46 protein-coding genes (1 of these 46 running past the window's edge) are annotated in these 57,671 nt (G+C 38.0%); 42 read left to right on the top strand and 4 right to left on the bottom strand.

What is annotated here, in order from left to right:
• Positions 1-1,246: the 5' portion of a glycoside hydrolase family 43 protein gene (locus MUB24_RS10435; RefSeq protein WP_244703780.1), read on the bottom strand. The gene continues 365 nt to the left of window position 1, outside the view; only the first 1,246 of its 1,611 coding nucleotides appear in the window; its start codon is at positions 1,244-1,246; its stop codon lies off the left edge, out of view.
• 512 nt (positions 1,247-1,758) lie between these two features.
• On the opposite strand from MUB24_RS10435, the gene MUB24_RS10430 reads away from it, so the two are divergent.
• The 27 genes from MUB24_RS10430 (at position 1,759) to MUB24_RS10300 (ending at position 38,339) form a co-directional block, all read left to right on the top strand.
• Entirely contained in the window at positions 1,759-2,772 is a 1,014-nt protein-coding gene (locus tag MUB24_RS10430) for a sugar kinase (protein ID WP_244703779.1), read from the top strand.
• A 473-nt stretch (positions 2,773-3,245) separates the two neighbouring features.
• Positions 3,246-4,151: an ABC transporter permease gene (locus MUB24_RS10425; protein WP_244703897.1), complete on the top strand. Its 906-nt coding sequence runs from the start codon at positions 3,246-3,248 to the stop codon at positions 4,149-4,151.
• An 18-nt stretch (positions 4,152-4,169) separates the two neighbouring features.
• Positions 4,170-5,039: a carbohydrate ABC transporter permease gene (locus MUB24_RS10420; RefSeq protein ID WP_244703778.1), complete on the top strand. Its 870-nt coding sequence runs from the start codon at positions 4,170-4,172 to the stop codon at positions 5,037-5,039.
• Positions 5,040-5,115: 76 nt separating this feature from the next.
• Complete coding sequence (locus tag MUB24_RS10415) at positions 5,116-6,651, top strand: extracellular solute-binding protein (RefSeq protein ID WP_244703777.1); 1,536 nt, start codon at positions 5,116-5,118, stop codon at positions 6,649-6,651.
• Positions 6,652-6,932: 281 nt separating this feature from the next.
• Complete coding sequence (locus MUB24_RS10410) at positions 6,933-9,287, top strand: helix-turn-helix transcriptional regulator (RefSeq protein WP_244703775.1); 2,355 nt, start codon at positions 6,933-6,935, stop codon at positions 9,285-9,287.
• A 115-nt stretch (positions 9,288-9,402) separates the two neighbouring features.
• Positions 9,403-12,687: a glycosyl hydrolase gene (locus tag MUB24_RS10405; RefSeq protein WP_244703773.1), complete on the top strand. Its 3,285-nt coding sequence runs from the start codon at positions 9,403-9,405 to the stop codon at positions 12,685-12,687.
• Positions 12,668-14,023, top strand: a complete 1,356-nt coding sequence (locus tag MUB24_RS10400) for a sulfatase family protein (RefSeq protein WP_244703771.1) — start codon at positions 12,668-12,670, stop codon at positions 14,021-14,023. The genes MUB24_RS10405 and MUB24_RS10400 overlap by 20 nt, the downstream gene beginning before the upstream one ends.
• Before the next feature lie 116 nt (positions 14,024-14,139).
• Positions 14,140-14,748 carry a ribonuclease FAU-1 family protein gene (locus MUB24_RS10395; protein ID WP_244703769.1) on the top strand — a complete coding sequence of 203 codons (609 nt, stop codon included), beginning with the start codon at positions 14,140-14,142 and terminating at the stop codon, positions 14,746-14,748.
• Positions 14,749-14,933: 185 nt separating this feature from the next.
• Positions 14,934-15,935, top strand: coding sequence for a zinc-dependent alcohol dehydrogenase family protein (locus MUB24_RS10390; RefSeq protein ID WP_244703767.1), 1,002 nt, complete (start codon positions 14,934-14,936; stop codon positions 15,933-15,935).
• A 303-nt stretch (positions 15,936-16,238) separates the two neighbouring features.
• Positions 16,239-16,934: an ABC transporter ATP-binding protein gene (locus MUB24_RS10385; protein WP_244703765.1), complete on the top strand. Its 696-nt coding sequence runs from the start codon at positions 16,239-16,241 to the stop codon at positions 16,932-16,934.
• Entirely contained in the window at positions 16,903-17,955 is a 1,053-nt protein-coding gene (locus MUB24_RS10380) for an efflux RND transporter periplasmic adaptor subunit (RefSeq protein WP_244703763.1), read from the top strand. Before MUB24_RS10385 ends, MUB24_RS10380 begins: the two co-directional genes overlap by 32 nt.
• A gap of 43 nt (positions 17,956-17,998) precedes the next feature.
• On the top strand, positions 17,999-20,854 hold the full coding sequence (locus MUB24_RS10375; RefSeq protein ID WP_244703761.1) for an ABC transporter permease: 2,856 nt from the start codon (positions 17,999-18,001) through the stop codon (positions 20,852-20,854).
• A 1-nt stretch (position 20,855) separates the two neighbouring features.
• Positions 20,856-21,731: an ABC transporter ATP-binding protein gene (locus tag MUB24_RS10370; RefSeq protein WP_244703760.1), complete on the top strand. Its 876-nt coding sequence runs from the start codon at positions 20,856-20,858 to the stop codon at positions 21,729-21,731.
• 76 nt (positions 21,732-21,807) lie between these two features.
• The gene (locus MUB24_RS10365) at positions 21,808-22,767 is read left to right on the top strand and encodes an L-lactate dehydrogenase (protein ID WP_396426732.1); all 960 of its coding nucleotides are present in this window, start codon (positions 21,808-21,810) and stop codon (positions 22,765-22,767) included.
• Between the two features lie 379 nt (positions 22,768-23,146).
• A complete protein-coding gene (locus tag MUB24_RS10360; protein WP_244703756.1) occupies positions 23,147-25,255 on the top strand; it encodes a BglG family transcription antiterminator in 2,109 nt (702 codons plus the stop codon).
• 418 nt (positions 25,256-25,673) lie between these two features.
• Positions 25,674-25,982 (top strand): PTS sugar transporter subunit IIB, encoded by a 309-nt coding sequence (locus MUB24_RS10355; RefSeq protein ID WP_244703755.1) that lies wholly within the window; start codon positions 25,674-25,676, stop codon positions 25,980-25,982.
• A 40-nt stretch (positions 25,983-26,022) separates the two neighbouring features.
• The gene (locus MUB24_RS10350) at positions 26,023-27,312 is read left to right on the top strand and encodes a PTS sugar transporter subunit IIC (RefSeq protein ID WP_244703754.1); all 1,290 of its coding nucleotides are present in this window, start codon (positions 26,023-26,025) and stop codon (positions 27,310-27,312) included.
• Positions 27,313-27,446: 134 nt separating this feature from the next.
• Positions 27,447-27,848, top strand: coding sequence for a tetratricopeptide repeat protein (locus tag MUB24_RS10345; RefSeq protein WP_244703753.1), 402 nt, complete (start codon positions 27,447-27,449; stop codon positions 27,846-27,848).
• Positions 27,849-27,885: 37 nt separating this feature from the next.
• Complete coding sequence (locus tag MUB24_RS10340) at positions 27,886-28,734, top strand: class II fructose-bisphosphate aldolase (RefSeq protein ID WP_244703752.1); 849 nt, start codon at positions 27,886-27,888, stop codon at positions 28,732-28,734.
• Positions 28,735-28,850: 116 nt separating this feature from the next.
• Complete coding sequence (locus tag MUB24_RS10335) at positions 28,851-29,486, top strand: P-loop nucleotide/nucleoside kinase family protein (RefSeq protein WP_244703751.1); 636 nt, start codon at positions 28,851-28,853, stop codon at positions 29,484-29,486.
• Positions 29,487-30,170: 684 nt separating this feature from the next.
• Positions 30,171-31,517, top strand: coding sequence for an ABC transporter substrate-binding protein (locus tag MUB24_RS10330; RefSeq protein WP_244703750.1), 1,347 nt, complete (start codon positions 30,171-30,173; stop codon positions 31,515-31,517).
• Positions 31,518-31,618: 101 nt separating this feature from the next.
• Complete coding sequence (locus MUB24_RS10325) at positions 31,619-32,524, top strand: carbohydrate ABC transporter permease (RefSeq protein WP_244703749.1); 906 nt, start codon at positions 31,619-31,621, stop codon at positions 32,522-32,524.
• Positions 32,525-32,541: 17 nt separating this feature from the next.
• Complete coding sequence (locus tag MUB24_RS10320; protein ID WP_244703747.1) at positions 32,542-33,396, top strand: carbohydrate ABC transporter permease; 855 nt, start codon at positions 32,542-32,544, stop codon at positions 33,394-33,396.
• A gap of 370 nt (positions 33,397-33,766) precedes the next feature.
• Positions 33,767-35,077, top strand: coding sequence for an ABC transporter substrate-binding protein (locus tag MUB24_RS10315; protein ID WP_244703745.1), 1,311 nt, complete (start codon positions 33,767-33,769; stop codon positions 35,075-35,077).
• A gap of 83 nt (positions 35,078-35,160) precedes the next feature.
• Positions 35,161-36,030 (top strand): carbohydrate ABC transporter permease, encoded by an 870-nt coding sequence (locus MUB24_RS10310; RefSeq protein WP_244703743.1) that lies wholly within the window; start codon positions 35,161-35,163, stop codon positions 36,028-36,030.
• Positions 36,031-36,034: 4 nt separating this feature from the next.
• Positions 36,035-36,904 (top strand): carbohydrate ABC transporter permease, encoded by an 870-nt coding sequence (locus MUB24_RS10305; protein ID WP_396426737.1) that lies wholly within the window; start codon positions 36,035-36,037, stop codon positions 36,902-36,904.
• A 133-nt stretch (positions 36,905-37,037) separates the two neighbouring features.
• Complete coding sequence (locus MUB24_RS10300) at positions 37,038-38,339, top strand: ABC transporter substrate-binding protein (protein ID WP_244703741.1); 1,302 nt, start codon at positions 37,038-37,040, stop codon at positions 38,337-38,339.
• 314 nt (positions 38,340-38,653) lie between these two features.
• Here the strand turns inward: MUB24_RS10300 and MUB24_RS10295 are convergent, their stop codons facing one another.
• Positions 38,654-39,571, bottom strand: a complete 918-nt coding sequence (locus MUB24_RS10295; protein WP_244703740.1) for an aminoglycoside phosphotransferase family protein — start codon at positions 39,569-39,571, stop codon at positions 38,654-38,656.
• Between the two features lie 895 nt (positions 39,572-40,466).
• Between MUB24_RS10295 and MUB24_RS10290 the strand changes: the two genes are divergently transcribed.
• The 9 genes from MUB24_RS10290 (at position 40,467) to MUB24_RS10250 (ending at position 48,382) form a co-directional block, all read left to right on the top strand.
• A complete protein-coding gene (locus MUB24_RS10290) occupies positions 40,467-41,495 on the top strand; it encodes a hypothetical protein (RefSeq protein WP_244703739.1) in 1,029 nt (342 codons plus the stop codon).
• Between the two features lie 170 nt (positions 41,496-41,665).
• The gene (locus MUB24_RS10285; RefSeq protein WP_244703738.1) at positions 41,666-42,799 is read left to right on the top strand and encodes a plasmid pRiA4b ORF-3 family protein; all 1,134 of its coding nucleotides are present in this window, start codon (positions 41,666-41,668) and stop codon (positions 42,797-42,799) included.
• A 268-nt stretch (positions 42,800-43,067) separates the two neighbouring features.
• Positions 43,068-44,012, top strand: coding sequence for a formylglycine-generating enzyme family protein (locus MUB24_RS10280; RefSeq protein ID WP_396426731.1), 945 nt, complete (start codon positions 43,068-43,070; stop codon positions 44,010-44,012).
• 154 nt (positions 44,013-44,166) lie between these two features.
• Complete coding sequence (locus tag MUB24_RS10275) at positions 44,167-44,343, top strand: hypothetical protein (RefSeq protein WP_244703737.1); 177 nt, start codon at positions 44,167-44,169, stop codon at positions 44,341-44,343.
• An 84-nt stretch (positions 44,344-44,427) separates the two neighbouring features.
• Complete coding sequence (locus tag MUB24_RS10270) at positions 44,428-45,570, top strand: ROK family transcriptional regulator (RefSeq protein WP_244703736.1); 1,143 nt, start codon at positions 44,428-44,430, stop codon at positions 45,568-45,570.
• A gap of 172 nt (positions 45,571-45,742) precedes the next feature.
• Positions 45,743-46,387 (top strand): type IV toxin-antitoxin system AbiEi family antitoxin domain-containing protein, encoded by a 645-nt coding sequence (locus MUB24_RS10265; RefSeq protein ID WP_244703734.1) that lies wholly within the window; start codon positions 45,743-45,745, stop codon positions 46,385-46,387.
• A complete protein-coding gene (locus MUB24_RS10260) occupies positions 46,365-46,952 on the top strand; it encodes a nucleotidyl transferase AbiEii/AbiGii toxin family protein (RefSeq protein WP_244703732.1) in 588 nt (195 codons plus the stop codon). Before MUB24_RS10265 ends, MUB24_RS10260 begins: the two co-directional genes overlap by 23 nt.
• A gap of 259 nt (positions 46,953-47,211) precedes the next feature.
• On the top strand, positions 47,212-47,832 hold the full coding sequence (locus tag MUB24_RS10255) for a chromate transporter (RefSeq protein WP_313898441.1): 621 nt from the start codon (positions 47,212-47,214) through the stop codon (positions 47,830-47,832).
• A 10-nt stretch (positions 47,833-47,842) separates the two neighbouring features.
• Positions 47,843-48,382: a chromate transporter gene (locus MUB24_RS10250; RefSeq protein WP_244703728.1), complete on the top strand. Its 540-nt coding sequence runs from the start codon at positions 47,843-47,845 to the stop codon at positions 48,380-48,382.
• A 273-nt stretch (positions 48,383-48,655) separates the two neighbouring features.
• Here the strand turns inward: MUB24_RS10250 and MUB24_RS10245 are convergent, their stop codons facing one another.
• Positions 48,656-48,964, bottom strand: coding sequence for a helix-turn-helix domain-containing protein (locus MUB24_RS10245; RefSeq protein ID WP_244703726.1), 309 nt, complete (start codon positions 48,962-48,964; stop codon positions 48,656-48,658).
• A gap of 447 nt (positions 48,965-49,411) precedes the next feature.
• Here MUB24_RS10245 and MUB24_RS10240 point away from each other — a divergent pair, with 447 nt between their 5' ends.
• From MUB24_RS10240 to proS, 6 genes are all read left to right on the top strand, one after another.
• Positions 49,412-50,245, top strand: coding sequence for a sugar phosphate isomerase/epimerase family protein (locus tag MUB24_RS10240; protein ID WP_244703724.1), 834 nt, complete (start codon positions 49,412-49,414; stop codon positions 50,243-50,245).
• A gap of 1 nt (position 50,246) precedes the next feature.
• Positions 50,247-51,233 (top strand): Gfo/Idh/MocA family protein, encoded by a 987-nt coding sequence (locus MUB24_RS10235; protein ID WP_244703722.1) that lies wholly within the window; start codon positions 50,247-50,249, stop codon positions 51,231-51,233.
• A 61-nt stretch (positions 51,234-51,294) separates the two neighbouring features.
• Positions 51,295-52,239, top strand: coding sequence for a carbohydrate ABC transporter permease (locus tag MUB24_RS10230; protein WP_244703720.1), 945 nt, complete (start codon positions 51,295-51,297; stop codon positions 52,237-52,239).
• A gap of 78 nt (positions 52,240-52,317) precedes the next feature.
• Complete coding sequence (locus MUB24_RS10225) at positions 52,318-53,151, top strand: carbohydrate ABC transporter permease (RefSeq protein WP_244703893.1); 834 nt, start codon at positions 52,318-52,320, stop codon at positions 53,149-53,151.
• A gap of 39 nt (positions 53,152-53,190) precedes the next feature.
• Positions 53,191-54,561, top strand: coding sequence for an extracellular solute-binding protein (locus MUB24_RS10220; RefSeq protein WP_244703719.1), 1,371 nt, complete (start codon positions 53,191-53,193; stop codon positions 54,559-54,561).
• Between the two features lie 671 nt (positions 54,562-55,232).
• Complete coding sequence (gene proS, locus MUB24_RS10215) at positions 55,233-56,672, top strand: proline--tRNA ligase (RefSeq protein WP_244703718.1); 1,440 nt, start codon at positions 55,233-55,235, stop codon at positions 56,670-56,672.
• A gap of 288 nt (positions 56,673-56,960) precedes the next feature.
• Here the strand turns inward: proS and MUB24_RS10210 are convergent, their stop codons facing one another.
• Positions 56,961-57,392, bottom strand: a complete 432-nt coding sequence (locus MUB24_RS10210) for a MarR family winged helix-turn-helix transcriptional regulator (RefSeq protein ID WP_244703717.1) — start codon at positions 57,390-57,392, stop codon at positions 56,961-56,963.
• Between the last annotated feature and the right edge of the window lie 279 nt (positions 57,393-57,671).

Raw genomic sequence — 57,671 nt, 5'->3', positions numbered from 1 at the left:
GCGTATTATAATAATTGACAAGTCCTGCTGATTGTTGGAAAGATTTTGGTTTAAAAGCAACTTTTGTTTCAGCTACAAAATTGAAATGTTGCCAACGTCTTGCTACAAAAGCTTGGGTGAATTTTGATATTAAAGACTCTTTTCCATATAGCCGCAAGTGTCCAGGATTGTCTTTTAATGAAACAACATCCTCCCCTAATGGGATACGCAATGTTTGAAAATGTAAATTCAGTGTATCCGCATTAAAATCATCTTTTTCCTCGTAATCTTTTTCGAATTTTACTTCTTCAATATTAGGACCTTCGATTTCAAGAGATGGTTGATTACCACCGACTACATAGGGCCAATCATCTTTCCACTCCAATCTTTGAATGGCTGTTTCTCTCCCAAGTGGACAATACCCTCGAGGATCTAATAAGGGTTGATTCTCTTTAGGTAATGGGCGTCCGACTAAATGGGCTAAAAACCACTCATCCGTATGTGTTTTAACAATAGAGGCGTGTCCAGCCTTTTGCAGCGGGTTTCTAGGTCTTGAAAAGGAAGAAATTAAAGGATTTTCAGGATGGACTTCATATGGTCCACTTAGATTTTTTGAACGAGCGATTGTGGCTTGATGATCGTATTTCGTACCACCTTCTGCAGTTAATAAATAGTAATAACCATTCCATTTATAAAGATGGGGAGCTTCTGTTAATTTTACATCTGTCCCCTTAAAAATAATCTCTGTTTTACCAACAAGTTTTTCCTCAGCAGCACTATATTCTTGTAAGACAATCCCATAAAAATTATGATTGCCAACACGGTGGTCCCAAAGCATATTGACCAAATATTTTTTCCTGTCTTCATCATGGAATAAAGAAGGATCAAAGCCCGAACTATTTAAGTAAATTGGTTCAGACCATTCACCATCAATTGTGTCACAAGTAACAAGGTAATTATGAGAATCTTTCCATTGACCTTCTGTTACCTTTACATCGGTATAAATAAGCCAAAACTTATCATCACTATAGGACAACTGAGGTGCCCAAATTCCGCCAGAATCGGGGTTACCCATCATATTTAATTGACTTAAACGATTTAATGGTCTTGAAACTAGACGCCAGTTTTTCAAATCCTTTGAATGGTAAATCCCAACTCCAGGAAACCATTCAAAAGTTGATACAGCAATATAATAGTCTTCTCCTACCCTACAAATACTTGGATCTGGATTGAATCCTGTTAATATCGGATTATGTATGATCGTCAATTTTTCCACTCCTTGATTGAATTTTCGATTTCTACTATCATATTACCATACTAGATAATGCGCTTTCAAGTATGGTAATATAGTAATATAATGCGATTCTTTTTCTATTCATGATGTTGTTCTTCACCCATTAAATCAACAAAGAGAGGCCGTATACTGTAGGTAAGAAGACTATATAAACTTTTAAAAGAACTAGTAAAGAATTAGTGTAGTTTCTTGAAATACAGAATACCGCCTTAATGATAAAATGCGGTATACTATTTCTGTAGATGAGTCAACTTACGGTTGTATAATTCCAAATATGTCGCTGATTCCATTCGTGGAAAATGCGAGTATACATGAAATTGAACCATTGAAAAGCAATGAAAAATTGGTATAAAGATTCTGAGAGTTGATGAAAAATTGGCTTGTACAATCATCGATAGCGGCATAGGAATGGAAGAATACGAGAAAGCGACGAAACATGCCAAGCAATATAGGCGAAAAATTCAAGAAATAAGGGGGACGGGTGTATGAAGAAAGTTGTCACATTTGGGGAAATCCTATTGCGTCTCTCCACTAAAGTAGGAGAAAGAATTCAGCAATCCAGTCAACTAATGATGCATTATGGTGGAGCAGAGGCTAATGTGAGTGTGTCTTTAGCTAATTTTGGGCTAGATGTCTTTTTTGTTAGTAAGGTTCCTAATAATCCATTGGGACAAGGCGTGGAAAGACATTTAAAAGCGAATGGCGTACATACAGATTATTTAATAAAAGAGGGAGAACGGTTAGGCGCCTATTATATAGAAGCTGGAGTGGGCGGAAGAAGTACACAGGTAACGTATGATCGAAAACATTCTAGCTTTTCGCAAATGAAGCTTGATGATGTGGATTTCGAAGCCATTTTTGATGGAGCCTCTCTTTTTCATGTAACCGGAATAACGCCTGCATTATCTCCAAATATGAAGGAATTAACAGCCTATTCACTAAAAAAGGCCAAGGAAAAGGGCGTACTCACTAGCTTTGATTTCAATTATCGCTCTAAATTGTGGTCCCAGAAAGAAGCCGGAGCCACATTAAAGCAATTTCTTCCCTATATGGATATTTGTTCTTGTGGGGAATTGGATGCTCTTTATCTACTCGGAATTCCTAAGGCAAAAGAAGGGATGAATCAAACAGAAAAGCTTCATTATTATTATGAAAACATTCGGACCCAATATCCGAATATAAAGTCTATCTATTCTACCTTTCGAGAAGTAATTTCTGCGTCTACAAATACGCTGCAAGGAAATTTTTATGTAGACGGGAAGCTCTATCAGTCAAAAGTCTTTCACATCGATCATATTGTCGATCGAGTAGGTGGGGGAGATGCATACGCTGCAGGAATTTTATATGGAATTTTAACAGGCATGAATCCAGAAGAAACCGTTACGTTTGGAACAGCCGCTTCCGCCTTAAAGCATACGATTCATGGGGATGTTAATACTTTTTCGAAAGATGAAATCAGCGCATTCGCCGAGCAAGAGTCTGGGAAAATTGTGCGTTGAAATGATTTCTTTGTTTAAGTAACTTGCGATTTTCGTACAGTGGAAAAAAACGGCTATGAAACATCTTTGGAAATAAAAAAATAAAGAACTCAATTCCCAAATTTATAAACAAATCTCCTCGAGGTAAATCTTGTGGAGATTTTTTCATTAGTTTCCAAACCGAAGCTTGGTGTGATTGCAATTTATCAAGATAAATTCCTGATGATCATATGCGGAAACCAGCTTTATGCAAAAATAAATCAATAAAATAAAAAATGTACTATCCTCATTTTACCCAAAATTAAAAAAGTAATATTGCAGGAAATTCACTCATTCTGTACGTTAATACATACATCAAGGATGAGGGGAAGACGTCTCGTTCCATCTTTGAATCAGAATGAAAGGAGTGAAAGAGGGAAATGGATAGCAAAATACATGGTCAAAAAGCAAATAATGAAAGCGTGTACAGCATCCAAGAAAGCTTTCAATTAAAAATGCAGAAGTTTGGGAGACAGGTGATCAGAGATCGATATCTTTATCTGCTTGCCTTGCCTGGTTTAATTTATTTTTTAATGTTTAAATATTTACCAATGTGGGGAATTACGATTGCGTTTAAGGATTTTTCTCCTTTCTTAGGTTACTTAGAAAGTCCTTGGGTAGGTTGGCAACATTTTGAAAGGCTTTTTTCAAATTCCGATTTTTGGATGATCTTACGAAATACATTAGCGATCAGTTTTTTAAATTTAGTTTTTTTCTTTCCCCTTCCTATTGTGCTTTCTCTTTTATTGAATGAGCTTAGAAATCAAGGATATAAACGGATTGTTCAATCCATCGTTTATCTTCCTCACTTTTTATCTTGGGTCATCATTGCAAGTTTATCATTTATGCTTTTATCCAAATCAGGAGGCGTTATTAATCTCTTAATGCAACAAATCGGTTTTGATAAATTCGATTTTTTAACAAATCCCAATACTTTTTGGTTTCTATTAACAGGTCAATCTATTTGGAAAGAAACTGGTTGGGGAACCATTATATTTTTGGCGGCGATTGCAGGTGTTAATACGGATTTATATGAAGCTGCAAGAATGGATGGAGCGAACCGTTTTAGGCAAATCTGGCATGTTACCTTACCAGCCATACGTAATGTGATTGTTATTTTATTGATTTTGCGACTCGGAGATGTGATGGAAGTCGGCTTTGAACAAATCTTTCTAATGTATAATGGGGCTGTTTCACAAGTTGCTGAAGTATTTGATACGTATGTTTATCGAGTGGGGATTCAACAGGGGCAATTCAGTTACAGTACAGCCGTGGGATTGTTTAAATCATTTGTTGGCTTAGTTTTAGTGGTGATTGCTAATCGAATGTCTAAGAGATTTGGAGAAGAAGGAATTTACTAGAGAAAGGAGTGGAGATTTATGAAAGGTAGCTTAGGCGATAAAATTTTTAATACGTTTAATATTATGATTTTAGGGATCGTTGCGATTGTCACGTTTTTTCCCATTTATTATGTGTTTGTCGTTTCCTTTACAGAACCGAGTGAGTATCTGCAGAAAAACCTAGTTCTGTTACCAGAACATTGGTCGCTCGCTTCTTATAAATATCTTCTTTCGGCTGATGCTTTTATTCAATCCCTTGGTGTAAGTACCTTTTTAACGGTTGTTGGTACGTTTTGTAGTTTACTCATCACTTCCTCCTTAGCTTACGCTTTGTCAAGAAAGAAATTTAAAGGAAGAAGATTTCTCTTACTATTAATTCTCTTTACCATTTTATTTAGTCCTGGAATTATTCCAAACTACTTACTTATCAAGGAATTAGGACTTCTTAATAGTCTTTGGTCTGTGATTCTCGTATCACTTTCGAATGGTTGGTTTGTCATTTTAATGAAAGGATTCTATGATAGCATCCCAGACACACTTGTCGAAGCAGCTACGATTGATGGATGTAATGATATTACGGCATGGATTAAGATTATTCTTCCCCTCTCGTTGCCATCGATTGCGGCATTTGGTTTGTTTTTCGCTGTTGCTTATTGGAACCAATATTTTAATGCCCTCTTATATTTAAATGATGCAAGTAAATGGCCTATCCAAGTCTTGTTACAAAATATGTTAATTGATGCATCAGGTAGTAGTCTAGGTGATGTGGATCCACTGATTCAGCCACCGCCAACTGAAACATTAAAAATGGCTGCTGTTGTGATTGCGATTGTGCCAATCCTGCTCGTTTATCCATTCTTACAAAAGCATTTTGCTAAGGGGGTGATGATCGGATCGATAAAAGAGTAGACAGTTTTCCAATCTGTTGGTCTCTTATGTCACTTTGATGGTTGTAATCCAAATATTAAAAAAATGGGGGATAAAGATGATAAAGAAAGCATTTCTACTCATTAGTATACTTTTTCTGGTGTTACTTTCGGCATGTAGTGGTGGAGGAGAGAAAACGTCCTCTAAGGGAGAGGGAAACACTAAAAATAATGGTGAAAATGAAAGTAATGAACCAACTCAGGTCCGGATCATGAGCCATTTCTTTCACGCCACACCACCAAGTAAGGATGGCCCAATTGAACAGGAAATTGAAAAAGCGACCAATACAAAATTAGATATTGAATGGGTATCCGCTAATAATTACGAAGATCGTTTTAATGTAACATTGGCTTCAGGGGAACTACCAGACCTAATGTTAGTACCAGATCCGTTTAGTCCTGTATTTAGAAAGGCAGTGGAACAGGGAGCCTTTTGGGATGTATCTCCTTATATTGATGAGTATCCGAATATAAAAAATGGAATTGAAGAAATTGCTTGGGATTTAACAAAAATGGATGGGGCTAATTATGTTATTCCGCGACCAAGACCTACGGAAGGGGAAGGTTTCTTTATTATCCGTCAGGATTGGTTAGAAAACGTAGGAATGAAAGAACCAACGACTTCGGAAGAATTGTATGAAGTCATGAAGGCATTTACGGAACAAGATCCTGATCAAAATGGAAAGGATGATACCTTTGGATTTGTCGGAGATATAAACGATGAAGATATGGGTGGCATGGGGAACTTTGAAGGAATTTTTACAGGTGTGAATGGGGAATGGAAGGATGATAATGGGGAATTGGTTCACACAGTCTTTCTTCCGGAGACTCGGGATGCCCTTGAATATTTAGCTAACGCCTATAGGGATGGATTGATCGCAGAAGACTTTGCTTCCTTACAAAATAGTCAGACGAAAGATATATTTAAAGCAGGAGATGCTGGTATTATTAGTGAAAAAGCAGGAGCCTTACAAGATTATTATGATCAAATTGTGAAAATCAAACCTGACTTTGAATTCAGTGATTTACTCCCAATCACCAATATAAATGGCTATAATCCCCAAGGAACGGGATTTGCAGGAGCCAATGCGATTCCCAAATCCGTTCCAGAAGATAAAATGAAAAAGATTTTAGCCATGATTAATCGCTGGATGGATGATGATGTCTTTATTTTGCATAAACAAGGGATTGAAGGTATCCATCATACTATTAAAGATGGAGAAGTTGTGATTGATACGGATAAAATGACGAAAGATGCTGTTGGTGATTATAATCAAATCGTCTATGTCTCTGATCCTTACGCCAGTTCAACGAAGCCTACATTCCCAGAAGATGTTCAGAAATTATATGAAGAGATCCAAGATGAAAGGGCTAAAACAAGTGTTCCAAATATTGGAACAGGACTTTATTCAGAAAAGGGTGTTACCTATTTACCAGAACTTAGGAAAAACATCCAGGATTTAAAAACGAAGATTATTTTAGGGAAAGAGCCCCTTACAGCATGGGATGATTTTGTGGGAAAATTGAAAGATGATGCTGATATGAAGACTTTAACAAAAGAAATTAATGAATCTTATGCAGCTAGATCTAGATAAGGCGAACGTTCAATCAGTGGGTTTCATTGCTCCTGACTAACATGATCTACTACCATCCAATCTTTGGGCACTCTAATGGGATGTACCCAAAGATTTTGTATGAAAACGATGATCCTTCATCAAATCTTGAGAAAGAATTAATTTATAGAGTGTTAGATTAGACAATGTAACAATTTGCCTGTAAGTGCTAATATTGTTAATCACGTCATTAAATTTATCTCAAAAATGATGATCATGTATGGTAAAATAGTTGAAAATGCTTACACTCAGGGGTGGTGTAATTGAATGGACACCTATTTACGAGGTTCTCAAAATTCTATTTTCATTTTAAAGGTCACTATCGAAAAAATTTAATCGCCTTTCTATTAATTACGAGCTTACCGGGAATTCTTTTGGGTGTTGTTTTATTTCTTGTCAGTAAATCGCAGATGGAAAAGGAGTTGCAAACGGTTCATCAGAATCATTTGTATAAAACGATTGGTTCGATTAAAGAACAGTTTTCTTATGTGGAATTTCTCCTTGCTAATTGGGCGGCTGACGTCAGTTTCAGTGAGGATTACGAGCATATTGATGTGACATATGATTATGAAAAAGTACGTCAAATATATAAGACGCTGCTTTATATAGAAAATTCAAATCCTTTTATTGGGCATGTAGAATTATTTATAAATAAACCGCATCCGATCATTTTCTCCAAAGGTGGTTTTCGGTTTATAGATGATGGGGACCAAAGGAATTCTTACCAGAAATTTTTAAACAATGACAAAAGTCTATTTTGGAGTTCGACTCTTACGAGTGTGGAACCAGGATACGAGGATCGGTATGCATCACTTGGTTTAATCCATAATTTATCCAATATGTCTTTATCCTCCTATGGGTCTGTACTTGTTTATTTGAATAAAGAGAAGCTTGCTGAGTTACTTAAATCGCCATATGAAGATGGATCAGTTTTTTTAATAGGGAATCAAAATCAGTGGTTTTTTGCCAATCAACGACAAAAGAAACCAACCAAGCTGCAGAAAGAAATTTTTAATGAAATAAAGAGGCGAACTCAAAATATTGAACCTTTTGTATTCAAATGGGACAAAATGGAGTACACCGTTACCTATGATTCTTTTTCACGACTTGGGGATAAATGGTATTATGTTTCGATTGCTCCCTTAACAACGATTACAGCTCCAGTTGTCTTTATATCAAAATTATTCATTATTCTTTGCTTAATTTTGCTTATAACTGCGATTATTCTTTCCTTATTTGCCTCTAAGAAGCTATACGCACCTATTGAAACCTTACTTAAAAAAGTAAGTGATCGTAAGGAAGAAGCTGGAAACGAATTTGAATTTATCGAATCTCAATGGAATCATCTTTCGACAGAAACGGAAGATTTAAAAAGCCGTTTAGAGAGACAGTTACCTGACTTAAAAGAAGGATTCCTATTACAACTATCCCAAGGATATTTACAATCTTTCAAGGAAAAGGAATTACTGGAACGTATGCAGCATTTCGGTTGGAAAAATGATCAAAGGTATTTGATTCTCTTTGTGCAATTATTTGGATTTTCCAAATTACAGAAAAAGTTTTTGGAGGGAGATGAAGGACTTGTCACTTTTTTAGCTGGGAATGTGGCAAAAGAATTAATGAATAAATCAGGCCTGGCTGCCCATATTATCAATTTCCATGATCTTTCTCTAGGCCTATTTCTTTCCTTTCCAAAAGATCAGCCAAAGGAAGAGATTGAAGCAAAGATTTATCCGCTTAGTAAAACTATGATTACTTCTATCAATGAAATTTGCCTTATGGATGTAGCGATCGGGATCAGTAGAATGACCGATTCCATTAAAGAGATTCATCCTATTTTCGAGGAAACAAAAAATTCATTGAGTTTTCGAAAATGGAACGATCAGAATCAAATCATTGAGATCGAGAAAATGGATCGACTATTTCAACAGCAGGATACATTGGACTTTCCATTTGATTTAGAAAAGGAGATTACACATGCTATACGGCTGCGGAATGAGGAAGAAGCCATTCGGTTATTGAAATCATTCTTTTTGAGGCTATCTGAAGGAAATGTGAGTGCTTCTATGATGAAGCAAAGTGCGCTTCAGCTCTTAGGTAGTATTTATCAAATTGCTTTACAAGCTAGTTTAATGGACGAAAATCTTGTGAATAAAAGCGTTCATTTATACAAGCAATTATGTGAATTAAAGGATCCAGATGAAATGTGTCAGTGGTTTGAAAAAAGGGTTGTCCGATCCATCATGAAGGAACTTTCGCAAAAACAAGATCAACGTATGAGACTAGTAGTGGAAAATGTCGTTCATATCATGCAGGAAAATTATATGAATGATATTTCCTTAGATTATTGTGCGGATGAGGTCAACTTACATCCTTCCATTTTAAGCCGTGTTTTCAAGGAGATTTCTGGATGGAATTTCATTGACTTTCTTACAAATATTCGACTCATGAAGGCAAAGGAGCTCCTCATTGAGACAGATACAAAGATCAATCAAATTGCAGAAAATATTGGCTATAGGCCTAGCTATTTTAATCGGCTATTTAAAAAGAATGAAGGGATTACTCCAAGTGAATTTAGAAAAGTGAATAGGAAAACGGAAAGATCCATTCCGCATTAGCGGAGGGCGGATCCAGTCCTAAGAAGATAGTGGGAGGTGAAAAAAGTCTTTCGTAGGAAGGTTTTATTTTAAGCAAATTTATTCTTGGGTCATTATAAAACAATGAGGTGATGGCATGCTCAACTTGACGACTTTTCAAAATCCAGATGCCAAATATGGGATTCATCCGTTTTGGTTTTGGAATGGAGAGATGACGGAAGAGGAAATTGAAAAGCAAATTATAGAAATGGCGGAAAAAAGGGTAACGGGTTTTTTCTTATGTGCTAGGCAAGGAATGACGGTTCCTTATTTGTCTGACGAGTGGTTTCAAAAGGTTGAATATGCCATTGAAGTGGCGGCGAAACATAAGGTTGATGTTTGGTTATATGATGAATATCCGTACCCGAGTGGAATGGCTGGAGGGGAAGTAACGCTAGAACATCCGGATGCTAAACAATCCGTTCTTCATCATGCTGTTGAAAAAGTAGTGGGTGGGAAGAAAGCGCAAGTGGAACTACCTTGGGGGAAAGTGCTATTTGCAAAAGCTGTGCCGGTAGAGCCGCAAACAGAAGAGTTAGTATGGGATGATGCAATCGATGTGAAAGAATGTATCGGGAATATTCAGGTGGAACCTGTTTATCAAAAAACGGGTCTTACCGCTTATAATCAAAAGCGATTTTTTACCTATAGGCCGAAGAAGATGTTGGATTGGGCAGTACCTGATGGAGAGTGGGAAATTCATTGCTTTCTTGAAGGGGAAATCAACGACTTCAAATATTATGGGACCTTTGTGGATCCATGTCATACTGAGGCAATGACGACTTTTATCCAACTGACCCATGAACGCTATGCACAGAAACTACAAAAGTACTTAGGAAAAACGATAAAAGGAATGTTTACGGATGAGATACATTTATTAGGACGTTACCCCTGGTCTCCAAGACTCGTTTCTTTTATCCAAGAGAAGTATGGCTATGATATTCGCGAATATTTGCATCTGCTCCTTTATCAGGATGGAGATTTAGCTCCAAAGATTCGTTATCATTATTTTCAAGCCAATCACCTTCTCTTTAGGGAAGCTTACCATAGGCAAGTTCATGATTGGTGTGAACAGTATGGTTTGGAGTATGTGGCAGAGGTTCCGTCTGTTAGAATGGCAGCACAGCTTTATAGCCATGTGCCTGGTGGGGATAGTGCCCATGAAAAACTGGGACGATCACTTGATTGGATTTTAAATCGCTATTTTCATAGCTTCCGAGCCAACCCTAAAATGATCAGTTCATTGAGTCAGCAGCTTGGCAGAGAACGGGCATTGATTGAAAGTTTTCATAGTGTCGGTTGGTCCATGACTTTACAGGATGCGAAATGGATGATTGATCGTTTGGCAGCATTTGGTATCAACTTTTTCAATTTCCATGCCTTCTTTTATACATTGGATGCCATGGTCAAACATGATGCGCCACCATCTCAATTCTTGCAAAATCCATACTGGCAACATTACCGCCTATTAGGCGATTATACAGCCAGAATGAGTTATATTATGAGTGAAGGAACACCTGTTCGTTCGATTGCCGTGCTTGATCCGACAACAAGTTTGTGGACCCAGATGGGAAATCCATTTTCTTCTTTTGCCTATACAGGAAAAGATCTGGCGGAAAAAGAGAAACTGGAACAGTTAAAGCGACATTGGGCAGATCTTTGTATCCAGTTAACGACTCATTATAAAGATTATGACCATCTTGATCCAGAAATATTAAGTAGAGCCAAGATTTTGGATGGGAAGATGTCGATTGGAAAAGCGACTTATACTGTCCTAATATTGCCGCCATTAACCAATTTGGAAGCGGATGCTTGGCAGAAAATCAAGCAGTTTATTGAAGAAGGTGGAACCGTTATTGCCAATGGCCTCCTCCCTTGTGAAGTAATTGAAGAGAATGAAGGGATGTTAGCAGAGATTAGGAATGTCTTTGGTTTGTCAGCCCAGTCTTCTATCGATTTTTGGGAGGGGGAGGAGAAGGATTTACTCAACTTTTATACCAAAGGAAGTAAAAATGCCTATTTTATCCCTTGCACGGCCAATCAATCTTTACAAGAAAGAAAACAGGCATTATTTAACCTATTAGAGCAGCACTTGCCCGAAGAGATTGTTTTTCAAGTGGATGATGATGCAAAATCCTTTTTGCTCCAACAACGTCGCTTTGATGATGGATTGGAAGCTATTTTTATAAGCAATCAAGAAGGGAATACGCACAAGACAGAACTTTTCGTCAAACAAGAAAATATCACCTTTTCCCAATTACACCTAGAAACGGGTTTGGAAGAACCTTTGCATGCTACATGGGTTGGGGATCGTTGGAAGGTGGATTTGGAATTTGCTCCTTATCAATCCCATCTCATTCAAATTAGAGAGAATAAGAATGAAGAAATGGATATTCCTTTCACAGAAAGTGATCGAATGAATTGGGAAATTAACGCCTCTGATGGTTGGGACATGTCTCCTTTACAGGAAAATATGCTGAAGTTGTCAGAATTTGCCCTTCATTTACCTGCTAATGAGGAGAAAGACGAAGCTACTTGCATCGTTCAGGCAAAAACATTTATTGATCAGTGCGAAGACTTGGCGGAAAAGCAATTGCTTCCTGTTCACTTTACGCAAACATTTGGAACGCCAATGAAGGTGAAGATGGCTTATCCTATCGATGTTTGCTATCGGACTACTTTTGATATAAGGGAAATCCCGAGCGGTTGCTCATTGGTGATGGATTGTCATGCTGTTCAAGGAAATCTTGATATTTTCCTGAATGGTTCACGTGTGAATCGAAGCGATTTTCAGCAAAAGTTTGTATATGACCATAATAATCTAGCCTGCGATGTTCTTTCGTTGATCCAACAGGGGCACAATATTTTAGAAGTAAAAGGAAAGGTTCATCATGATTGGGAAGGGGTTGTCGATCCTCTTTATCTAATGGGAGACTTTGGTGTTCACTTTACGAATGATCTTCGTCCAATTATAACAAATATACCAAATCGTGTTCCATCTCTAATTGGCCCATACGAAGGACTTCCTTTTTATGCAGGAACGATTTCATTTCAAAGAAAAGTTCATCTTCAAAGCTTGCCTGAAGCGGCAAATTTCACTTTGCAGTTTCACGAGTTTGAGCACTTTCATGAATGTGCAGAGCTGCTTGTAAATGGACACTCACTTGGTGTCAAGGCATGGTCTCCGTATCAATGGGAGGGGAAAACAAGCATTCTTGCGGAAGGGGAGAATAACGTCGAAGTGAAAGTGACCAATACACTAATTGGCCTGTTAGAAGGAAAATATTTTGATGATCAAACACATACGCTAAAAGATGTACGCTTGAAAAAAGAAGAGGGACTTGGTAAGGGGAGTGAATCGAATGAGCAAACGCAAAAATAAGAGGCCGAATGTTGTTGTGTTTTTCACGGATCAGCAACGTTGGGATACGACGGGAGTACATGGAAATCCATTAGATTTAACGCCCAATTTCGATCGAATGGCCCAAGAAGGTACACATCTATATAACACTTTTACATGCCAACCTGTTTGTGGACCAGCCCGTTCCGCTTTTCAATCCGGCCGCTATCCTACGCAAACAGGATGCTATCATAATGGGGTTCCATTACCTTCTGAGACAAAAACGTTGGCCCAACAATTCAGGGATGGCGGCTATCAGACGGGCTATATCGGCAAGTGGCATCTCGCTGCTGAAGAACCAGTGAGCGAAGAACGAAGGGGTGGGTATGAATATTGGTTAGCGGCCAATGCTTTGGAGCATACGTCTGAAGCCTATCAGACAACCCTTTTTAATAATGATTGTGAACCAGTAGAATTGCCGGGCTATCGGGTCGATGCGCTGACAGATGCCGCTATACGCTATATTGATCAATATCAGGATGATCCTTTTTTCCTTTTTATCTCTTATCTTGAACCCCATCATCAAAATCGGATCGATGATTATCCAGCACCTGATGGGTATCGTGACAGATATACATCAAAATGGACGCCACCAGATCTTGCTGCTCTTGGTGGTACAGCTCATCAACATTTAGGTGGTTATTATGGAATGGTCAAACGACTAGATGAAGCACTTGGAAGACTAATGGATGCCTTGAAGAGTCTTGGTATATATGACGATACGATTCTATTATATACTTCTGACCATGGCTGCCATTTTAAGACAAGAAATAAAGAGTACAAGCGTTCATGCCACGAGAGCTCGATTCGAATTCCAACTGCGATCACAGGCCCTGGGTTCAGGCAAGGGGGGCAAAAGAAAGAACTGGTAAGTTTAATCGATTTTCCCCCCACATTAATTGATGCAGCCGGGCTGGAGGTTCCCGAAGAAATGGTGGGGCATTCGATTCTGCCTATCATCCACGGACATGATGAGGACTGGCAAGAGGAAGTGTTTATCCAAATTAGTGAGGCACAAGTCGGAAGAGCAATTAGGACGAAAAAATGGAAATACAGTGTATCCGATCCAACCAAAGATCCTGTCTATGATTCAAAATCAGAGCATTATGTGGAAGAATTTCTCTATGACCTAGAGGCAGACCCTTATGAGTTAACAAATTTAATTGGTCTAAAATCGCATCAGGAAGTGACCAATAAATTAAGGGAGCGCTTATTACGAAGAATTGCAGAGGTGGAAAATGATCGACCAATGATTGAACAAGCACCAATAAAAGGAAGCGGTCAACGGAAAGTGACAGAGGAAGAAGTGCTATTGTAAGCATTTGGCAAAATCCGTCCCGAAAAATAGTATTTTGAATCATTGCCGGATTATGTGGGTGAATAGGGAATCGCTGATTTTTTATAGAAAGAGATAATAGTAATTGGAGGGATTTTATGCGGAAAGAACGTTTTGAACACGGAGATCAAGTTGTGTTGCGGAGAATATTTAATGATGAAATCTGCAGAGTTACTGCCGCGACTGTCGTAAAGGATGATCCTGACTTAATTAGCTTATATTGGGGACCGGGTTATCCTCTTAAGGTGACTAAGAACCCACTGATCGCTGAATCTCAGGAACCCCTTTGTGATACAACATGGGGGGATATGCATCTGTTAATGTTAGCAACACCGGGAGATGCATACGGGATTTATGCCATGCATAATAAAGAAGATTACAAACTAGAGTGTTGGTATATCAATCTACAGGAACCACTTAGACGAACTGCTATTGGCTTCGATACGATGGATTACTTACTGGATATCAACGTCAGTCCAGATCGTTCTGAATGGTCCTGGAAGGATGAGGAAGATTTTAATAAGGCAGTTCAATCCAACAAAATTTCTAAGGAACAGGCACAGGCTATTCGATTAGAAGGAGAACGGGCCATTAAAAAAATGCAAACAGGTTCAGAATCATTTTTCGATATGTGGGAAAAATGGACGCCACCAACAGAATGGGAAATTCCTGCATTGCCCTTGAACTGGGATGAAATTTATGAATAATGGATAAAACAAGAGAGTCAGAAAAATCTGGAGGTTTTAGGCAGGAAATTTAATGCTTTTCAAGAATAAAGATGTAATGGTTATTTATATGATGTTGGAATTTCGGAGGTTATGATGAAAATGGAATCAGCACTTCCATTTTCAATCTTCAAACCTAATCATAATCCAACAAATGAGGTGGAAAAATGAAAGCACTAGTAATAGAAAAGCCGGGTCAAGCAGTCATAAGGGATGTCCCTTATCCGAAACCAGGACGTGGGGAAGTAACGATTCAAGTCAAGCAGGTTGGTATTTGTGGAACAGATGTACATATTTATAAAGGGGAATTTTTATCCCCTTATCCAATTATACCGGGTCACGAGTTCTCAGGGATTATTCATGAGATTGGGGAGGATGTACCTGAATTTTCGGTTGGGGATCGTGTGGCTGCAGATCCTTCTCTATTTTGTGGAAAATGTTCCTATTGTCTAACAAACAGAGGCAATCATTGTGAAAATTGGGGAGCTTTGGGGAATACAGTGAATGGAAGTATGGCAGAGTATGTAAAGGTTCCTTATGAAAATCTTGTCAGGATGCCAGATGATATGTCTTATGAAGAGGGGGCCTTTATCGAGCCGCTTGCCTGTGTGGTGTATGCCATGTATCGCTTGCAGATGAAGGTGGGCGATCAAGTATTACTATTTGGTGCAGGAGCAATGGGTCAGCAGCTTATTCAATCAATGAAAGCAGCCGGAGCGTCTACGCTTGCCGTGATTGATCTTTCGGAAGAAAAATTAAGGCTGGCAAAGGAATGGGGAGCGACACATACTTTTACAAATGACGAACTTGATCAGGTTCGCCATTTACAACCTAGAGGCTTTGATATTGTGGTTGATGCCACAGGTATTCCTACTGTGATTGAAGAGGCTATCACTTTTACCGGGCCTGTTGGCAAGTATCTTCAATTCGGAGTGACACCGGCAGATGCCTCGATTAAAATGAACCCATTTGACCTTTACCATAAGGACTGGACATTACTTGGGACAATGGCGATTAATCATACCTTTATCCCAGCCTTTAACTGGTTGAAAGAAAAAAGAATTCAAGTCCAGCCTTTAATTTCTAAAACTATTTCCTTAGAAGACACGGTTTCGTTCTTGGAAGGTCCACGGGATCCAGATTTATTAAAGGTACAGATTAAATTGTAAAGTAAAAATCGGCATGGGCATCGGACAATGTGGATTTTCCAAGAATTAAATGAAAATGTGAAAAATAGGTATAGGCTATATTGGAATTGATTCAGAGATTTCTGGAAATACTTTCTAAAATTTTTTACATAGGATTTATAACCCAAAGAAGGTCACCTTATAAGTTTGACGTCCATGCCGATTAAGATTATGATTTAATTACAACAACTCTTGCAATTTTGGAAATTTTATTCACAATATAATGTAAGCGTTCTTACATAAAGTGCTTTTTGACAATACGGAATTTGGAAGAGGGGGGACAGAATGGAATCACTGGTGACAATTGAAGGGGTGAGTAAGTCTTTTGGGAGTGGGAATAAAAAGGTGGATTTATTGGACGATATTGATCTTTCGATTGCTCCTAATCAATTAATTGCACTTCGTGGGAGATCAGGGTCAGGCAAGACCACCTTATTGAATTTGATCGGAGCCTTAGATCAGCCGACTGCTGGGGATATATACATAGAAGGTCAACCGATTGGAAATTACAATGAAAAACAACGCTCCAACCTTCGCCAATCAAAAATGGGGTTTGTTTTTCAATCTTATGGTTTAGTACCCTTTATGACGGTAGAGGAAAATATTGAATTTGGTTTACGAATTGCTGGGGTTTCTAGGGGAGTATGGAAAGCGAAAATAAAAGAGGCGCTTGAGTTAGTTGGTTTATCAAAAAGAGGAAAGCATTATCCCTATGAACTTTCAGGAGGGGAGCAACAAAGGGTGGGCATTGCCAGGGTGATTGCTGTCAGGCCGATGTTGATTTTGGCTGATGAGCCGACAGCAGAATTGGATAGTAAGACGGGAATTCGGATGATTCATATTTTTCAAGAATTAGTTAAAAATCGGACAACCACGATTATTATGACTTCACATGACCCGGTGATTTTAGAAATGATCGAACATGTTTATGCATTGGAGGATAAGAAAATTGTCTATAAAAAGAATGAAATCATTGTCTAAAAATAGACGTGTGCTAGGGAGTATTGGAGTGGTCACTCTAATCTTTACAGTATTAAGTGGTTGTACTTTTTTACCGAAGGAAGAGCCTGTCCTTGCTCCACCGCTAACAGAACCGGCACAGTTGGATTATAAAACGGTTGAAGTGAAGAAAGGGGAAATTATTAAGAGTGTCAAAGGGGTAGGAACGTTAGTACCCAAAAATAATGTTGACTTGTATTATTCGAAGGATGGGGGGCGTTTGAAAGAGCTTAAAGTGAGTAAAGGGGACACCGTTGAAAAGGGGCAAGTATTAGCGGAATTGGAAACAGGAGATCTTGCTTATGAGGCGGAGCAGGCTAGATTAGATTTGCGCAAGGCGGAGATTCGCTTGCAGCAACTTAGGGCGGAGCAAGAAACCAATACATATGAGATTGAGATTGCCAAATTAGAGGTTCAAAGCATGAATAATCGCTCGGCGCAGTTGAATAACAAGCTGGCAGAGGCGAGGATTGTTTCGCCGCTCAATGGGGTGGTCACCTTTGTTGATGAACTTCATCAAGGGGAAGTCGTGACAGCCTATCAATCTATTTTTCAAGTGGCTGAAATTACTGAGCTCCAGTTGCAATATCAAGCGGTCAATGCCGTTGATTTGAGTGATGTCGAGCTTGGTATGGAAGCTGTCATAGCGATAGAAGATAAAAAATTGAAGGGTGAGGTTGTGCAAACACCTAAAACGGTTCCCTTAGATATATCACAAAAGGATCCGGACTTTTATGGGAAAACGATCGTAGTGGATATTAAGAAACTACCGGAAGACGTGAAGGTGGGGGATATGATTGATTTTGAAGTGATCACAGCAAAGAAGGATAATACGCTGATTCTTCCAATAAATGGTCTACGTTCGATTGCAGGACGAAATTATGTGCAACTGATTGCCGATAATACGAAGCGAGAGGTTGATATTGAAGTCGGCATTAAATCCTCTACTGAAGTAGAAGTTTTAAAAGGGCTTGAGGAAGGCGATCAAGTGATCGTGAAGTAGGGGGGAATAAACGATTACCATTTTAAAATTAATTTTACGAAAAATGCTGAACAACCGCTGGTTAACGGGAAGCTTATTCCTCGGACTGGTCATTACGGTTTCGCTCGTTGCTAGTATTCCGATTTATACTTCTGGTGTGATGCAAAAATTGCTGGTCAAAGAATTAGAAGACCATCAAGTAAAAACGGGTGAGTTTCCGGGGACCTTTACATTTATGGATTCTTTTGCTTCTTCTACGGTGAAAAAGCCGGCAGAATCATTTTTACAAGCGGAAAAGATGAAAAAAGAAGTGACGGAACAGGTTGGACTCCCTATTCTGGCGGAAAGTACGATGCTGAATACGATTGCCTTAAAAACGATGTATGAAGAAGAGGCAAGACAAGAAGAGGAAAAAGAGCCAAGAGATGCAAAATTAGTGATGATAACAGGGATTGAAGATCAGATTACACTTGTGGATGGGACGTTCCCGCAGGCAGAGCCGGTTGATGGCGTAGTCGAAGTACTTGTAACGGAAGAGGCATTAATGAAAAGGAATATGGTGCTTGGTACGAAATTTATTGTCCACACAAAAGATCATGAATTAGAGTATGTCGTCAAGCCTGTCGGTGCTTTTCAGCCGAAAGCAGAAGATAGTCCTTTTTGGTCGCTTATTCCCGCTAATTTAAGCCAAGATTTTATCGTTCCGGAAGCATGGTTTCGCAATGAAATCTTGCAAAATCAGGAAGATTCATTGTGGTTTGGGCGGTTTATGACGGCCTTTGATTATTATCAAATCACTGATTTGGATTTTCCGGCCCTAATCGGTTTGCCTGGAAAAATTAAGGGGAAAATGAGCCAGTTCATGAAAACGGATGTAAGTTTTGATTTTCCAATCCATAGTATATTGAAGACCTACGAACAAAAGGGAAAACAAATGACAACGATGCTTTGGTCACTCAATGTTCCTGTTTTAATGATGCTTGCGATTTATTTATATATGATTTCTCAATTAATTATTGAACGCCAACTAAATGAAATTTCCGTTTTCTTTAGCAGGGGCGCAAGTCGATTGCAAATAGTGTCCATCTATTTTATCGAAGCAGCGATTTTAGGAATCCTTGCTTTGGCGCTCGGGCCGATCATCGGTTTGCAGATTTGTAAAATATTAGGAGCCTCGAATGGCTTTTTGGAATTTGTGCAAAGAAAGACTTTGCCTGTTGAACTCTCTCAAGAATCCTATCTTTATGCCTTACTGACTGTGATCGTTTCTTTGATGATGGTGATGATCCCTGTGTTTCGTGCTTCAGGCAAAAGTATTGTGAGTCATAAGCAAAAGAAGGCTCGAAATATTGGGAAAATACATTGGTATCTCGTGATATTTGAAATCGCTCTACTTGCCGCTTCCATTTATCAACTGATCACTTTCAATAAAAGGCAGAAGGAATTACTCTCCTTTAATATTGAAAGTGCAGATTTAATGATTGATCCTATTTTATTCTTTTTACCCGCGGTATTTATTATTGGCTGTGGTTTAGTTGCTTTAAGAGTATACCCTTGGGTGATAAAAGCTGTTTTCAAAATAGGAGAACGATTTTGGCCGTTGTCGTTGTACAGCACCTTTCTTCAAGTCAGCCGTGCCTCAAAACAATATAAATTTTTGATGATGTTTTTAGTGATGACGATTGGAATGGGGGTATTTAGTGCAAGCGCGGCACGGACGATTAACACGAATTTAGAGGATCAGCTTCTTTATCAACATGGTGCCGAGATACGGATGAAGGTGAAATGGCAGGATAATTTACCTCCACCAGCCCCAATCGGATATAATTCGCCTGAGGCCGAGGAAAGTGAAGAGAAAGCTAAAGCTGCCGCGGAGACGGAAGAAGTCATTTATACTGAGCCGCCTTTCGAACCGATTGCGAATTTAGAGGGAGTCGCCGCAACCGCTAAGGTATTTCAAAAAAATGAACTGACGGTGACAGTGGGTGATAAAAGTATTGATTACGGGCAATTGATGGCGATCGAGACGAAAGATTTTGGGGAAACGGTTTGGTTTAAGGATTCCTTATTGCCCTATCATTGGTATCATTATTTAAACCTAATCGCAAAGGAACCGAGTGCTGTCATAATTTCGAAACAAACTGCGGAGGCCTTAAAAGTGAAAAAAGGCGACTCGATTACATTAAGCTGGTCAGGTTCAGATAGTGGGGAATTTATTGTCTATGAGATTGTCGAGTATTGGCCAACTTTTAATCCATTAGAAAAAATCAATGAAGAGGATGATCAAGATCAAGTGGGAGCGCTTGTTGTCGCAAACTTGCCTTATGTGCAAACAATGCTTGGATTAGAGCCGTATGAAGTGTGGATGAAAGTAAAACCAGAAGCATCTCGGGCTCAAATTTACGAGGATATAAAAGAAGCAAAAATTCCAGTAGTCGCTTTGAGCGATGTTCTTCCTCAAGTAACGGAGCTGAAAAATAGTGCCTTATTACTTGGCGTAAATGGAACAATGACAATGGGATTTTTGATTTCATTATTAATTTCCTTTATCGGTTTTCTCCTTTATTGGATTTTAACGATGAAAGCTCGTACATTACAATACGGTATTTATCGGGCGATGGGTGTGTCAATGCCAAAACTAATCGGGATTTTAGTCTCGGAGCAAATTTTCACATCCGGAATTGCTTGTGTACTAGGAGTGGTTATTGGGGGCATCGCAAGTATGTTATATGTTCCGCTTTTCAAACTATCCTTAAGCATCGATCAGTTAATGCCGCCGTTTGCGGTCATTTCAGATGCAGGGGATGAAGCGAAAATATACCTATTTGCCACGCTTATGCTTCTGGTGGGGGCAGCGATCTTAATCGGATTTTTGCGGAAAATAAAAATTGATCAAGCAGTAAAGCTGGGTGAAGATTAAGATGATAGAATGTCAAAATTTAATGAAAATCTATAAAATTGATGAAGAACATGAGGTCATTGCCTTACAAGGTCTTGATTTGCAAGTAGAGAAAGGCGAAATGATGGGGATTATTGGCAGCAGCGGCAGTGGGAAATCGACATTGCTAAACATGCTCGGGGGTCTTGATCGTCCATCGGCAGGAAAATTAACGGTGGATGGTAAAGATTTATTACGCATATCGGATCGAGAGCTTGTCAAATATAAGCTCGAAACGGTTGGTTTTGTCTGGCAAAATAACGCACGGAATTTAATCCCGTATTTATCGGCCATTGAAAATGTGGAAATGCCGATGTTAATAAAAGGCCGTCATAAACGTTCCCGTGCTCAGGAATTACTGGAAATGGTTGGAATGGGCCATCGCCTTAAGAGTAAATTGGGTTCCCTTTCGGGGGGAGAGCTACAACGCGTAGCCATCGCCATTTCACTTGCGAATCAACCAAGTCTCATTTTAGCTGATGAACCAACAGGCAGTGTAGATGGGGAAACAGCGGATGTGATTTTAGATGTCTTTCATCGCTTAAATCGTGAATTAGGCGTGACGATTGTGATTGTCACTCATGATACCCAGCTCACCAATAAAATGGACAGAGTGGTGGCGATTCGGGATGGGAAAACATCTAGTGAAATCGTTCGCCTTTCCCATTTTCTAAAAGAAGAGCAAGAAGCAGACGAAGATCAACAGGCAGAAACCCATGTTGAATTAGCCGTCTTAGACAGTGCGAGAAGAATCCAAGTTCCAGAAGAATACTTAGAAGCCATTGGCATCACGAACACAAATAAAGTCAGGATGGAAGTGGAAAACGGGAAGATTATGATTAAGAATCCAAGTGAATAAGAAGGGAAAGGAGTCTCATCTACACTTAAAATACTTGTTTATGATATAGTACATTCTACAATAACTTTCAAAAAGGATGTGTCGTTCGTTGACAACAAAAGGAAATCGAATTGCAGTGATTGGTGCGGGGTTTGTTGGTTCCAGCTATGCCTTTTCATTGCTCAATCAAGGAATTGTAGAGGAGCTTATCATCATTGACGTAAATGAAGATAAAGCAAAAGGTGATGTCATGGACCTTAATCATGGAAAGGTATTTGCCCCTGATTTCACTTCCATTCGTTTCGGTCACTATGATGATTGTACAGATGTAGATTTGGTGGTGATTTGCGCGGGGGCAAATCAAAAACCTGGCGAAACACGACTAGATTTAATTGAAAAAAATATAAAAATCTTTCAATCGATTGTGGACCAAGTGATGGCAAGTGGTTTTTCTGGAATCTTTCTTGTTGCAACGAACCCCGTTGATATTCTGACATATGCCACTTGGCAGTTTAGCGGCTTGCCTAAATCCCAAGTGATCGGTTCGGGAACAATCTTAGATACAGCACGCTTTCGTTACATGTTAGGTGATTATTTCGCCGTCTCTCCTAATAATATCCATGCTTATATTATTGGGGAGCATGGTGATAGTGAGCTGCCTGTACTCAGCTCTGCCGATGTCGGCGGCGTTTCTATCAACAAGTACATAAATGGAAGCAATTCCTATAAACAAGAGGATCTGGATGATATTTTTATCCATGTCCGCGAATCTGCGTATGAAATCATTAAAAGTAAGGGAGCAACCTATTATGGCATTGCCATGGGGCTAGTTCGGATCACAAAAGCCATATTTCGGAATGAGAATTCCATTCTAACGGTGTCAGCCCTTTTGGAAGGGGAATATAATCAACAAAATATATCTATTGGCGTTCCGGCTGTCGTGAATCGAAATGGTATTCGCGAAGTCATTCAATTGGAGCTGAGTGAAAAGGAAAAACAACAATTTTCGAAAAGTGCTCACGTTTTAAAAGCCTACTTGGCTCCGTATTTTGGATGATTACATGGGGGAAGATAGATGGCTTATTGAGCAGGATCGAACATGCTAAATAGGTAGATATAAGAGAAAATGGGGGCCGGAAAAGCCCCCGTTTTGATGCTGTTTTTTCTAGGTGTTTTATACCTATGCGAGGTAAAGATAAAAGAATGACTTAGTCATCCCCCCAGTTCTCCTGAATTTTCCTCCTTCATCACGTCCATTTTTTTACTGTATGTTAATGTCTTCTTCTGTTATCAGTACAACAATCCTATAGCCTCTAATATTTTTATATTCCTGATTTATAAATCGCCTACATTTCTGCAGTTTGAAGTTGCATAAAGTTGCACTAAACTATTCTACTTTAACTGTTTATAATGAAACTATGAAAGGGGTTGCTCACATGAGAGAACGTACTAAACGGGTGCTTACCAAACTTTTATCAGCAAAGGCCTTTTTAACTATTGAGGATCTGAGTAAAGAGTTCAATATTAGTGAGCGTACTTTTCGTAATGAATTGGTTTTAATTAATAATTATCTAGTTAAAAATAATTTTACAACCATCATGTCGATAAGGGGGAAAGGATTGAAGTTGGATCTGTCTGATACGGACCGTGAAAGACTACTTTTGAAAATTGGTGATGATAGGGAAACAGATTATTATCAGCCAAATGAACGAATTCTTGCTTTGCTTTTGGATATTGCTGATTCCTCAAAAACGACAGTGCTCTATAAATTGGAAGAAAAACTTCAAGTTTCGAAAAGTACTTTGGATGAGGATATGCGGAAACTCCGTCAATTATTAAAAAAATATGGAATTTCTGTAGTGAGTTTAACGAAACAAGGTACCGTATTGCAAGGTGATGAGCGGTCAATAAGGTCCATGTTGTATGACGTGATTATTAGTATGACAAATATTGATAATTTAATGGGGTATCGGGATACGGATGCAATGAAGACCTTTGCAGATCAATTTGCTCTAGAATATTTGAATACAAATTTATTAAAGATTATTGGAGAATATTATGATGATGTTTTGGAAAAGTCCAATGTCGAGATTAATCATTTATATCGAAAACAAATCATTCTATTTTTAAGCATATGGGTGAGACGGCTACAAGAAGGAAATACCCTAAGTGAATCACCCCAAGTTAAGGCTGAAATAAAAAGTACCCCTGTCAAAAGTTTTATTGATTCCATTTGTTCGGTGTTTGATTTGTCTCCATCATTAAATGAAATCAAATATATTACGTTTACAATCGAATCATTTAATCCAAAGGATATGAACAATTCATTTGATTGGGTCGCTGCACAATTATTAGCTATCCAATTAATTGAACACGTAGAGAAAGTAACCGGAATCTCCTTTTCCCAGAAAGAGGTAGATTTATATGAAGGTTTGTATAAGCATATCACTGGATTACTAAGCAGGGCAAGAAATGATTTAAAAGTATATAATCCGTTAAAAGATACGATTAAGGAGTCCTATATTGAGATTTATCAAGCTGTCCTTAGCTTTAGTAATCAAATAGAAAAGTACATTAAGGGATCATTATCGGAGGATGAGATTGGATTTTTAACGATTTATTTTTCGACTTCTGCAAGCCAGATGAAGCAAGAAGAACAATACGTATACCAGGCGGTTGTGCTTTGTAACCATGGAATTTCAACCGGAAAGCTGTTGGCTGCTAATTTAAAAGAACAATTCAACATTGAGATTGTAGCAGTATTAAGTTCAGATGAATTAGCTTTTATTGATAAGTTGGATGTTGACTTTGTTTTTACGACTATTTCAATCGATTATCCAAAAAAACCTGTACTATTCCTTAATCCGATTTTGAGAGAAAGTGATAAAAAGGAAATAAAATACTTTTTACACAAAAATAAGAATAAGAGAAGAGCTGTATCTAGTAAGTTAGATGCAACGAAGCTCATGCAGGATGTTTTGAATTTAATTAAAGAAAGCGGCAGTAAGGTAACCAAAGAAATTTATCAAAAGGTAGAAAATACTTTTAAAGCCAATGGTTTGAAGATTAACATGAGGGAGATGCAGCCGATGTTGCAAGATATTTTAAAGGATTCCTGCATTCTATTAAACCAAGAATGTAAGGATTGGAAAGAGGCGATAACAAAAACTGCCCAGCCTTTGAAAGCAGAAGGAGCCATTGAAGAACGATATATATACGCAATGATTAAGTCGGTTGAAGAATTTGGCCCATATATAGTGGTAGGAAAGCATTTAGCGTTATCACATGCACGACCGGAAGACGGTGTAAATAAATTAGGTGTGAGTGTCATGACTTTAAAGGAACCAGTGAATTTTGGCAATCCTGATAATGATCCTGTAAAAATTGTTTTTTGTTTAGCAGCAGTGGATTCTTACTCCCATCTAAATGTGATGAAAAGTCTGATTGAGTTAATTAATGATGAAAAGAAATTGGAACAATTAAGTACAGCACAAAATGTAAACGTATTTAATCAGGTATTATATGGAAGTGAAGTGATAGAGTGAAACTGTGAATCCAATGCTTTAAGTGGAGACTGGATACGGGGAAAACAAGGGTTAAGTTTTGAAATTGGATCAGAGATAGAAAAGTTCCCTGACAGGCGTATTAGATATTCCGTTTTATCCTATACCCAGCGGGCAGGTGATGCTGTAGGGGCAGAGGTCATGGACGGCATCAAACTGGGTTTGGGTGGCAGCGGATGAAATAGAAAATGGGACTACGGACAGAATGGTAGGACTTCTAGATGGAAAGCCTGTATTGGTCCCATTAAAAGATGTATTGAGTAAAACAAAAGATTTAATAGCAAGGAATAAATATATTGGGCGAAAATTGAAAATAATAGATTAATTCTTTTGATAATTAGCTAAGAGAAAACGGAAAGAATAAGTAATTTTAAAACTTATATTACGAGGAGAAAGTGACATGAAAAAGATAAATATCTTATTTGTATGTGGAGCAGGTTTAGGAAGCAGTTTTGCTTGTCAAATGGCGGCTGAGGATGTACTAAACAAGTTGGGTGTCGATGCTAAGCTGGATCATAGTGATATCTCATCTGCCGTTTCAACAAATCCGGATATTATTATTACAGCGCAGAATTTCCAATCCCAATTTGAAAAATTCTCAGTTGATCCTGAAAAAACAACAATTGTTTATTTAAGGAATATTGTCTCCAAGCCGGAGATTGAAGAAAAAATCATTCCAGTATTAAAGGAAAAGGGAGTTTTAACTTAACAACAAAATTAGGGATCGAAAAAGATGGAGGTAAAGAAAAATGGCTGTAGTAGACTTTATTATACAGAATGTTTTGACCCAGGCATCAGTTACTATCGCTTTGATTGCTATGCTGGGGTTGATCTTGCAAAAGAAGTCAATGGGTCAGGTTATTTCAGGTTCGCTGAAGACCATGTTGGGATTTATGGTATTGTCGGCAGGCTCTAGTATTATTGTTGGCAGTTTAACTTACTTTGGTAAGATTTTTACAGAAGGTTTCCATATGCAAGGAATTATTCCTTCAATTGAAGCTATTAACGGTCAAGCAATGAATGAATTAGGATTAGGCCGTGATGTCGCATTAACTTTCCTAGCTATCTTTATTTTTAATATTATTATTGCGAGGTTTACTAAATGGAAATACATTTTTTTAACCGGTCAGGCAATTCTTTGGATGGCTACCATGACAACAGTGTTTGGCTACTTTGCAGGTTTACGTGGTATTGCACTGATTCTAGTGGGTGGTTTCATAGGGGGAGTTTTTGCAGTGGCTATGCCTGCAATTGCACAACCTTTTGTTCGCAAGATAACTGGTATGGATGAAATTGCTTTAGGTCATTTTTGTACGGTTGGCTATGTGGTTGAAGCTGGAGTAGCGAAATTATTCGGAGAAAAAGGAGAAAACAAAAAATCGATTGAAGACTTAAAGTTACCAGAAAAATTTGAATTCATGCAAGATACGTATTTATCTGTGATGGTCGTTATGGTTCCTCTTTATATCATTACGGCAGCGTTTGCAGGTGAAGAATTCGCTTCTACGTTATCAGGAGATACCGACTATCTGATGTTTGCATTCTTACAATCGATCCAATTTGTGGTTGGAGTGTATGTATTATTAGCCGGTGTTCGCTTATTACTAGCGGAAATCGTCCCAGCGTTTAGAGGTATTGCCACACGATTGGTCCCAAATTCAAAGCCAGCATTGGATTGTCCGGTTTTATTTCCATACAGTCCTAATGCGGTTATAGTAGGGTTTATCACAACTACTATAGGTTCGGTTATTGCAATGTTTGTATTACCTGTTTTTGGATTAGCAATGATTTTGCCAGGTATGTTGACCGCCTTCTTTGCAGGAGGTACTGCGGGTATCTTTGGTAACTTAACAGGTGGACTTCGTGGCGCAATAATTGGTGGTATTGTGCATGGTTTCTTCATTACTTTATTACCAGCATTGTTGGTTACGATTTTCAATTCTATGGGATTTGTCAATGCAACAGCAACAGATGTGGATACAGTAGTAGCAGCTTTAATATACGCATGGATTATTGGTCCACTTTTAAAGGCATTCTAGAATTTCTGGGGAAAAGTACTGCCACAGACATGGTAAATAGTGGCTTCATTAATTTAAAGAATTTTTTCAAAGATACAGAGGGATGAAATTCTTGTTTATAACTATATTTACAGCATTACCGGGAGGTTAAGTTAATGTTTGGATTTGGTAAAAAGAAAAATAAAGAACCGAAAAAAGTGGAGAACGAAGAAGTAGAGTTAACACCAGAACGAAAAGAAGAATTATTACTTACCATTTCTTCTAAAAAGGAACAAATAAACAATGTGTCTACAGAGGAGGAAAAAGCACAAATTTTTGAAGAGATTGGCTTAGCGTTTAATGAACTTGGTGAAGAGGATAATGCTATTGATTCATTGGAGAAAAGTATTCAAACCAAAAAGTCATTAGGAAACGGTTATAAGACTCTATTAAAACTCTATAATAAGAAGCGCGCAAAAGCAGCAAAAGAAAATGACGGCAAAGCTATACAACTATATTTGATGAAGATGGATCAAATGATGCAAGTTTCTAAAGACGTGACTCGTGGTGTGAAATAAAAAAATAATAGATTAGTGATAAGGGAGATAACTACTCATGTATACTACATTAAAAGAAGTAACACGTAAAGCTGAGGAATTGAACTATACAGTTGGTGCCTTTAATGCGCATAATTTAGAGATGCTACCTGATATGATACGTGCAGCTAAAGAACAAGGTTCATCCATTATTATACAAACAAGTGTCGATACCGCGAAATATATTGGTCATGAAAATTTAGTTGCTGTCTGTAAATCTATGGCAACAAAAGAAATGGTAGATGTGGCATTGCATTTGGACCATGCAAAGAATTTTGATGATATTAAAGAGGCAATAGATAAAGGGTACACATCTGTTATGTTTGACGGTTCTTCTTTGCCATTCAAAGAGAATATTATAAAAACAAGCATAGTAGTGAAATACGCTCATAAATTTGGTGTTTCGGTAGAGGGCGAACTAGGAACTATTGGTGGTACCGAGGAAGGAATTCATGTGGATGAGGATAAAAAGGTTTATACAGATCCAAAAGATGCAATAGTGTTTGTAGAAGCAACGGGGGTAGATGCTTTGGCCGTTGCAATCGGTACTAACCATGGCCAGTATAAATCTAAAACAGAAGTAAATGTGCCATTATTAAAAGAAATTGACGCTGTAGTAGATGTGCCTTTAGTTATTCATGGAGGTACCGGTGTCAAGGAAACGGATATTCCAGAATTAATTAATAATGGTATCCGTAAATTTAATGTGGGTACTGAGTTGTTAGTAGCATGGACAAAAACGGCAAAAGAAACATTCGGTGAAACAAAAGAAACAAAATCTTTGCGTCACAATATTATTCCATGTAATCAGGCAGTAAAAGAAATTGTCAAACATAAAATTAATATCTTTATGAATAAAAATGAATAAAGAAGAACGCATCGTTGAGGGAAAATAATGAAAATAGTCCATTAGTATTATAAAGACGAGGGGGAGTACGAGAAGTTTTCCGGTACTCCCTCTTCATTAGTTATGAGGTGGTAAGTATGAATAAGCTTTTAATCTTATTAGCGGGTTTACCAGGAACAGGAAAAACTTACTTGTCTAAATTTATAATGAAAAAATGGGGTACATTCTATATACTTTCTCAGGATGATTTGAAAGAATACTATTGTGATTTGTATGGATATCATAATTTAGAAGAGAAGCTGGGTATTGAAAAGATAGCATGGACGAAATATTATGAAATAATGGAGCAACAAATGCAAAGAGGTCGCAATATTATGTCTGATTATCCTTTTAGCCAGAAACAAAAGCCCCATATCCAACAGTTGGTAGAAAGATATGGTTATGAGGTTATTACTATTCGCTTAACTGCAGACCTAAATGTTTTGTTTGAACGACAAAGGAAGCGGGATTTGGATCCGGAAAGGCATTTGAGCCATATTGTAACTTCATACAAAAAGGGAGATTATTTAGCAAATAGAGGGAATGCGAATAATTTATTATCCTACGAAGATTTTCTTGAACGATGTACGAGCAGAGGATATGATACATTTCAATTGGGAAATTTATATGAAGTGGATGTGACAGATTATACAAAAGTGGATTATTATAAATTGCTGGAGGAAATAAGAAGCTGGTATGAAAATAATAGGAGAAATCATGATGATATTTCCTGATTATACCCTACACTACACTCGATGGGGATGCTAGTGTGGGTAACAGCTATAACCGAAGGAGGAATTCATCTCAATAGATGAAGATGGAAGAACGCAATAGTGGTCGAAAACGTTAAATTCTCTTATAAAATAAAAAGTTCATAAAATAGATGAGAAAGAATTGGTTTAATCATTGAAGTTACGTACGAAGAGGTTGATCCGAAAGGGTGCTAAAATGCAGCCCTTTGGATCAACCTCTATTTTTGTGAAATCTTATCCTCCTCGTAAAGAACCTCAAGAAGCCTCCCTACATTTATTGATCGGTTCAAAGATGTTACTTTGCGTTTGGGACGAAAATAAGAATAAGAACCTATCAAGCTACATACGATGAAATAAAATCACTTATCAACTAAAAATTACGACCATAGCAATTTAAAACAACTACTGAGTGCTTTTTAAACAAATATAGCTCTTGCTCCATTTGATACCGTTTTCAAAAATGGTACTATTCGAAAAATTAATTGGCGATTTACGTTCACTGCTGATAGGAGTAAAGGCCTGGCATGCAAAACTATTAAAAGTGATCTAAAAAGATTAGGGAGTTTTCTTTGTATTAGGGGGTGATTTGAGTGTAAAGAATTAGATTCAACCCACAAATCTCTGACTCTTTTTTAAGCATTCCAAAATAATAAGGGGGTACTCTAGATGAAAAATAAAAAAACGCTTTCTCTAATTTTTAGTGTGACTTTTGTGATGGTTGCAATTTTTGCTTTAGCAGCATGCAGTTCCTCGGAAACAGGAGAAAAGGGAAAGAAGAAGGTTGAATTGACATGGCTTGTGCGCAGTGACCCGGTTGTCAAGGCTTGGGAGGAAAAGATGGTCAAAGATTTTGAAGCGGAAAATCCCAATATTAAAATAAAGCTTCAGGAAATACCCCAAGACCAAATTGATCAAAAGCTTCAAACCATGATTGCAGGTGGAAATGTTCCAGATGTTTGGTCATCTAACTGGGCAGATTCCGGTTTTGCGACTTATCAAGGTTTAGGCGCATTACTTGATTTGACTCCTTATATAGAAAAAGACCCAGAAGCGGTTGAGGGAATTGATGAAAAGCTTCTTGATATTTATACGATTGATGATAAAAAATATGGTGTTCCAATTTTAGCGATGGGTTCTTACATTTTTTATAATAAAGAGCTATTTGATGAAGCGGGCGTGGAATATCCTCCAACGAACTGGGATGATCAATCATGGAATTACGATAAAATGGTTGAATATGCAAAAAAATTAACCAAAAATATGGGTGATAAAGATAATCAAGTCTTCGGCTTATTAAATACGAACCATGGAAATCGAGACGCCTGGCTTTGGGGTGGAGATTTATTTAAACCGGAGGCTTATGAGACCGGTGATATAGGCGAACCGAATGTATTAGATGATCGCGCAAATAAACAAGGTATTGAAGCCCATTACGATTTGATTCATGAACACAAGGTTTCCCCAACGCAGTCTCAGCAGGATGCGATTTCACAAATTGGCAGTCCTTTTTTAACAGGACGTGTTGCGATGGTGATTGACGGAGGATGGGGTGTCAGAAGTTACCAGCCAGCTGAGTTTCAATGGGGAATTGCTCCCATTCCTTATACTGTTGACGATAGAAGAATCCCAATGTATGTGGATCCTTGGAATATCAGTGCCAAAAGTAAACATCCTGATGAGGCTTGGGAATTTATTAAGTTTTTAATTGATCCTGAAAAGGGTGCTAAGGACCTAGTTGAGATGACCAACGAAACACCTGCTAATAGTCAATTGATGGATGTTTGGTTAGATAATGTAGCCGAACAAGCAGGGATGACAAATGAGCAATTACAGGAGTTACATGAAGGGGCGATTAAATATGGGTTTGAAGCAGATAATCATTTAATTCGTAACTTCTCTACTATTTTAAATACAATTAACCAAAATATTAATGCGGTATATGATGGGACAAAGGATATTGATGAAGGTTTACAGGATCTGGACTCGCAATTACGTTCCATAAAAAATAAATAAAAAAAATACGCAGTCATGCCTAAAACTACTAAGATGGCTGCGTTGTTTTTAGATTGAATCCATCTCGGTCAATCTAGAAACACCTCGAGGAGTGATAATAGATGAAAAGGAAAAAAAGACTAGGCTTGCAGAAACAACAACGGCGTGAAGAAACCGCCTTTTGGCTGTTTATCTCACCTTGGGTACTTGGTTTTATCTGTTTTGTAGGTGGCCCAATCCTTGCCTCCCTCTTTTTCAGTTTCACAAAATATAATATAACAGATGCTGTTGATTTTATTGGACTAGGAAACTATAAGACCTTATTTTCCGATGATCTCTTTTATAAATCACTAGGGGTGACGACTTATTATGCAGCTTTGGCTGTCCCATTTACGATTTGTTTAGGCTTACTATTAGCGCTATTGCTAAATCAGAAAATCAAGGGGCAAGCTTTTTTCCGAACGATGTTTTATGCTCCTACTGTTGTTTCTGGTGTTTCCATTGCTTTTCTATGGGCGTGGTTATTAAATCCTGACTTTGGGGTAGTGAATTCAATCCTGTATACGCTCTTTGGAGTGGACGGACCTGGATGGTTTACAGATAGTAAAACCGTTATTCCTTCTTTCGTGTTGATGCAATTAACTTCACTTGGCGGTACAATGATCATTTTTTTAGCGAGTCTGCAAAGCTTACCGGATGAATTATATGAAGTCGCCTCCATTGATGGTGCCGGACCGATTCGAAGGTTTTTCAAGATTACGATTCCATTAATTTCACCCGTAATTTTATTCAATTCCATCATTGCTATTATTAATTCTTTTCAAGTGTTTACCCAAGCATATGTTGTTACAAAGGGTGGACCTAATTGGATGTCTTATTTTTACGTTTATTATTTGTTTGATACTGCTTTTGCAGATTTTAATATTGGTTATGCTTCCGCACAAGCGTGGATCTTATTTATCATCATTTTTGTATTGACGATGCTTTCATTGTTAGTTTCCAAAAGATATGTTCATTATGAATCTTAAACTAGGAGGTGGGACGAATGACACGTAGAAGCTATGCGCCTGGAGAATTATCTTTTGCAGGGAAACTTATTGTATATTTTCTTATTTTCATAGGGTTACTTTTATTTATGTTTCCTTTATTTTGGATGGTAACCACGTCTTTAAAAACACAAGGAGCTGTGTTTAAAATACCACCCCAATGGTTTCCTTATCCCATCCAATGGGATAATTATCTTCAAGTGTTTGCGGATCATCCCTTTGGAAAATATTTATGGAATACAGTTTGGTATACAGTCGTTTCCGTTGCTGCTACCGTATTTACATCATCTTTAGTTGCTTTCGGATTTGCCCGTTTGCGGGCTAGAGGCAGTATGATATTATTCGCCATTGTATTAAGTACAATGATGCTCCCTGCACAAGTGACCATGATTCCACAATATTTAATTTTTAATAAACTAGGGTGGGTTGATTCTTATTTACCATTAATTATTCCTGCATTTGGCGGTAGTGCTTTCCTTATCTTTCTTTTGAGACAATTTTACACAGGCATTCCCCGCGAATTAGATGATGCCGTAAAAATGGATGGGGGCGGCTACAGCATTCTATATTTCCGGATCATCCTCCCGCTTTCTGTACCGGCAATGGCGACAGCAGCCATTATGGAATTTATGTTTCGTTGGAATGATTTAATGGGACCGCTGATTTATTTAAACGATTCTGTTTTGTATCCGTTATCGCTGGGGTTAGCTAATTTTACAGCAAGCTATGCCCAAACGCCTTGGAACTTATTAATGGCTGGATCGGTTATTGCAGTGCTACCACCGCTATTACTGTTTTTCTTCGCCCAAAAATATTTTATCCAGGGAATCGTCATTTCAGGGGGAAAGGGGTAAAACGGCTATTAAAAAGTTCGAAGCAAGCAATAGATGTTTTCAAAGAGGGAAGTCACATTGAAGTTTGTGATTTGCCTCTTGTTTTTGGTCACACAACTTCCGTGGCCAAAATGAAGCCTTTCGAATCAACTTCTATTTTAGGAAATATGATCCTTAGATGAACAAGAAGCCACCCTTTTAGTGCCCCCTCTTTTATGCAGGCAGAACTTATTCCTTTATCCTATCTGTTTTGTTTTTTTAGCATAAGTAGTTTTGCCTATCTAACTTGATTAAATGTTTCCAAAGGGGAATGATCTTACATTACGAATAATCGGAAGTAGAATGGAATAAGAATTCTATACGAGACGAATAAAAAGGAGGCGACTTATTTATGGAGAAATTAAAGATTTTTAAATGGAGCATTTTACTTTGCGCGGTAATTCTGATTATTTCTGGATGCAGTTCAAAAGGCCAATCTGAAAATGGCAGTGCTGGTTCAAAGAAAATAAAATTAACGATGGCAGCATGGGGAAATCCAGCCGAAATAAAAGTATATCAACGTGGCCTGGATGAATATGAGAAAACTCATAAGAACGTAAGTATCAAGTTGATTCCAGTGCCAGGTGACAATTATGAACAAAAACTGTTAACACAACTATCGGGTGGACAGGCACAGGATATTTTTTATGTAGGCTCGGAAACGATGCCGAAGCTTGTAGAAACAGGTAAAATTGTCGAATTAACCGATTTTCTTGAAAGCGATGACAGTTATGTCAAACCTGACGAATTTGCAGATGGTTTATGGGGCGCAGCAAGACAAAATGGAGAAATCTATGGCGTTTCCGTTGATAATAACCCTTATCTTATGTACTACAATAAAAAAGTATTGGAAGAAGCCGGGATTGAAAAATCACCTCAGGAGCATTTTGAAGAAGGAACATGGAACTGGGATACTTTTGAAGAAATGACCGGGAAAATGAAGGACGCTGGTCAACGGGGATTTGTAGCTGAAAATAATAGTGGGCATTTATTTTCTTGGGTCTGGTCTAATGGTGGGCAATTGTTTGATGAGGATGGAAATTATATTTTAGAAGAAAATGAAAAAGCTCAAGAAACATTTGAATATCTTGCCAAGCTAGTAAAGGGTGGAAATATAACCTATTCCGGTTCTTTACCAAAAGGACAGGGTGCTGATGCGATGTTCATGTCTAATCAAGTTGGCTTTGTTGCGGCCGGCCGCTGGTTAACACCGATGTTTAGTGAGAATAAATCATTAGAATTTGATTATATTCCATGGCCAACGAACACTGGCAATAAAATGGAACCGGCTGCGATTGCGATTGCCTATATGTCTGTATCGAAGGATTCCAAACATATTGATGAGGCGATGAAATTCCTTTCCTATTATACATCGGCAGAGGGACAAAAGGCGCGACTTGCTGATAACGGAAATGCGGTACCATCTGTCAATGGTGTGGATGAGTTAATTACGGATGATGCTGTTCCAGAGCACGCAGAATATTTAATTGACGCGCGAAATATTGGAAAAGTTGAAGACAAGCAAGTAATGATTCCGGGAATGGAAAATGAGATAAAGGATTTAATGGACCTGATGTACCTTGGAAAGCAAGATGCAAATAAAACAATAGAAGCTGTTTCTAAAAAAGCGAAAGAAATGATTGAAGAGCATCGAGGGAAATGAGGGATCGCTATTAAAAAGTTAAAGGGAGAATTCGATTATGAAATTCTCTCTTTCTATTACTCTTAAACGAGGGAGATGTTCCTGTGAAAAAGAATCAGACACTTTGGGGATATTTCTTTTTAACCCCACAATTAATTGGATTGTTGGCCTTTTCGCTTATCCCGCTCGGATTTGCACTCGTTTTAAGTTTCATGAATTGGGATGGCTTTGGAGCTAAAACATTTGCGAGTTTAAACAATTTTATTGGACAATTTCAAAATCCTGTCTTTTGGAAAGCATTACGGAATACGGCGTTGTATACAATCTTGTTTGTGCCAGTCGGAATTACGATCTCTTTGCTGCTCGCGATTATGTTAAATAATATAAAAGGAAAAGAAATTTACAGGGTTTTCTATTTTATGCCTGTTGTCACAAGCTCCGTTTCTGTTGGCGTCATTTGGATGTGGATTTTAAATGGAGATTTTGGCATTTTAAACCAGGCGTTAGCTGCAATTGGAATTCAGGGTCCATTATGGTTAACTGATACGAGATGGGTCATGATTTCGATTGCGATGTTAAGCATTTGGTGGCAGGTTGGGTATAATATGGTGATTTTTCTTGCCGGACTCCAAGGGGTATCGAAAAGTTATTACGAGGCAGCACAAATTGATGGGGCTTCTAAAATTCAACAATTCCGGCATATTACATTGCCGCTAATCTCGCCAACAACGTTTTTCGTTTCGATAATGGCGATCATTGGATCTTTCCAAGTTTTTGATCAAGCATTTGTCATGACGAATGGTGGCCCTGCTAAAGCAAGCTATACACTTGTCTACCATATTTATGAAACAGCCTTTATTAATTTCAGAATGGGAGAAAGTTCTGCTGCTGCGATGATTCTCTTTGTCATTATTCTGATCTTTACACTTATTCAGTTTAAATTCAGTGATAGGTGGGTTCATTATGAAAGCTGATACTATGAAGATAGATTCGAAACAGCCTTTAAAAGTTAAAAATCGGAAGGGGAGATGGAGCGCCTCAACGGTCTTTTTACACCTCATTGTCATTTTAGGCTCCCTTATTATGATTTTTCCATTTCTATGGTCGATTAGTAGCTCTTTAAAAGATATATCGCAAATTTTTATTGTGCCGCCTGAATTTATTCCTAAACCATTTGTTTGGTCTAATTATCCGGCCTCTTTGCGAGCGATGCCATTCGGTAAGGCTTATTGGAATAGTTTTTATATTACCGCCGTTATTGTCGTTGTTCAGCTTGTTACGGCATCCATGGCTGCTTATGCTTTTGCAAAAATTAAATTCAAAGGTTCCAATTTCTTGTTTATTTTTTTCTTAGCAACAATGATGATTCCAAAACAGGTCACGATGATTCCAACATATATGATTATGGATAAAATTGGTTGGTTGGATACCCATTTATCTTTAATCGTGCCAGGAGCTCTTTTTAACGCATTTGCAGTATTCTTATTACGCCAGTTTATTATGGGCATTCCTAATGAGTTGGAAGAAGCAGCCGTTATGGATGGGGCGAATCCTATTAAAATCTATTGGAGCGTCATTCTTCCTTTAATCAAGCCGGCCCTTGCAGCGGTGGGAATATTTATCTTTATGGGGGCGTGGAATAATTTTCTTGAGCCACTTATTTATTTAAGTACCCCGGAACTCTTCACTGTGCCGCTACTATTGGACTATTTTAAGGGTTACTATGTAATGGATTGGCCATTAATGATGGCCGGATCGACTATATCGATCATTCCGGTGCTTATTATCTATATCATCGCCCAACGACATATTATTGAAGGGGTTGCCTTAACCGGAATAAAAGGTTGACTGATTGGATTGAAATTAGTCTCTCTCAAAGAGTTTTAAAAAATTTTATACGTTGTTATATGGGTAAGCACTTCTCCGAAAGTGCTAGAGAAAAGGAATGTGAGCAAGTGAGGATAAGGGGGAGGCCAATTTTTTGAAAAAATTACAGTTTTTAAAATGGGGTAGCCTAATGATTGCAACGATATTGATTCTTGCCGGTTGCAGTTCAGGCGGAAAATCTACAAATTCCAGTTCAAAAAAAGAAGTTCATTTAACGATGGCAGCTTGGGGAAATCCAGCTGAAATAAAAGTATATCAGAGAGCTTTAGATGAATATGAAAAACAAAATCCAAATGTGAAAGTTAAATTGATCCCGGTTCCTGGAGATAACTATGAGCAAAAATTACTAACTCAACTATCAGGCGGTCAAGGGAATGATGTATTTTATGTTGGAAGTGAAACCATTTCAAAATTGATATCCACAGGCACCATTGCTGACCTAACCGATTTCTTGAATAGTTCTGAAAGCCTTGTGAAACCGGATGAGTTTGCCGAAGGTTTGTGGGGACCGGCAAAATTGGATGGGAAAATATATGGAGTAAGTGTGGATGCGAATCCTTATTTAATGTATTACAACAAAAAGTTACTAAAGGAGGCCGGTATTGAAAAGACACCTCAAGACTACTATGAAGCTGGTGAGTGGAATTGGGATGCATTTGAAGCAATCACCGGAAAACTTAGAGACGCTGGAAAAAAGGGATTTGTTGTAGACAACAATAATGAAGTGTTTTTCTCGTGGGTATGGTCAAACGGAGGACAATTATATGATAACGATGGTAACTATATTTTAGAAGAAAACGAAAAAGCTCAAGAAGTATTTAAGTATCTTGAAAGACTTTTAAAGAATGGAAATGCTACGTACGCTGGTTCATTGCCAAAAGGACAGGGTGCGGATGCGATGTTTATGTCCAATCAGGTGGGGTTTGTGAATGCTGGACGTTGGCTAACCCCGATGTTTAGTGAGAACAAATCATTGGATTTTGACTATATTCCATGGCCAACGAATACGGGAAATAAAATGGAACCAACTTCAATAGGAGTAGCCTTTATGGCAGTGAATAAAGAGTCCAAAAACCTTGAAGAAGCCATGAAATTCATGTCTTTTTATACCTCTGTTCAGGGACAAAATGCCCGCCTAAAAGATAATGGAAATGCGATCCCGTCGGTAGCAGGTATTGATGATCTTGTAACAGAAGCAGAAATCCCAGATCATCCTGATTATTTAATTGATGCACGGGAAATAGGGATTATTGAAGATAAACAAACCCGTATTCCCGGCTTGGGAAAAGAAGTGACAGACATTATGGATCTTATGTATCTAGGGAAGCAAGATTCAGATAAAACAATAAAAGAAGTTTCCAAAAAAGTGAAAGAAGTAATCGCAAACCAAAAATAAAGTGAAAAGAGAGGTTTATTTAAAAAGGGAAAGCATTGGACTAACGTGGGATCCAGCGAATGGGTATAATGGGGGATTTAGTATTGAACCGAATTGGCAAGGAAAGTTAGGTGAAAGAAGAATTGATTAAACGGTAAAAATAGGTTATATATAACTTTCCGTCACTAAATGTGGGTAAACTACCGTATTTACGGTGGTTATCCACATTTGTATCTTCGAAAGAAACAGGAACAGTGAGGGACTTTTGATCAAATCAAATTTGTAACGAAGGAAGGGGTATCCTTGATGATTAGGATACGAGTCAATTCTTCCATTCATGTATTCAAAATCGATTCTGCGAAGGCAACATCTCTTATAAGATTCGAATATTCCTCAGGGGAGGCACCGTCTTCAACACACCAACACATGCCCATGGCCGTTTCTACATAAAGGCATTGCTTTAAGATGTCGCTGGGAATCATAAGGTTTTTTTCTAAAAAGCAAATGATATTCTTTATTTTTTGATAGACCTCTGTTGTTCTTTCATCACCGAATTCATTTAAGATAAAACGTGGAATATCAAATACAGGATCGCCTACTACACCTTTAGGATCGATGATTTTATACTCGCCATTATGACTAAGTAAAATATTATCATGATGGAAGTCGCCATGAAGCAGCATCTTTTGTGAATACAAAGTAGAGATGGATAAGCCTATATCTTTTGCTTTTTTCATATGCAAATATAGTTCCGTACAATCTTGGCGCTTGCTCATGTAGTCTGTTATCCTACTGATCCACTCTATATAAGTCGGATATATTTCTGCTTTAGCAGGCGTTACATGCAAATCCTGATAGAGGGAGCAAAATACAGATAGTCTTTTATCAAGAGAACTTTCATCCCTTAAAGTATCCCCTGGTTGCACCCACTCTTCAAGCATAACGCCATGATCTATATCCGCTGTAAAGACTTTGCAAAATCTTCTGCCGTTATATTGGCACAACGTATGAAATTCTGTCAATATTTCTGCGGAAGCAGGATTTCCTATTTTAAGCACTGCGTCTCCATAGTTTTCTGAGTAGCATGTAAAAACTAGGTTTGCAGAATAGGATGGAATAAATTGAAAAGAGGTTAACGTCCACTTTTCAGCATATACATCAAGATCGCGCAAAACTTTTTCATAAAAATCTTTGCCAAAACGGTTGATGATACTTTCGATTTCCTTTCGAGTGAAGTGATAATGTTTGTTCATTCGTAGATTTACCTCCACTCCCCGAAAAGTTCGAGGACTTCTTCAATGATTGTATTTCTTCTTTTATATATTTTCTCCAAGGATTGTTTTTTCTCCTCCCATCTTCTACCTGTGACCTGCCTTTTCCGTTGTTAGGATACATATCAAAAAATCTAGGCTGGTTTTATGAACCCAAAACGGTGCCAAATCGAAAAATTGGCTCCATAGACATGTTTTATGAACCCAAAATAGTGTCGAATCGAGAAATTGGTCCCATAGGCATGTTTAATGAGCCCAAAATGGTGTCAAATCGAGAAATTGGTCCTATAGGCTGGTTTTATGAACCCAAAACGGTGCCAAATCGAGAAATTGGCCCCATAGGCACTGTTTTATGAGCCCGAAACGGTGACAAATTGAGAAATTGGTCACATAGACATGTTCTATGAGCCCAAAACGGTGACAAATCGAGAAATTGTTCCCATAGGCATGTTTTATGAACCCAAAATGGTGTCAAATCGAGAAATTGGTCCCATAGGCTTGTTTTATGAACCCAAAATGGTGTCAAATCGAGAAATTGGTCCTATAGGCATGTTTAATGAGCCCAAAATGGTGTCGAATCGAGAAATTGTTCCCATAGGCATGTTTAATGAGCCCAAAATGATGTCAAATCGGAATATTGGTTCCATAAGCTTGTATTATGAGCCCAAAATGCTGTAAAATCGGAAAATTGGTCAACATATCAATCTATAAGGGTGGAAGGACAATTACTGATTTACTAACGTGATGGGAATAATCATTGATTGCTTTAAACGAGACAACTTGATTCTAATAATATATGAAGTAAAATATAGAAATACTCAAAAGTTTACCCGAAAACAGAAGATAGATGACTAAGTTTCTAGAAAGGAGATCGGGAATGAAGGTAAATGAACTGCGAGAAGTAATGAAGAATCGAAAAAAAGATGAGCTTCAGCAGCTAGTGGTTGAAATGTATAAGGCGATTCCAAAGAAGATGCGGGAAGAAAAAGAAATTGATCAATTAATCAGCGATCCACAAGCGTTTAAAAAGAAAAAGACGAAGCAGAAACAGCAACTTCCGAATTTTGACGTTATTGAACGAGAAACAGAGGCCTTTATAGAAAATGCCCGCGCTCAGAATTATGTTGCTCCCAATCGGGTTATATCCAAAAAGGAACGTTCTAACTGGCGATTTACGGCCAAGCGTTTAGTCGAGCAAATAACGGCCATTTCCCATCAACCCGAACATCGAAAAGCCTGTGCTTCTCTTTTGGAGGAACTATATAAACTGTTTTGTTATGCTTCCGGGCATTACGTTTTTGCAAGTGATGAGCCTTTTTATACAATAAAAATACCACGGGAGGATTTTCTTAAACGAGTAATTTTGCTAAAAAAAGATGTAGAGGATCCTGAAAAGTGGATTTTTGATTCTTTGAACCTTGTTTTAGAACATGGTGCAGACCGTTATACATTAACCAGCAGTTTGTTAGAGGTTTTACTAAGTACGTTATCAAATGCGCCGCTTAAGGAAAAAATGGTTCAGATTGCCGATCGTATGCTGCAGAAAAAACAAATGGATTTGAAAAAGCTGACGAAGTCGAATAAAAGGACTAGCACTATTGGATTTTATAATGAAGAGTATATAAATAATTTGGTAGAAATGATATTCATCACACAAAGTGCCCTTGGTGAATATAAGGCAGCGGTCGACATGTTCCAAAAGAATTATCTCAATTATAATAATGATAAGGAGGTTAATCTGTATATTTTGCTATCGCTAATTGAGAAGCATCAACGTGTGAAGGATTGGATAGAGGTATATGAGAAAGCGATACAAAATAAGATCAAACCAAGGAAAAATCTGCAAGAAATGTACGACTATATAAAAGTTGAAAATGAATTTCCAAAGCGTGTGTATATCTTCTAAACAAGGTTGTCGTTTAGTGGTATTTTGTTGTTGACTTAAGGGATTCATGGATAAAATGGCTATAAAGAAATGGGCAGTAACTATAGACAGTGTGTTGAAGATCCGCAATAAGTGGAAGTGTCAATTTGCTTATGAAATGAAAGTTTTTTGAGTGGAGAGGAGTCTAGTCTATGCTTATTCAATGTACAAAAAAACTACTGGATCAATTGCAGTGTCAACCAGAATCTAATGTAGAAGAAGAGTCGCTTTTTTCTTGGCATGCCAATTTGATTCGTGTCAATCAGAGAAAAACAGTTGTGCTCGTGAATGACCAAAATCGGTATGTTGTTTTATTATATGGACTTAAGAAGAAAAATTTTTCAAATATTGATGAAATCATTGCCCAAGGGATCCGTGAAACATTTAGGGGGGAGGGTATCAAAGAAGAGGTGATTGAGAAGTATCTCCTTCATTCAAAAACAATTACCTATGCAAAAACAAAGGATCATGCTTTTGTGGCACGAATGAATCATGCATGCAAGGAAGCATCTTTTTACGCTGATTTATTGGAGGAAGACTCTATTTTTCAAGGGGAGATGAGCAATCGAATCAGTCGATCTTGGGTTGGTGATGGGAAAAATGATTATTTCTCTCCAAATGAAATACTGTATCAGAACCTTGAGTCATTTGTTGGGAAACCGATTTTTGCAACAGATGCTGTTAGGATGAAAGTGACACTCGAGCTTGAAAATCATTCCGTATGGAGACGGATTGTGGTTCCACTTAACAGAACGTTCCACAAGTTGCACAAGATCCTTCAAGTTGCTTTTGGATGGCAAGATTATCATTTGCATGAATTTTATATTTATGACAACACAGCGATTGTGCCTGAATGGTCGATCAATCATTCAGCATTTCACAAAGAAGGTCATCAACCGGTCATAAACCTTGTATGTGATGAGGAGGCCTTTGCTTATCCTAACGAAGCTGTAGATATGAAACTCGAAAAAGGGATAAGGCTATCCGAATTTATTCCGGTTTATAAGAAACTGAAATACACTTACGATTTTGGTGATAATTGGCAGCATTACATTGACGTTGAAAAAGTGATAGATAACTATGATTCGCGTCACCCCGTTTGTTTGGAAGGTGAAGGGAACACCCCTCCAGAAGATGTTGGCGGTGAATTTGGATATGAAGAGTTTCTTGAGATTTTTTCTGATCCCGAGCACCCACAGCATGATGAAATGAACAATTGGGCTAAGATGCAACTTTATGAAAATTTTGATCTGGAAAATATAAATCATAGGCTTAAAAGGATGTAAGAGAGGATCATGGAAGGCAAGTCATGTTGAACTACTCACCACTTAGCTAGCGCTTGAAGTGGGAGCTTCTCACTTCCACGACGAAAGCAACCTTTCGTCTCCATTAAGTTCGGTAAAGTATATAGTGTGGTTGTTTCATGCAAAAGTATAAAATTTTGGGTCTATCATGATCCATTTGACAATGGTATTTTTAAATCATGATATAATGAAAGAGAACACTATATTAATAGCATGACGAGGATAATGTCGCTATTGGGAGTGAAGTCAAATGAAGTCTTGTTGTCAAGTCCAGGAACGTAATGGTGAAAAAATACATTCAACCAGTATGGATGTAAGGGAAAAATCAGTTTTTTCTAAAGAAAAAATGGTCCTTATTGAAGGTGGGGAATTTTTAATGGGAACAGAAGATTCGGAAGGGTTTCCTGCTGATGGTGAAGGACCAATAAGAAAGGTAACCTTGGATTCATTTTATATGGATCAATATGCGGTTACGAACGAACAGTTTGCACAATTTGTTAATGAAACTGGCTATGTGACAGAGGCGGAGCAATTTGGATGGTCCTATGTATTTCATCTATTTTTATCTACTGAAATACTAAAGAAAAGGCCAAGCCGAGTGGCTCAAATACCATGGTGGGTGGCGGTAGAAGGTGCCTATTGGGAGAATCCTGAGGGTCCTGATTCTACGATTAATAACCGAATGAATCATCCAGTAATTCATATTTCATGGAATGATGCAAAGGCTTACTGCAGATGGAGTGGAAAACGATTACCAACCGAAGCGGAATGGGAATATGCGGCACGTGGTGGTTTCGTTCAAAAGAAATACCCTTGGGGAGACGAATTGATTGTCAATGGTAAGCATCAATGCAATATTTGGCAAGGGAAATTTCCGGTAAAAAATACGAAAGCAGACGGATACTTAAGTACCTGTCCGGTTGATAGTTTTTCTCCCAATGGATATGGATTATATAATATCGTTGGGAATGTATGGGAATGGTGTGACGATTGGTTCAGCCCCAAATACCATTTTGATCCGATTACACATAATCCCAAAGGCCCTACTACAGGGACCAATAAGTCCATGAGAGGCGGCTCCTATCTTTGCCATAAATCTTATTGCAATCGTTACAGGGTGGCAGCAAGAAGTTCCAATACTCCTGATAGCTCTACGGGAAATATCGGATTTCGTTGTGTGGGAGATGTAAAATAGATTTATATGATGAACAGCATAGAAGAATCCGAAGAAGATTAGCCTTCAGAAAGTGTTTTTTATAGAATACTGATTCTGAGGGCCAATTGTGTTGGTTGGGGAGTTCTGCAATTCCTCCCAAAGCCGTGTTCTTGGCATTCGGAGCGAAACTTTAGTGAAACAAGCCGGAGTTCTCGCAATTCAACCAAGGTTCTCGATACGAGCGAGAGTTCTTGTGATTCAAGTTAGACTACTCGTGGAACAGTCGAAGCTCTTGCAATCAAAAAGTTCTCTCCATACGAATGCTAAGGTAGAAATAAAAATAGAAAACTTAATTGATACGAACAAATGAATATCGGCATTAACTGAATGGGTAGAAAAGAATGCTAAAGTACTTTTAATAGATAAAACTTATAACATCTAGGGAGTTGAGCAGATGCTAAAGGATTTTTTGTTGGATAGGAGTGAAAAGAATCAGCTAAAAAAGGCGCTGTACAAGCAGCTCCATAGAGATAGAAGAATTTCAAAGGCGGAGTTACTTGAACGATTTCATGTTCCGAATACAACGATGACACGGATGTTAGGGGAGCTTGCGGGAAAGGGATTCATTCGCCAGTGTGGATTTGGTCAACCAAGCGGGGGAAGGCCGCCGGCTTTATATGAAATTGTTCCAGAAGCAGGATATGTGATTGGTGTTGAGATTGCTCGAACAGATGTGAGAGTGAAGCTGCTAGATATACAGTTTCAAATAGTTGGCGAGGATCAATTTATTTTAACAAAGCAACATACCTCTGAAAGGACGATTCAATTAATAGCGAACATAATCGGGGCTCTTGTGCAGGAGCATCAGGTACATTCCCTATTAGGAATCGGGATCGGTGCAGTAGGGCCGATTGATCGGGAAAAGGGCGTGATTTTAAATCCAGAGTCATTTCCGGCAGAAGGATGGCGAAATGTTCCAATTGCAGCTATTTTGGAGCGTGAATTTTCTATTCCTGTTGTCCTAAATAACGGCGCCAATACAGGGGCTATTGCGGAATATTACGCTCAATCACCTGAAGAGGAAAGTATTTTATATTGTATTAGCGGTTATGGCATTCGCTGCGGGTTTATCCAGGAAGGTCAGTTATTAAATCGTAAAGAAGGAGACGTCACCTCATATGATCATATTATCATTGAGGTAGATGGAAGGCCGTGTATATGTGGAAATAAAGGGTGTCTCACTACATATGCTTCGTTTGGAGCCATGTTTAAGAGCATGGAAGAACAGGGGATCCCTGCTTCAATCGATCAGTTACTCAATAGTCACGATCCACGTGTGAGAAAGATTATGATAGAGTCTGCGAAGTATTATGGAATAGGGCTTGCCAATATGATTAATATTTTGCATCCTCATACAGTCGTATTACACGGAAAATTGATTTATGATGACCAAGAGTACTATGAAGAGGTGGTTCGATCCGCAAAAGAATATAGCTATTCTCATAACCGCCAACTCAATATTCGCAAAGGCTCCCTCAAGGAAAAAGCAACAAGCATTGGAGCGGCAATTCAAGTATTTGACCAGTTTTTTATGTGAAGAACAATGGAACCGGAGCAGCGAAATACGGTAGAAAAACCTCTTTTTTAGAGAAATCTAAATTATCGAAAGAATGGGGTTTAGCAATAACAAAAATTGTTTAAAATAATATGTAACATATTTTTCTAAATAATATATAAATATGTTACAATCCTTGTAAGAGGTGATGAAAATGGATGTCTTTCAGTATCTTCTTCAAAATTACGGATACGATGAGCCTATCTTTTTAGATGACCTTAAAAGTGAATTGGACATGAATTCAAACACATTAAGACAGTCACTTAAGAGGGCCGTTGATAATGGAAAGTTGTGTAGATATGAATATAAAGATGGGATTTATTTTATTCCAAATCCAAAGTCATTGTTGAAGAAAAAAACGATTAGTGTCAATAAGATTATCTCTAAGAAATACTTATACAAAAAGGGAAAACGAATTGGCTATTTAACTGGATTGTCATTAGCCAATCATTTACAGTTAACGACACAGAACCCGGGTGTCGTTGAGATTGTCACAATGAATGAGGCAACTTCTATTCGTATTGTCAAATATAACAAAAGACGTATCGCTCTGAGGAGATCGAGAGTAAGCGAAATTAATGAAAATAATTATAAAGTTTTACAGGTATTAGACTTAGTGAATAGTTTCGATAAATTAAGCACAAAACCCTTCGAGGAAGCTTGTGAATCCATCATCGATTATGTACAGGATGTAAGTATGGACAAAAATGAATTAGATGATTATCTAAAGAAATACCCATACAAAACTCAAGCAAAAATATTAGGGAGTACTATTTATGATGAACTTACACAAAGATAAAGAAGCTTTTCGAGAAATTATCCAAGCTACTTCTGATTACAAAGGGATTTCGGAAGAATATATAGAGAAGGACTATCTTGTGTCACTATTACTCCAAGGGATAGTGGAGGAATCCCCTGACATTGTTTTTAAAGGGGGAACCTCTCTGTCCAAATGCTATCAGCTGATTGAACGATTTTCAGAGGATATAGACCTTACTTTCAAAAGTGATATTGTTCCAAATAATAAAGCAAAAGAAGCTCTTAAACATGGAATAATCAGGGCAATCAATAAAGTAGAAATGGAGTTAGTAAACGGCTCTGATATTTTGACAAGAAGGGATTTTAACCAATATCATGTCAAATATCCTTCTATTGTGAAGTCCACCTCGGCAAAAGAAGGATATGATATTTTAAATACCCTTAACACTCTTATAGAAAAGGGTATCTATAGGAATGATTATAAAAACATAACGGAATTTTTGCTCTTTGAAGAAATGCCATATCATATTGTGATAGGAAGTTTAAGAGATATTTTAGATAGTGGATTCTTACCAGATAAAATACATAAGACCGTCGAAATTTAGGATGAACTCTGCCAGAAGTGGTTCGATCCGCAGAAAAATATAGCTATTCTCATAACCGCCAACTCAATATTCGCAAAGGCTCCTTCAAGGAAAAAGCAACAAGCATTGGAGCGGCAATTCAAGTATTTGACCAGTTTTTTATGTGAAGAACAAGCTAAGACTTCCTTGTTTTTCTTTTTTTGCCTACTTTTATCCATTTTGGTTAAAAGTATGTTAAAATAGAGTCAACAGATATGAAAAACGGAAAGCTGGGTGTGCATTGAAGAAAGATTGGTTGTTATTTTTACAATTATTTTGGACTTTTTTCAAAATAGGCCCGATCACCTTTGGGGGTGGTTATGCAATGATTCCATTCATTGAAAGGGAAGTGGTGGACAAGAAGAAATGGGTGAAAATGGAGGAGATTTCCGATATGTTTGCTCTCGCTGGAACGGCTCCTGGGGCGATCGCGGTGAACGCAGCCACCTTTATCGGCCATAAAATTGCCGGTGTACGGGGAGCGATTATTGCGATGGCTGGGGTCCTTCTTCCAACATTTTTGATTGTTTTGTTTTTGAATTTGATTTTTATTTCCGTGCAGGGAAATCCGCATGTTGAGGCTGCTTTTCAAGGAATTCGTGCGGCGGTTGTGGCCTTAATTGCTTATGCGGCTATCAAAATTGCAAAAACTTCTATTTTGGATAAATCAACCTTCGTTCTAATGGCTTGTATGGTTGTCATGTTGGTTATCTTTCATTGGCATCCCATTCTAGTGATTGCAAGTGGAGCGCTGCTTGGGATTATGATCGTGAAGGTAAAGGAATTACTTCATATGTCTGTTCCACTTGACTCAAACAAGCAATCAGATATTGAAGAACATAAAGAAAAAATGAGTTCATAGGGGGAGCAACATGGTTTTATTGGAATTATTTTTTGTTTTTCTCATTATAGGGGCGGTCTCATTTGGTGGGGGGTATGCGATGATCCCCGCGATAGGGACGGAAGTGTCAAGTAGGGGATGGCTTACAACATCTGAATATACCGACATTGTTGCACTTGCCGGTATGACGCCAGGGTCCATTGCCTCCAATAGTGCTACTGCCGTTGGATATCAGGTGGCAGGTCTTCCAGGAGCAATTGTCTCATCCGTTGCGATCACCCTTCCCTCTGTCATCATTGTTCTCATAATCGCGATGTTTTTTTATAAACTGAATCAAAATAAATGGGTCCAATCCGCTTTCTATGGCTTGCGTCCAATCATGACAAGCCTAGTCATTTATGCGGCCATCCATTTTGCGATTTCCAATGGTGTCCTATCACTCCACCTTTCATGGCATATGATTAGCCTCTTCTTCATTTCTTTAGGCTCATTCATCGCCTTATCTTATTTCAACATTCATCCCACTCTGGTTATCTTGTTTGCAGGGATAATTGGGGTTGCGATTTTTTAATAGAAAAAAAGATAGATTTTCAAAAAGAGTGCAGATCAAATTACAAAAGAAGAACCTCAATTCCGTTCAGCAGATTCTCAATTCCAATCAGCAGTTTTAATATAAAATCACGTCCTCTCTTGTGAAGAAGTACGTGATTTTTCCCCTTATTCTTAAAAAAGATAGATTAGAAAAGGCGTAAAAGTCGATAGCCCTACTACTATATCATCATATTCCTAATTATAAACTGACAAACTTCCTTACCGAATGAAAATAGAAGATGTAGATGTCCAATTATTCCCTTTCCTTTACAAATGTCGCTATAAAGGCTCCTAATGATTTTACTTCTTCGTCTGTTAGTTTTTTTGCATCATTTATTAGCTGGATGATGGTTGGGGATAATTCAGGTAATTTTCCAAAAAAGTCACCTATGCCAATCTCGAGGGCATTGCAAATCGCCTTCAATGTATCAATAGAAGGCTGAGTTTTTCCCTTTTCTATATCAGATAAATAAGGTTGTGAAATAAATGATTTTTTAGCTAACTCAGTTACTTTAAGTTTTTTTGATTCCCGTAAATTCCGAATTCGTTTCCCAATGTCCATAATAATCACCTAACCCAATTATATAATCTAGGTTGTATGAATGAGAGGAACATAAGGTGCATTTTAATAGCTATTAACTATAAAAATATTGACAATATAGTTAATAACTATATAATGGGAGTTAATTAGAATTATGTTCCGAATTTTTTCAACGGTGTCTGATTAATAATAGCCAATTTCCCTATTCGTTAAAAGAAAAAAACTTATTAAAGTTTTGGAGGTGATAAGAGAAAATGCATTATTAATGTGTACAGAAGTATATTACTCTATTTTTAGTTAAATGGTAATGACAACGTGATGGCATTACATTGTAAGGATATAAGCGTTAGTTTTGTTCTGATCACGCACGACAAGATAGACGTTTTTGAAGGAATAAGGCGTAGATTAAGCGAGCAACAAAATCTACATGGTGAACTTATTTATAAAACGATGATGGGAGGCAATAGAATGCTAAAAGGGATTAATCAATGGTGTTATCCAGATCAGACCCCCATAGAGACAGTTTTCGAATATAGTAGGGATGCTAGTTTTGAAGCAGTGGAACTCAATCTAAATGAAGCTGGTGGCATTGGCTTAACAGTAGAGACAACTAAGGAAGAAGCTTTAAAAATTAAGGCACTTGCAGAAAAATACCGAATAGAGCTTAGAAGTTTATCAACATCCTTACTATGGAAGATGCCACTCTGTTCACCTGATGAACAAATTCGGCAACAAGGGATACAAGTTGTAAAAAAAATGCTGGAAATGGCTAGTTACATAGGGATGGATACGATTTTACTTGTTCCTGGTGCAGTTTCCGATCAAGTTTCCTATGAAAAATGTTATAAACGGAGTCAAGATTCGATTAGGGAACTTATTCCAAAAGCTGAAAAATATGGGGTGAAAATGGGCATAGAAAATGTTTGGAATAAATTTCTATTATCCCCACTTGAGATGGCTAGATATATTGATGAATTCGAATCAGATTACGTAGGAGCTTATTTTGATGTAGGAAATGTTTTACAATTCGGCTATCCAGAACAATGGATCCGCTTACTTGGGAAAAGAATTTTAAAGGTACATGTAAAGGATTTTAATATAAGTGTAGGGAATGGAGCAGGGTTTGTTCCTTTATTAGCTGGGGATGTTAACTGGAAAGCAGTAATAGAAGCATTGCGAGAAATTGGCTATGAAGATACCTTAACGGCTGAATTATCTCCCTATTCATTATGTCCGCATACATTAGCAGATGATACGGCGCGACATTTAGATGTTATTTTAAAAAAAATGAGGAGTGCTTGAAATGGAGAAAGTGCGTGTTGGTTTTGTAGGAGTTGGTGGAATTGCGAATACCCATTTAAATAATATTTCTAATCATGCAGATGCCGAAATCGTGGCGGTTTGTGATATTTCTGAAGATACGGCTACACGTCAAGCGGAGAAATATAAAACTACCGCTTATACAGACTTTGATCAAATGCTGGAAAATGAAAAAATAGATGCTTTATTTATTTGCGTTCCACCGTTTGCTCATGGGGATATCGAGGAAAAGGCGGCCAAAAAAGGGGTTCATTTATTAGTCGAAAAACCGATAGAGTTGGATTTTCAAAAAGCAAAGACAAAGGGCGAAATCATTACACAATCAGGTGTGATCAATGCTTCAGGATATTGTCTTCGTTATCTTGATACTGTTCAAATAGGAAAAAATTATTTAGAGGATAAGCAATTCGCCATGGTACGTGGGTATTATATAACTTCATTTGTTCCAACTCCTTGGTATCGGATTAAGAACAAATCCGGCGGTCAATTGGTGGAACAATCCACCCATATTCTCGATTTGATGGGCTATCTATGTGGAGATATTCAGCAAATTCAAGCCGATATGTCTTTGCAAGTCATGTCTGATATTGAAGGTCTAGATATTCCTGATGTAACATCTGTAAATGTTCGCTTTAAAACGGGTGCTGTTGGTCATTTAGATAGTTCTTTAATTCAACATGATCATAGAATGGGACTTGAAATTTTAGGTCGCGATTTTCGTCTTGCACTAGATGGAACAACTTTATCCATTTTTGAAAAAGATAAAATGATTACGTATGGCTCCAAGGTTGACTTTTATGAAGAACAAGACAATGCATTTATTAAAGCCATACAAACAAAAAATCAGGATCTGATTCTTGCTTCATATCATGATGGTTTAGAAACCTTAAGTAAAAGTCTTGCTGCAAATATTTCGAATGAAAAAAGGAGTATGGTCACAATGGAAGAGTTTTATAAGAATCAAGGTTAACCTTCCATATTTACTGTCTGAAGTTCATACTTCGTCATTATTTTGAAAGAGGTGACAACGAATGGCCATTCATTCGGAATCTACGACAAGTAAAAAGTTTCAAACAAAGCAGCATAAGAAAAAGTTCTTTACCTCTAAAGATTTAGCTGGATACGTGTTTTCCGCACCACTTGTGATCGGGGTCTTGGTATTCGCGATTTATCCGATGGTTGGTGCTTTAATCTTAAGTTTCCAAAAATCGTCTACAACGTTCGGTGGAGACTGGGTTGGTTTGAATAATTACAAAATCGTTTTCACGGATTCAATATTTTGGAAAGCGTTATACAATACCCTGTATATGGGAGTATTGTCTGTTATCCTAGGTGTCTCTTTATCTTTTATCCTGGCCACATTGATTTATAATGTTCCATGGTTAAAATGGAGAAATTTTTTCAAAGGGATTTATTTCCTTCCAAATGTAGTGTCACTAGTTGCAACGAGTATATTGTTCCAATTTTTATTTAATTCGGGTAGTGAAGGGTTATTAAACTATGTTTTAGGTTTCATTGGAATCGAACCAATTGGATGGTTTACCGATCCAAGTGTCTCGAGATTTAGTATTGTGTTAATGACATTATGGGGAATGCTTGGTTATAACACAATAATTTTCCTAGCAGCATTAACAAGTGTTCCGAGAGATTTGTATGAAGCGGCAGAGGTAGATGGGGCCAATTGGTTTAAAAAATGGTATTACATTACCATTCCTTATTTAAAACCGATCATTCTCTTTATGGTCATCATAAGCACAATTGGTGCAATGAAGAGGTTCACAGAAGTATGGCTGATTGGTGGCACAGCCGGGAACCCAGCCGGTTCCTTAATGACAGTTGTATTATATATTTACCGTAATGCCTTTTTGGCTAGTCAAATGGGAATTGCAACTGCTGCATCCTATATCTTGTTTATCTTTATTCTTATTTTGACAGCCATCATGCTTTATATGAATCGGAAGAATAATTTTGAATAGAGAGGGGTGGAGGTTTTGAGCAATCCAGTTGGTATACCCAATGTTAAGGTAGGGGATCAAAACTTCAAATACAACTCAATAAAAAGGACGAAACTAGTAAACAATATAATAGTTTCTAGTATTCTTCTACTAGGGTCAGTTATTATGATTATTCCATTTGTATGGATGCTCCTAACCAGCTTTGATTGGGGGGCAAGATTAAATATTCCCTATCCCCCAAGGTTTTGGCCAAAGGAATTTTCGATTAAAACCTATCAGCTTGCCTTTACGAATATGCCAATGATCAAATACATGATTAATTCGTTGATCATTTCAATTGGTGTCATTTTTGTTAGTTTAATGTCAGCACTTTTATCGGGATATGCTATTTCCAAGCTTAAATTTAAAGGATCGATGGTAGTGCTTGTACTAGCCTTGAGTACTATGATGATTCCATTTGAAATGACAATGATCCCACAATATTTGCTCTTTGCTAAAATTAATTTGCTCGATACGTACTGGGCATTTTTTTTGCCAGCACTTAACTATGCATTTGGAACTTTTTTAGCCAAGTCTTTTATTGATCAAACACCATCTAGTTTAAGGGAAGCGGCAATTATAGATGGGGCTGGAGAGTTTAGGGTATTTTTTAAAGTGTTTCTTCCGTTATGTATTCCTATTGTGGCTACCATGGCTATCTTACAGTTTTTGGCCGTGTGGAATGATTTATTATGGCCTTTACTTGCCTTAAAAACACCCGACAAATATACGATACAACTGGGATTAGCTACGTTCCGGCACGATAAAACAGTACCATTACCGTCTGTTATAATGGCTGCTACAACGGTTAGTCTGATACCAGTAGTGACTTTATATTTATTTCTACAACGTTATATCGTAGAAAGCATCGCTTTGTCTGGCGTAAAACAATAACTGAAATGAAAAAATACATTGAATTTGGAGGTATGAGAAATGAAAAAAATATTTTCAATTTTAATCACCATCCTCTTAGTTACTGCTTTAGCTGCCTGTTCTTCCACGACTGAAAGTGGAAAGGATACAAGTAATATAGAAGTTGTCTCCGATATGGAAGGAAAAGTACGAATATCCTTGGCTGGCTGGCAACTTGAAAATGGAATCGATGCTGTTACTGGACAAGAGACGGTCGGTTTTGAGGAGTTTTTAAAGAATGAATTTGAACCAAGATACCCTAATATCGAATTAGAAATTTATCAAGTGCCGTGGGAAAATGCTCAGGCAAAGCAAACAGCTATGTTACAATCAAAAGATGTAGATATTATTTATTCGGGTGGAGCTTTTGCGGCGCAATGGATGGAACAAGGGCTATTAAGAGGGATTGAGGATTTAATTGAGGACGATTCAGAATTTGATGGAAATATTTACTTAGAAGGGATTTGGGAAAATTCCTATAGCACTGTTAGTTATGATGGAGAACGATTTGGTCTTCCAGCAGTTTTAGGAAAACGTGTCACTGTATATGATAAGCAGCTTTTCGAAGAATGGGGTGTGGAACCATTATCCGAAAATCCATCCCCAGAAGAAATATTGGAGAAGGCGAAGAAAATGACAGGAAAAAACCCGGTAACCGGTGAAAAAAATTATGGGTTGTATTTCAGCGGTAAAGCTTTAAACTTAGACACATTTGTAGCACTCACACATGCTTTTGGTGCGGAAGGCGCAGAGGGTTCATTAGATGATTTGAAAAATATTAAATGGAAATTGAATGAGCCTGAAATGGAGAAGGTGTTGGAATGGCTTGCAGAGGCTTCCCAATACCCCCCAATCGATTTTTTAAATGAACAAGGGGCTGAAAATTTTGGAACTGAAATGAATAATATTGCAATCGCCCTTAACAATGCTGGTGGTACTGTGATGGGGGAATATCTATCGAATGATAATAAGGAAATTTTAGATCGTTATGAAGCTGTTCTAAATTTAGGACCGAATGGGGAAGGTTGGGTAGCGATGGATCCGTTTGTCATGGCAAAAGATGCAAAAGATGTGAAAGCATCTTGGGAAGTCATGAAATTCCTAACAGGATATGAAACACAAAAATGGAATTACGATAATTACAAAGCAACTCCAACTCTAGTTGATGCTGACTTTGTTCCTAAAGAGGATAAATTCTCGAAAAAGGCTATGGAAATTGCGGAAATTTCTCCCTCCGTTCTGATGGATGAAGCGAACCCATTCTTTAGCAGTGAAATAGTTCCAGCTGTAAACGGTTTTATCAGCAATGCAGCCAATGGAAAAACACCGGATATCGAAAAATTTCTAAATGATTTACAAAAGCGCGCTGAAAAATGGTCGGCCAATCAGTAATATAGGTTAAAGACATAAAACGAAAAGAAAGTGAACCTTCTAACCAATTTATTATTGGGATTGAAGGTTTTTTTAAGGTAAGGGAAGGTATAAAATTTGGCTAGCGGATCTAGCTCCAGCGCCTAGCCCCTCGAAGGTCATAACCCGTGCCAATAAAAGTCAAGACCGGACTTTTATTGGCTCAGAACATTTGCTTGTCGGAGTCCTGCAGGATGCAGGTCAGAACGGCGTTGCGACAGGACGTCGCGCCTTTAGCCGTTCTACCTATTTAAAGGCACTTGCGCTTTTCTTATTTTGGTGAAGAAATAGATTCTTGTAGGGAATTAGAATAGGTTTGAAAGATGCATCCTGTAGTACAGTAAATTGGAGCTATCTGTTATACTTAAATTTATATTATAATTTATAAACAATGAAAAGGATCAGTCAAGTGAGGAAATGGGCAGTGCAAATTTCCAAGAAACACCGATTAGAACCTGCCTTGGAGTTCGCCTCAAAATAGCGAAGCAATCGCTTGAAGATGTGTGTGGTTTCAAGTCTTACCCGAGTAAAGTGTGCATGGTTTCACCATTGCAAACAAGGGTGGTACCACCAAGTCTCGGTCCCTTTTCGGATTGGGGCTTTTTGTGTGATTTTTTATAATGAGTATACAATGAAATCAAGAGGTGTTGAGAATGGGAAAAAAGAATAAGCAGTTTGTAGAGAAGATTACGGCGATGGAGGATGACTTTGCCCAATGGTATACAGATATTGTGAAGCAAGCCGATTTGGTGGATTATGGTCCAGTTCGCGGGACGATGATCATCAAGCCTGATGGATTTGCGATCTGGGAACGTATTCGTGATGAATTGGATCGGCAAATAAAAGCGACTGGTCATGCGAATGTGTCTTTTCCATTATTTATTCCTGAAAGTTTATTACAAAAGGAAAAAGATCATGTAGAAGGGTTTGCACCTGAGGTGGCATGGGTGACACATGGTGGGGAAAATGAATTGAATGAACGATTGGTGGTGCGTCCAACCTCTGAGGCACTCTTTTGTGAGTATTATTCGAAAAATATTCATTCTTACCGTGATTTGCCAATGCTTTATAATCAATGGAGTAATGTTGTTCGTTGGGAAAAAACAACCCGTCCCTTTTTACGTTCATTAGAATTTTTATGGCAGGAAGGACATACGGCTCATGCCACTTATGAAGAGGCCGCGGGGGAAACAGAAAAAATGCTGAATGTTTATACTGATGTGGTTGAAAATTACTTAGCTATTCCGGTTATTCGTGGTCGAAAAACGGAGAAGGAAAAATTTGCAGGAGCTGATTATACATTAACGATTGAAAGTATGATGCATGATGGGAAGGCATTGCAATCAGGTACCTCCCATCATTTTGGTTCAGGCTTTGCGGAAGCATTCGATATTACCTATTTGGATGAAAAGGGAGAAAGCCAATATGTCCATCAGACCTCTTGGGGGGCAACAACTCGTCTCATTGGTGCACTCATCATGGTTCACGGAGATAATCGCGGCCTGGTCTTACCTCCACGAATTGCCCCGATTCAGGCGATCATCGTTCCGATTGCCCAACATAAGGAGGGAGTTTTGGATAAAGCTTATGCCTTACGGGATCAATTAAAGGATTTCGTACGTGTAGGAATGGATGTAAGCGACAAATCACCAGGCTGGAAATTTAATGAGTGCGAAATGAAAGGAATCCCTGTTCGAATTGAAATGGGGCCGAAAGACATAGAGAAAAATCAGGTTGTCCTCGTTCGCCGTGATACAGGTGAAAAGGAATTTGTGGCTTTAACCGATTTGGAATCCCGCTTACCTGTACTATTGGAAGAAATCCAACAAAATCTATTTAACCAAGCGCTTGCCCATCGTGAAGAAAAAACATCCATCGCAACGACACTGGATGAATTCAAGCAAACCCTTGAAGAAAATCCTGGCTTTATTAAAGCGATGTGGTGCGGGGATGTAGCCTGTGAAGAGAAAATAAAAGAAGAAACCCAAGCCACCTCACGCTGTATCCCATTTGAACAAGAAAAAATTGCAGATACCTGTGTATGCTGTGGGAAAGAAGCAAAAGAAATGGTTTACTGGGCGAAGGCGTATTAATAAGGATATCAGGAGGATGGGTAAGAGGAGGGAGTGAGAGCTCCAGCAATTATGGTGTAAACTCGGCCTTTTCAGGGCAAAGTTCGTGATTCGCATAGCAATCACCATGCGAAGTTGGTCCTTTCATTGGAAAAAGTTCAGCGATTCTATCGCAAACTTCGATAGGTTCGGCAATTTCTCTTCCCACTCCTACCGTCTTATAGGAAGTGCCTGGCCCCACCCGGTTTATGCCGAATGATGTCGAACTTTTTTCGACATGAAACGATATTTTTTGGGTGGTGTCAGGCACTACTTTTTTGTTTTCTCAAGAATCGTCTGATTATATTTTTTTAACAGAAGACCAAAGGTTTGTTTTTCTTCGTCAGACCATTCGGTTAAAATCTCAGATAATCGATCATACCGATTTTGTCTATTATCTTCTAATTCCTTGATGCCTAACTCGGTAATTTGGTAAAAATAGGAACGACCATCTTTTGGATTTGGGAATTTATCGATATATTTTTTTTGCTCAAGCGCTGCTGCTTGTCTGCTAACGGTGGAAATGTCTAAATCAAGCTGTTCTGATAAGGATTTTACGCCTGCAGGACCTTCCACAGATAATTGTCTTAGCAGGACATAGGCAGATCGTTCAAGCAAGTTATTTTGTTTTTCGGTAATAACAATTCGGCGAATAAATACACTAATTTCCTTTTCGATCATTTTGATCGCATCTTTATCCATTTACGACACCTCCCTATTATCCTATCGACAAATTCTTGCTGGCGCAAGTCCGTTCAGGCTAAACTGGTTTAGACAAATATTTAGTTGTATGGTACAATCAACTATATACTTTTTCAGTTTTTTGTCCACAATAAGACTTAAAAATACATGTTTATAAATGGGGTAGTGTCAAAAATTCTATGAAAACAAAAGCCCAAAAGTAGCTCTAAGATCTAAATGTGGTGGTAAGCTGCCGCAATCGCTCTTGACAAACACGCCAATGGTTTGAATTCAGACTAA

Origin of the sequence: Lederbergia sp. NSJ-179, assembly GCF_022867885.1 — a bacterium.
GTDB lineage: Bacteria > Bacillota > Bacilli > Bacillales > Bacillaceae_C > Lederbergia.
This window is presented reverse-complemented; position numbering and strand designations above follow the sequence as displayed.

Excerpts from the sequence above, each read along its gene's own strand:
- MUB24_RS10430 (WP_244703779.1), top strand. The coding sequence starts at position 1,759 with ATGAAGAAAGTTGTCACATTTGGGGAAATCCTATTGCGTCTCTCCACT.
- MUB24_RS10425 (WP_244703897.1), top strand. The coding sequence starts at position 3,246 with ATGCAGAAGTTTGGGAGACAGGTGATCAGAGATCGATATCTTTATCTG.
- MUB24_RS10420 (WP_244703778.1), top strand. The coding sequence starts at position 4,170 with ATGAAAGGTAGCTTAGGCGATAAAATTTTTAATACGTTTAATATTATG.
- MUB24_RS10415 (WP_244703777.1), top strand. The coding sequence starts at position 5,116 with ATGATAAAGAAAGCATTTCTACTCATTAGTATACTTTTTCTGGTGTTA.
- MUB24_RS10405 (WP_244703773.1), top strand. The coding sequence starts at position 9,403 with ATGCTCAACTTGACGACTTTTCAAAATCCAGATGCCAAATATGGGATT.
- MUB24_RS10400 (WP_244703771.1), top strand. The coding sequence starts at position 12,668 with ATGAGCAAACGCAAAAATAAGAGGCCGAATGTTGTTGTGTTTTTCACG.
- MUB24_RS10395 (WP_244703769.1), top strand. The coding sequence starts at position 14,140 with ATGCGGAAAGAACGTTTTGAACACGGAGATCAAGTTGTGTTGCGGAGA.
- MUB24_RS10390 (WP_244703767.1), top strand. The coding sequence starts at position 14,934 with ATGAAAGCACTAGTAATAGAAAAGCCGGGTCAAGCAGTCATAAGGGAT.
- MUB24_RS10385 (WP_244703765.1), top strand. The coding sequence starts at position 16,239 with ATGGAATCACTGGTGACAATTGAAGGGGTGAGTAAGTCTTTTGGGAGT.
- MUB24_RS10375 (WP_244703761.1), top strand. The coding sequence starts at position 17,999 with ATGCTGAACAACCGCTGGTTAACGGGAAGCTTATTCCTCGGACTGGTC.
- MUB24_RS10370 (WP_244703760.1), top strand. The coding sequence starts at position 20,856 with ATGATAGAATGTCAAAATTTAATGAAAATCTATAAAATTGATGAAGAA.
- MUB24_RS10365 (WP_396426732.1), top strand. The coding sequence starts at position 21,808 with ATGTGTCGTTCGTTGACAACAAAAGGAAATCGAATTGCAGTGATTGGT.
- MUB24_RS10360 (WP_244703756.1), top strand. The coding sequence starts at position 23,147 with ATGAGAGAACGTACTAAACGGGTGCTTACCAAACTTTTATCAGCAAAG.
- MUB24_RS10355 (WP_244703755.1), top strand. The coding sequence starts at position 25,674 with ATGAAAAAGATAAATATCTTATTTGTATGTGGAGCAGGTTTAGGAAGC.
- MUB24_RS10350 (WP_244703754.1), top strand. The coding sequence starts at position 26,023 with ATGGCTGTAGTAGACTTTATTATACAGAATGTTTTGACCCAGGCATCA.
- MUB24_RS10345 (WP_244703753.1), top strand. The coding sequence starts at position 27,447 with ATGTTTGGATTTGGTAAAAAGAAAAATAAAGAACCGAAAAAAGTGGAG.
- MUB24_RS10340 (WP_244703752.1), top strand. The coding sequence starts at position 27,886 with ATGTATACTACATTAAAAGAAGTAACACGTAAAGCTGAGGAATTGAAC.
- MUB24_RS10335 (WP_244703751.1), top strand. The coding sequence starts at position 28,851 with ATGAATAAGCTTTTAATCTTATTAGCGGGTTTACCAGGAACAGGAAAA.
- MUB24_RS10330 (WP_244703750.1), top strand. The coding sequence starts at position 30,171 with ATGAAAAATAAAAAAACGCTTTCTCTAATTTTTAGTGTGACTTTTGTG.
- MUB24_RS10325 (WP_244703749.1), top strand. The coding sequence starts at position 31,619 with ATGAAAAGGAAAAAAAGACTAGGCTTGCAGAAACAACAACGGCGTGAA.
- MUB24_RS10320 (WP_244703747.1), top strand. The coding sequence starts at position 32,542 with ATGACACGTAGAAGCTATGCGCCTGGAGAATTATCTTTTGCAGGGAAA.
- MUB24_RS10315 (WP_244703745.1), top strand. The coding sequence starts at position 33,767 with ATGGAGAAATTAAAGATTTTTAAATGGAGCATTTTACTTTGCGCGGTA.
- MUB24_RS10305 (WP_396426737.1), top strand. The coding sequence starts at position 36,035 with ATGAAGATAGATTCGAAACAGCCTTTAAAAGTTAAAAATCGGAAGGGG.
- MUB24_RS10295 (WP_244703740.1), bottom strand. The coding sequence starts at position 39,571 with ATGAACAAACATTATCACTTCACTCGAAAGGAAATCGAAAGTATCATC.
- MUB24_RS10290 (WP_244703739.1), top strand. The coding sequence starts at position 40,467 with ATGAAGGTAAATGAACTGCGAGAAGTAATGAAGAATCGAAAAAAAGAT.
- MUB24_RS10285 (WP_244703738.1), top strand. The coding sequence starts at position 41,666 with ATGCTTATTCAATGTACAAAAAAACTACTGGATCAATTGCAGTGTCAA.
- MUB24_RS10280 (WP_396426731.1), top strand. The coding sequence starts at position 43,068 with ATGAAGTCTTGTTGTCAAGTCCAGGAACGTAATGGTGAAAAAATACAT.
- MUB24_RS10270 (WP_244703736.1), top strand. The coding sequence starts at position 44,428 with ATGCTAAAGGATTTTTTGTTGGATAGGAGTGAAAAGAATCAGCTAAAA.
- MUB24_RS10265 (WP_244703734.1), top strand. The coding sequence starts at position 45,743 with ATGGATGTCTTTCAGTATCTTCTTCAAAATTACGGATACGATGAGCCT.
- MUB24_RS10260 (WP_244703732.1), top strand. The coding sequence starts at position 46,365 with ATGATGAACTTACACAAAGATAAAGAAGCTTTTCGAGAAATTATCCAA.
- MUB24_RS10250 (WP_244703728.1), top strand. The coding sequence starts at position 47,843 with ATGGTTTTATTGGAATTATTTTTTGTTTTTCTCATTATAGGGGCGGTC.
- MUB24_RS10245 (WP_244703726.1), bottom strand. The coding sequence starts at position 48,964 with ATGGACATTGGGAAACGAATTCGGAATTTACGGGAATCAAAAAAACTT.
- MUB24_RS10240 (WP_244703724.1), top strand. The coding sequence starts at position 49,412 with ATGCTAAAAGGGATTAATCAATGGTGTTATCCAGATCAGACCCCCATA.
- MUB24_RS10235 (WP_244703722.1), top strand. The coding sequence starts at position 50,247 with ATGGAGAAAGTGCGTGTTGGTTTTGTAGGAGTTGGTGGAATTGCGAAT.
- MUB24_RS10230 (WP_244703720.1), top strand. The coding sequence starts at position 51,295 with ATGGCCATTCATTCGGAATCTACGACAAGTAAAAAGTTTCAAACAAAG.
- MUB24_RS10220 (WP_244703719.1), top strand. The coding sequence starts at position 53,191 with ATGAAAAAAATATTTTCAATTTTAATCACCATCCTCTTAGTTACTGCT.
- proS (WP_244703718.1), top strand. The coding sequence starts at position 55,233 with ATGGGAAAAAAGAATAAGCAGTTTGTAGAGAAGATTACGGCGATGGAG.
- MUB24_RS10210 (WP_244703717.1), bottom strand. The coding sequence starts at position 57,392 with ATGGATAAAGATGCGATCAAAATGATCGAAAAGGAAATTAGTGTATTT.